Source organism: Bartonella sp. CL25QHWL (assembly GCF_042195335.1).
Taxonomy (GTDB): Bacteria; Pseudomonadota; Alphaproteobacteria; order Rhizobiales; family Rhizobiaceae; genus Bartonella.
Genome location: NZ_JBHIOE010000001.1, coordinates 115,343 through 173,013, shown reverse-complemented (window position 1 = coordinate 173,013; position 57,671 = coordinate 115,343). Strand labels below are relative to the sequence as shown.

40 protein-coding genes and 1 tRNA gene (2 of these 41 running past the window's edge) are annotated in these 57,671 nt (G+C 37.4%); 19 read left to right on the top strand and 22 right to left on the bottom strand.

Annotated elements, in window-relative coordinates:
• From coaBC to gyrB, 4 genes are all read right to left on the bottom strand, one after another.
• On the bottom strand, window positions 1–981 hold the 5' portion of the coding sequence (coaBC, locus tag ACFILY_RS00580) for a bifunctional phosphopantothenoylcysteine decarboxylase/phosphopantothenate--cysteine ligase CoaBC (RefSeq protein WP_375630590.1). The gene continues 441 nt to the left of window position 1, outside the view; 981 of the gene's 1,422 nt are visible here — the first part of the coding sequence; it begins with the start codon at window positions 979–981; the stop codon falls past the left edge of the window.
• 68 nt (window positions 982–1,049) lie between these two features.
• Window positions 1,050–2,636, bottom strand: coding sequence for a 2-polyprenylphenol 6-hydroxylase (gene ubiB, locus ACFILY_RS00575; protein WP_273790209.1), 1,587 nt, complete (start codon window positions 2,634–2,636; stop codon window positions 1,050–1,052).
• Between the two features lie 2 nt (window positions 2,637–2,638).
• Window positions 2,639–3,421, bottom strand: a complete 783-nt coding sequence (gene ubiE, locus ACFILY_RS00570; protein WP_273790210.1) for a bifunctional demethylmenaquinone methyltransferase/2-methoxy-6-polyprenyl-1,4-benzoquinol methylase UbiE — start codon at window positions 3,419–3,421, stop codon at window positions 2,639–2,641.
• Window positions 3,422–3,539: 118 nt separating this feature from the next.
• On the bottom strand, window positions 3,540–5,972 hold the full coding sequence (gene gyrB, locus ACFILY_RS00565; RefSeq protein ID WP_375637244.1) for a DNA topoisomerase (ATP-hydrolyzing) subunit B: 2,433 nt from the start codon (window positions 5,970–5,972) through the stop codon (window positions 3,540–3,542).
• A 1,304-nt stretch (window positions 5,973–7,276) separates the two neighbouring features.
• On the opposite strand from gyrB, the gene ACFILY_RS00560 reads away from it, so the two are divergent.
• A complete protein-coding gene (locus ACFILY_RS00560; protein ID WP_273790212.1) occupies window positions 7,277–8,182 on the top strand; it encodes a transporter substrate-binding domain-containing protein in 906 nt (301 codons plus the stop codon).
• A gap of 11 nt (window positions 8,183–8,193) precedes the next feature.
• Here ACFILY_RS00560 and ACFILY_RS00555 read toward each other — a convergent pair whose 3' ends face one another.
• A complete protein-coding gene (locus ACFILY_RS00555; protein ID WP_375630585.1) occupies window positions 8,194–9,726 on the bottom strand; it encodes a YifB family Mg chelatase-like AAA ATPase in 1,533 nt (510 codons plus the stop codon).
• A gap of 407 nt (window positions 9,727–10,133) precedes the next feature.
• On the opposite strand from ACFILY_RS00555, the gene ACFILY_RS00550 reads away from it, so the two are divergent.
• A complete protein-coding gene (locus tag ACFILY_RS00550; protein ID WP_375673252.1) occupies window positions 10,134–12,098 on the top strand; it encodes an autotransporter assembly complex family protein in 1,965 nt (654 codons plus the stop codon).
• The gene (locus ACFILY_RS00545; RefSeq protein WP_375637239.1) at window positions 12,098–16,756 is read left to right on the top strand and encodes a translocation/assembly module TamB domain-containing protein; all 4,659 of its coding nucleotides are present in this window, start codon (window positions 12,098–12,100) and stop codon (window positions 16,754–16,756) included. Before ACFILY_RS00550 ends, ACFILY_RS00545 begins: the two co-directional genes overlap by 1 nt.
• 1,438 nt (window positions 16,757–18,194) lie before the next feature.
• Here the strand turns inward: ACFILY_RS00545 and ACFILY_RS00540 are convergent.
• Window positions 18,195–19,961 (bottom strand): ABC transporter ATP-binding protein, encoded by a 1,767-nt coding sequence (locus tag ACFILY_RS00540; protein ID WP_273790216.1) that lies wholly within the window; start codon window positions 19,959–19,961, stop codon window positions 18,195–18,197.
• Between the two features lie 595 nt (window positions 19,962–20,556).
• A complete protein-coding gene (gene infC / locus ACFILY_RS00535) occupies window positions 20,557–21,075 on the bottom strand; it encodes a translation initiation factor IF-3 (protein ID WP_273790218.1) in 519 nt (172 codons plus the stop codon).
• Between the two features lie 195 nt (window positions 21,076–21,270).
• On the opposite strand from infC, the gene ACFILY_RS00530 reads away from it, so the two are divergent.
• The 3 genes from ACFILY_RS00530 to dapE all read left to right on the top strand — a co-directional run bounded on the left by ACFILY_RS00530 (window position 21,271) and on the right by dapE (window position 24,223).
• Window positions 21,271–22,050, top strand: coding sequence for an alpha/beta hydrolase (locus ACFILY_RS00530; protein WP_375630579.1), 780 nt, complete (start codon window positions 21,271–21,273; stop codon window positions 22,048–22,050).
• Between the two features lie 31 nt (window positions 22,051–22,081).
• Window positions 22,082–22,828: a M48 family metallopeptidase gene (locus ACFILY_RS00525; protein WP_273790220.1), complete on the top strand. Its 747-nt coding sequence runs from the start codon at window positions 22,082–22,084 to the stop codon at window positions 22,826–22,828.
• 222 nt (window positions 22,829–23,050) lie between these two features.
• On the top strand, window positions 23,051–24,223 hold the full coding sequence (dapE, locus tag ACFILY_RS00520) for a succinyl-diaminopimelate desuccinylase (RefSeq protein WP_375637237.1): 1,173 nt from the start codon (window positions 23,051–23,053) through the stop codon (window positions 24,221–24,223).
• 1,598 nt (window positions 24,224–25,821) lie between these two features.
• Here dapE and hemW read toward each other — a convergent pair.
• A complete protein-coding gene (gene hemW / locus ACFILY_RS00515) occupies window positions 25,822–27,021 on the bottom strand; it encodes a radical SAM family heme chaperone HemW (protein ID WP_375637235.1) in 1,200 nt (399 codons plus the stop codon).
• Window positions 27,018–27,665: an RdgB/HAM1 family non-canonical purine NTP pyrophosphatase gene (gene rdgB / locus ACFILY_RS00510; RefSeq protein ID WP_375637232.1), complete on the bottom strand. Its 648-nt coding sequence runs from the start codon at window positions 27,663–27,665 to the stop codon at window positions 27,018–27,020. Before rdgB ends, hemW begins: the two co-directional genes overlap by 4 nt.
• Before the next feature lie 505 nt (window positions 27,666–28,170).
• On the opposite strand from rdgB, the gene hrcA reads away from it, so the two are divergent.
• Both hrcA and grpE read left to right on the top strand, forming a co-directional pair.
• Window positions 28,171–29,241, top strand: a complete 1,071-nt coding sequence (gene hrcA / locus ACFILY_RS00505; protein WP_273790224.1) for a heat-inducible transcriptional repressor HrcA — start codon at window positions 28,171–28,173, stop codon at window positions 29,239–29,241.
• 124 nt (window positions 29,242–29,365) lie between these two features.
• Window positions 29,366–30,028: a nucleotide exchange factor GrpE gene (gene grpE / locus ACFILY_RS00500; RefSeq protein WP_375637230.1), complete on the top strand. Its 663-nt coding sequence runs from the start codon at window positions 29,366–29,368 to the stop codon at window positions 30,026–30,028.
• Window positions 30,029–30,134: 106 nt separating this feature from the next.
• Here grpE and thpR read toward each other — a convergent pair whose 3' ends face one another.
• The 6 genes from thpR to ACFILY_RS00470 all read right to left on the bottom strand — a co-directional run bounded on the left by thpR (window position 30,135) and on the right by ACFILY_RS00470 (window position 35,175).
• A complete protein-coding gene (gene thpR, locus ACFILY_RS00495; protein WP_375637228.1) occupies window positions 30,135–30,674 on the bottom strand; it encodes an RNA 2',3'-cyclic phosphodiesterase in 540 nt (179 codons plus the stop codon).
• Window positions 30,675–31,299: 625 nt separating this feature from the next.
• Complete coding sequence (locus tag ACFILY_RS00490) at window positions 31,300–31,593, bottom strand: HPr family phosphocarrier protein (RefSeq protein ID WP_012754483.1); 294 nt, start codon at window positions 31,591–31,593, stop codon at window positions 31,300–31,302.
• Between the two features lie 10 nt (window positions 31,594–31,603).
• Window positions 31,604–32,005: a PTS sugar transporter subunit IIA gene (locus ACFILY_RS00485; RefSeq protein ID WP_273790227.1), complete on the bottom strand. Its 402-nt coding sequence runs from the start codon at window positions 32,003–32,005 to the stop codon at window positions 31,604–31,606.
• Between the two features lie 135 nt (window positions 32,006–32,140).
• Entirely contained in the window at window positions 32,141–32,605 is a 465-nt protein-coding gene (locus ACFILY_RS00480) for an HPr kinase/phosphatase C-terminal domain-containing protein (RefSeq protein WP_273790228.1), read from the bottom strand.
• 23 nt (window positions 32,606–32,628) lie between these two features.
• A complete protein-coding gene (locus ACFILY_RS00475; protein ID WP_273790229.1) occupies window positions 32,629–34,413 on the bottom strand; it encodes a sensor histidine kinase in 1,785 nt (594 codons plus the stop codon).
• A 39-nt stretch (window positions 34,414–34,452) separates the two neighbouring features.
• Entirely contained in the window at window positions 34,453–35,175 is a 723-nt protein-coding gene (locus ACFILY_RS00470) for a response regulator transcription factor (RefSeq protein ID WP_005774392.1), read from the bottom strand.
• Between the two features lie 386 nt (window positions 35,176–35,561).
• On the opposite strand from ACFILY_RS00470, the gene lysM reads away from it, so the two are divergent.
• Window positions 35,562–36,017: a peptidoglycan-binding protein LysM gene (gene lysM / locus ACFILY_RS00465; protein WP_273790230.1), complete on the top strand. Its 456-nt coding sequence runs from the start codon at window positions 35,562–35,564 to the stop codon at window positions 36,015–36,017.
• A gap of 120 nt (window positions 36,018–36,137) precedes the next feature.
• Here lysM and ACFILY_RS00460 read toward each other — a convergent pair whose 3' ends face one another.
• Window positions 36,138–36,692, bottom strand: coding sequence for a copper chaperone PCu(A)C (locus tag ACFILY_RS00460; protein WP_273790231.1), 555 nt, complete (start codon window positions 36,690–36,692; stop codon window positions 36,138–36,140).
• 471 nt (window positions 36,693–37,163) lie between these two features.
• Here ACFILY_RS00460 and ACFILY_RS00455 point away from each other — a divergent pair, with 471 nt between their 5' ends.
• The 6 genes from ACFILY_RS00455 (at window position 37,164) to lepA (ending at window position 47,567) form a co-directional block, all read left to right on the top strand.
• Window positions 37,164–37,340: a hypothetical protein gene (locus ACFILY_RS00455; protein WP_375637224.1), complete on the top strand. Its 177-nt coding sequence runs from the start codon at window positions 37,164–37,166 to the stop codon at window positions 37,338–37,340.
• A 319-nt stretch (window positions 37,341–37,659) separates the two neighbouring features.
• Window positions 37,660–39,552, top strand: coding sequence for a molecular chaperone DnaK (dnaK, locus tag ACFILY_RS00450; protein ID WP_273790233.1), 1,893 nt, complete (start codon window positions 37,660–37,662; stop codon window positions 39,550–39,552).
• Window positions 39,553–39,710: 158 nt separating this feature from the next.
• Window positions 39,711–40,853 carry a molecular chaperone DnaJ gene (gene dnaJ / locus ACFILY_RS00445; RefSeq protein ID WP_273790234.1) on the top strand — a complete coding sequence of 381 codons (1,143 nt, stop codon included), beginning with the start codon at window positions 39,711–39,713 and terminating at the stop codon, window positions 40,851–40,853.
• 1,709 nt (window positions 40,854–42,562) lie between these two features.
• Window positions 42,563–43,468, top strand: coding sequence for an acetylglutamate kinase (argB, locus tag ACFILY_RS00440; protein ID WP_273790235.1), 906 nt, complete (start codon window positions 42,563–42,565; stop codon window positions 43,466–43,468).
• 32 nt (window positions 43,469–43,500) lie between these two features.
• A complete protein-coding gene (locus ACFILY_RS00435; protein ID WP_273790236.1) occupies window positions 43,501–44,415 on the top strand; it encodes a DMT family transporter in 915 nt (304 codons plus the stop codon).
• A 1,346-nt stretch (window positions 44,416–45,761) separates the two neighbouring features.
• A complete protein-coding gene (lepA, locus tag ACFILY_RS00430) occupies window positions 45,762–47,567 on the top strand; it encodes a translation elongation factor 4 (RefSeq protein WP_375630561.1) in 1,806 nt (601 codons plus the stop codon).
• A gap of 517 nt (window positions 47,568–48,084) precedes the next feature.
• Here the strand turns inward: lepA and dapD are convergent.
• Window positions 48,085–48,933: a 2,3,4,5-tetrahydropyridine-2,6-dicarboxylate N-succinyltransferase gene (gene dapD, locus ACFILY_RS00425; protein ID WP_375630559.1), complete on the bottom strand. Its 849-nt coding sequence runs from the start codon at window positions 48,931–48,933 to the stop codon at window positions 48,085–48,087.
• A 106-nt stretch (window positions 48,934–49,039) separates the two neighbouring features.
• Between dapD and ACFILY_RS00420 the strand changes: the two genes are divergently transcribed.
• Window positions 49,040–49,903, top strand: coding sequence for an LOG family protein (locus ACFILY_RS00420; RefSeq protein ID WP_375637222.1), 864 nt, complete (start codon window positions 49,040–49,042; stop codon window positions 49,901–49,903).
• A gap of 32 nt (window positions 49,904–49,935) precedes the next feature.
• Here the strand turns inward: ACFILY_RS00420 and truA are convergent, their stop codons facing one another.
• From truA to def, 3 genes are read right to left on the bottom strand one after another with little or no spacing between them, the layout of a single operon-like run.
• Window positions 49,936–50,679 (bottom strand): tRNA pseudouridine(38-40) synthase TruA, encoded by a 744-nt coding sequence (gene truA, locus ACFILY_RS00415; protein ID WP_375637220.1) that lies wholly within the window; start codon window positions 50,677–50,679, stop codon window positions 49,936–49,938.
• Window position 50,680: 1 nt separating this feature from the next.
• Window positions 50,681–51,610, bottom strand: a complete 930-nt coding sequence (fmt, locus tag ACFILY_RS00410) for a methionyl-tRNA formyltransferase (RefSeq protein WP_375637218.1) — start codon at window positions 51,608–51,610, stop codon at window positions 50,681–50,683.
• The gene (gene def, locus ACFILY_RS00405; RefSeq protein WP_273790310.1) at window positions 51,610–52,146 is read right to left on the bottom strand and encodes a peptide deformylase; all 537 of its coding nucleotides are present in this window, start codon (window positions 52,144–52,146) and stop codon (window positions 51,610–51,612) included. The genes fmt and def overlap by 1 nt, the downstream gene beginning before the upstream one ends.
• A gap of 96 nt (window positions 52,147–52,242) precedes the next feature.
• Between def and ACFILY_RS00400 the strand changes: the two genes are divergently transcribed.
• Both ACFILY_RS00400 and ACFILY_RS00395 read left to right on the top strand, forming a co-directional pair.
• Window positions 52,243–53,424, top strand: a complete 1,182-nt coding sequence (locus ACFILY_RS00400; RefSeq protein WP_273790242.1) for a DNA recombination protein RmuC — start codon at window positions 52,243–52,245, stop codon at window positions 53,422–53,424.
• A gap of 111 nt (window positions 53,425–53,535) precedes the next feature.
• The gene (locus tag ACFILY_RS00395; RefSeq protein WP_273790243.1) at window positions 53,536–54,123 is read left to right on the top strand and encodes a hypothetical protein; all 588 of its coding nucleotides are present in this window, start codon (window positions 53,536–53,538) and stop codon (window positions 54,121–54,123) included.
• A 1,590-nt stretch (window positions 54,124–55,713) separates the two neighbouring features.
• Here the strand turns inward: ACFILY_RS00395 and ACFILY_RS00390 are convergent.
• Window positions 55,714–55,789 (bottom strand) — tRNA-Ala (locus ACFILY_RS00390).
• 117 nt (window positions 55,790–55,906) lie between these two features.
• On the bottom strand, window positions 55,907–56,287 hold the full coding sequence (locus tag ACFILY_RS00385; RefSeq protein ID WP_273790244.1) for a TIGR02300 family protein: 381 nt from the start codon (window positions 56,285–56,287) through the stop codon (window positions 55,907–55,909).
• Window positions 56,288–56,474: 187 nt separating this feature from the next.
• Between ACFILY_RS00385 and aroA the strand changes: the two genes are divergently transcribed.
• On the top strand, window positions 56,475–57,671 hold the 5' portion of the coding sequence (gene aroA, locus ACFILY_RS00380) for a 3-phosphoshikimate 1-carboxyvinyltransferase (RefSeq protein ID WP_273790245.1). The gene runs 132 nt beyond the window's last position; 1,197 of the gene's 1,329 nt are visible here — the first part of the coding sequence; the start codon lies at window positions 56,475–56,477; its stop codon lies off the right edge, out of view.

Below are 57,671 nucleotides of genomic sequence, written 5' to 3'. Positions count from 1 at the left end.
GATGGCGCCATCAGCAGGCAATGCGGTTTGAACGGCTTGTAACATCTGTTGTGCTGTTTCAACATGAATGGTTTTTACTTCTTGTGGGTCTGCAAGATTAACAGGTCCACAAATAAGTGTTACTTTTGCACCCAAATGCGCAAGAGCGGTTGCGATGGCATGACCTTGTTTACCTGAAGACCGATTAGCAAGATAACGTACTGGATCAATTGGTTCATGGGTAGGGCCAGAGGTAACGATGAAATGGCGGTCAGAGAGAGGTTTTTCATGCCCATTCAAAAGAGCCTCTATGGTAGCAACAATAGTTAAAGGTTCGCTCATACGCCCATATCCTATCTCGTCACGTTCAGCCATATTTCCGATTTCTGGTCCGATGATATGAACGCCATCTGCGCGCAGTTGTGCAACATTGCGAATAGTGGCAGGATGCGCCCACATGGACGGATTCATGGCGGGTGCAATTAAGAGTGGACAGCGTGCCGCTAAAAGAATGCAATCAGTCAGATCATCTCCTATGCCATTGGCTATTTTTGCAATGCGATTGGCTGTAGCAGGGGCTAAAATAATAAGGTCAGCGTTACGTGCTAATCGGATATGTCCAATATCATGTTCTTCTTCGCGTGAAAATAAATCAGTATATACAGTACCACCGCTTAAAGCTTCAGCGGCTAAAGGCGTAATAAATTTTTGCGCTGCTTTTGTCATTACAACTTTTAAGTGTGCTCCACGTTCTTGTAAACGGCGAATCAAATCAAGTGCTTTATAGGATGCAATACTTCCACCAATAATAAGAAGAAGAGATTTTGATTTCAATGATTTCACTTCAACAGCACTAGCATGAAGGGGTTGTGTGGTGAGAGGAGTGGGATTGCTTAAAAGGCGTCGGACTTCTTCTTCCATAGAAATACCATTTTGCGCGGCGCGTATGCGCAAAGCTTCTTTGGTTTCAGGAGACAGGTTACGAATGGTAATACTGGCCATAAAATACCTCCAAGAAATAAAATGATTGCAATGATTTCATTGTTGATATTTTTAGCATATTAAGGAGATTAGAAAAGATGAAAAAAGTAAAAAGTAAGAAAAGTGCAACAAAGTGCAATGATGAAAAGGCTATAACGACCATAACGGTTTCGATGACTTTGTTCCACAGCAAGTTGTTTGAGGGTAGTAGGAGAAAGATTAAAACCTGTTTTTCTCATTTGATTAAAATCTTCTTCTATCCGTTGGAAATTTTGAACCAATTGTGGTGTTTTGCGTGCCAGCGAAAGGAGAGCTTGTGCTCCTTCACTAAAGTCTTTTGCAACGCCTACGGGTCCTAAATTTTTACTAATCCATTCTTTGACAACGGGTTCAGAAGCTTTCCACATATTAAAAGTGGGGTCTAATGTGCGGGCAACGCCTTCCACAACAACCATCGTTTTTTGCAACAATAAAAGTTCAGGTCGCGTTTGCATGTCAAATAATTCAGTGACTTCAAACAATAAAGTGAGCAATTTAGCCATGGAAATGCTTTGTGCTGATTGTCCGTGAATTGGTTCGCCAATAGCGCGGTTGGCTTGCGCAAAGCTTTCAATATTATGGTGTGAAGGAACATAACCTGCCTCAAAATGGGCGCGTGCAACCCGATGGTAATCGCGGGTAATAAAGCCATAAAGGATTTCAGCAAGGAAATGCTTTTCTTTTTTACCAAGCCTTCCTGTAATGCCTAGGTCAACAGCAACAATACATCCTTTTTCATCTACAAATAAATTACCAGGATGCATATCGGCGTGAAAAAAACCATCACGCAATGTATGGCGAAGAAAAGATTGAATAAGCGTAATAGCGAGCGCCTTCAAATCAAAACCTGCTTCTTTAAGTTTGGAAGTTTCGGATATTCTTATACCATCAATCCATTCCATTGTAAGGACATTACGTCCTGTCCGTTCCCAGTCAATACGTGGAACCCGAAAGCCTGTATCATGTTGAATATTTTCAGCCATTTCAGATATAGCTGCTGCTTCTAGGCGTAAATCCATTTCAAGCCGTGTTGTTTGTGCTAAAGTATCCACTACACAAACAGGACGAAGCCTTCGAGAGGCAGGGATATAGCGCTCTTGTAAATGAGCAATGAGATAGAATCCTCTAAGATCTTTAGAAAAACGTGCTCTGATATTGGGACGAATAACTTTTACAGCACATTTTGTCGTATGGCCAGTTTCATCACTGTATTCAGCTGGATGAACTTGAGCAATAGAAGCGGCGGCAATGGGGGGATAAAAATTTACGAATAAATCATCAATAGAGCGACCAAGAGAACTTTCAATTTGAGCAATAGCGGCGGTACAAGAAAATGTTTGGACGCGATCTTGTAGTTGTGACAAATCTTTCGCAATATCATGGCCGACAATATCAGGCCTTGTTGCAAGAAATTGACCAAGTTTTATGTAAGAGGGTCCAAGCTTATTAATGGCATACGAAATATTTTCAGATCGCTGTTTCTTTTTTGTTTTGCGTCTTGCTAATGCGCCCGCTATACGATGACATAGCGCTGGAAATCCTTGAAGATCATCATGAGGAAGAGCACTTAAAACACCTTCACGTGTTAAAACCCATCCTGCACGCATCAATTGAAAGTAAGGGGAAATTTGCACCATTTTTAAATTTTCCAACCTGAATGCAGCGCTGCAATCGCACCGGTGAGATTGCGGTACGATACCCGCGAAAACCCCGCATGCTTGATCATATGGGCAAAATCATCTTGCTTAGGAAATTTGCGGATAGATTCAACCAAATAACGATAAGCATCGCCATCATTTGCGATAAATTGACCCAGCGTAGGGATAGCATGGAAAGACCAAAGATCATAAATTTTATCGAGCCAAGGCATCTCGACATTTGAAAATTCTAAACATAAGAAACGTCCACCGGGCTTTAAAACACGAAAAGCTTCTCTAAGAGCTTGATCAATATGAGGAACATTGCGAATTCCAAAAGCAATCGTGTAAGCGTCAAAGCTTTGATCTTCAAAAGGTAGATTTTCTGCATTGGCTTCAACAAAATCAATCAGAGGGGCAAGACCATTTTTTTGTGCGCGTTTTTTGCCAACGCTGAGCATTGAGCCATTAATATCAAGTACTGTAGCATGGGCTTTTTGGCGTGAAGCATTAAGAATACGAAAAGCAATATCACCTGTACCGCCAGCGACATCAAGAACTTTCCAATGAGAAAGTGCTGGTGGGGAAAGCCAAGCAACCATGGAATTTTTCCACACACGGTGTAGCCCTAAGGATAAGATATCATTCATCTTGTCATAATTTTCAGCGACAGAATGAAACACACCATCCACCATGGATTGTTTTTGCGTTTCATCTACTCTTGTAAAACCAAAAGAGTGCTCCATGCCACCCTTGGTTCCTACACGTTCTGTTTCAATTGCCATGTATATGATCTTCCTTATTTTTCTTTTATCGTAAATGAAATAGAGAGGGAATGTTCAACTACGAAAAAACAACGTATAAAACTACGACATTTACACAGCCAAAAACAGAAGAGTACCTTTAGATATCAAGATTGGCAACGTTTAAGGCATTGTCTTGAATAAAAATACGTCTAGGTTCAACTTCATCACCCATGAGACGAGAAAAAAGTGAATCTGCATCGGTTGCATCATTAATTTTTACTTGTAAAAGAGAACGTGCATTGGGATCAAGCGTTGTTTCCCAAAGTTGTTCAGCATTCATTTCCCCAAGACCTTTATAACGTTGAAGAGTAACACCTTTTTTACCGTTTGTAAAAATGCTTTCTAAGAGGCTCATAGGACCAAAAATACGCTCTGTTTTATCTTTGCGACGTAAAAGAACAGGAGGATGATATATGTCGATAAAATTTTGGGAAATGCGATCAATTTGACGTGCATCAGTTGAATTTATAAGTCCCACATCAAGCGTAACAACATCTTTAACACCACGCAAAATACGCTCAAAACATAAACTTCCATCTGCTGTATATTGTCCACTCCAACCTTGTTCCATATCATCAGCAATCAGATTAAGGCGGTGTGCTATAGTATCTGCTATTTTTTGCGCTTTTTCTTGTGATGCAAAGACTTCAAGATTAAAAGCGCCAACAATTGCTGCTTGTTCAACAATATTACGATCATAACGGGTATGAAGACCATTTAAAAGTTGACGTAATATACGAGCATCTTTAGCGAGTTGATACAAATCAGCCCCTGCACGAACTTCTCCCGTTGAAAGCTCAAGCGTTGTTTCTTCTAATCCAGTATCGATCAAGAATTCTTCAAACGCTGCTTCATTTTTAATATATTGGGAAGATTTTCCACGCGATACTTTATAAAGAGGAGGCTGAGCAATATAAAGATGACCACGTTCAATCAATTCAGGCATTTGTCTAAAAAAGAAAGTAAGCAGCAAAGTTCGAATATGGGCTCCATCAACGTCCGCATCCGTCATGATAATAATCTTATGATAACGTAATTTATCCGGTGAAAATTCATCTTTACCGATAGACGTTCCAAGAGCTGTAATAAGTGTTCCAATCATATCAGATGAGAGCATGCGGTCGAAACGTGCTCGTTCAACATTGAGGATTTTACCACGAAGGGGTAAAATTGCTTGATTTTGACGTGAGCGCCCACTTTTTGCTGAACCGCCAGCCGAATCCCCCTCGACAATAAAGATTTCTGATTTTGCAGGATCACGTTCTTGGCAATCGGCAAGCTTTCCTGGCAGAGAAGTGATATCAAGTGCCCCTTTTCGTCTTGTGAGTTCACGTGCTTTGCGCGCTGCTTCACGTGCTGTTGCAGCTTCTACCACTTTACTAATGAGAAGTTTTGCTTCATGAGGATGTTCTTCCAGCCATACTGAAAGACCTTCATTGACCAAATTTTCAACAATAGGGCGCACTTCAGAAGAGACTAACTTATCCTTTGTTTGTGAAGAAAACTTTGGATCAGGAGCTTTGACAGAAAGAATAGCTGTTAATCCTTCACGGCAGTCATCACCGGTTAAGTTCACTTTTTCTTTTTTAGCAATACCTGAAGATTCAGCATAGCCATTAATTTGGCGCGTAAGGGCACTTCTAAAACCTATCAAATGAGTTCCACCGTCACGCTGAGGAATATTATTGGTAAAACACAAGACCTTCTCATGATAGGAATCATTCCACCATAGGGCAACATCAACGCTCATACCATCCTTTTCACTTGCAATATAAATAGGATTATCAAGCAGGGCTTTTTTTGATTGGTCAATATATTTGACAAACTCCGTTAATCCACCTTCATAATGCAATTCAACTGATTTAATATCAGCATGACGCTCGTCAACAAGAAGAATATAAACCCCAGAATTTAGAAAGGCTAATTCCCGTAAGCGGCGCTCCAAAGTTTCAAAATCAAACTCAACCATAGTAAAAGTTTCAGAACTTGGTAAAAATCTGATTTCTGTTCCACTTTCTCTATCGCAATCGCCAATAACTTTTAATGGAGCATCAGCTACCCCGTGGGTAAATGATATTTCATGAATTTTACCATTGCGTTTGATTTGCAATTTAAGCCAAACGGATAATGCATTCACAACAGAGACACCAACACCGTGTAATCCGCCTGAAACTTTATAAGAGTTTTGATCAAACTTTCCGCCGGCATGAAGCTGTGTCATAATAACTTCAGCTGCAGAAATACCTTCTGTTGGATGGATATCTGTCGGAATTCCACGTCCATTATCACGAACAGAACAAGAACCATCAGCATGGAGCGTGACGTTTACAAGAGTAGCATGACCGGCTAGAGTTTCATCAATAGCATTGTCTACAACTTCATAGACCATATGGTGTAAACCCGATCCATCATCAGTATCACCGATATACATACCAGGACGTTTGCGTACAGCATCAAGACCTTTGAGAACTTTGATAGAAGCGGCATCATAGTTATTGCTTTGTACTGGTGAGGTTATTTCATCACTCATAAGTTAGTCCATTCCTGTGTTCAATTTACAATATTTTATCCGCTTTTTTCAAAGCTCAATGTTCTGATCAGTTATTTATGGAATAACCACATTAAATATTTACCGTATATCAGATCTAGATTCAATATCTGTCGATATATAATGGAGAGAATGATGAAATGATAGTGTACTGTTATGCTGTAAAACACGAGGGCGGTGATATAAGGCGAATAAACACTTTTGACTTATACAAAAAGTTGTTTCATAAAACGATGCTATTTACTTTGTTTATTTTTGCATATGCGTAATGTTTTAAAATTAGTTATGCATTTTTGTGTTACTCTAACAGAGGTCTTACTTGTTTTATCCATAAATCAATTTTCAATCCTAATTCTACCATATATTTAAAACAAAGGTTACGAGCTCTCTAAGCAGTTCAAACTTTTGTATGTTAGATTGAGGCGAAAATATTGTGTATATTGGTTTGTGTCATCTTTAAAATGTGAAAAAAGCCTCATTTGAGGAAAATATAAACGCGTAAATATAAAAACACGTTTCCACGATCATCTTTTATATTCAACTTTACAATTTTAAAAAACGTCTACGGTGATGTTTTTGAATAATGAGGGTGATGACGCATTATCTTACGCTTTATGTTTTTCTCATTCCTGTAATGGAGGTTACGTCCCTCATTTAAAACAAAGCACCATTGCGCTGATATTCTCGCACTTTTTTAAGGAACATCTCTCAATGTTTCCAAACTCATTTTACAACGATGTTTGAATAATATAGCGCAAAATACCCTGTGAATACTACAAGATTCATGTCTCCCACCTTTCCCATCTTGACAATAAAGCACAAACCAGAATCATCATTTTATTTTTCAACTCTTAAATGTTGATGCAACCTTAATGTTGAGAAAAACCTCGGCATTTGAGGGGTATTTTTACTCTTTTCTTCAATAGTATCTATATACTTCCCTAGTTGTGATACGCAAGGAAATGGTCTTAATATTTTAAGATACGCGAGATATTTTGATAAAATAAAGTGTGCCACTAAAGTATATACAGCCTATTTCTTATATTTAAAAAATTAAATCGCCTTTCTCTAAAATTACCTTTTATATATTTATTTTGGAAAATTAACATCAGAAATCTAAGCATTTTCAATGGTTTCAAAAAAAATATATGAAAACTGTTAAATTTTTTAACAGTTTTAAAAAATAGCAAGAATTTTATTTATTAAACGCCAGATATTTTGGTGAAGTGCGTTAGATAATAGTTAAGAAGAGTTGCATCTTAGTTTTGAAAAATGGGGGAGAGATTTTGAAAATAAAAAAATCTATATATGTAAAACATCTTCAATTGCGTTTACGGTATCTTTTATTCAATAATCCATACAATATTTTTATTCGTATTTTATTTGTAGCAGGGGGGGTTCTATTTTCCTCTTACGCAGAAGCTGAAAGGCTGCCTTCTTTTTTTGATTCGCATGAACACTTGGTACAACCTGATACAACGGATATCTTTCGTTTGCGTTTTGTAACAACTTTTGATTTTCCTCCTTTTAATTTTATTGATCAAACGGGGCATCTTGCAGGTTATAATATCGATTTATTGCGCGCTATTTGTTCAAAATTAAAATTAGAGAAGCTTTGTGAAGTAGAAGTGATTCCTTGGAAAGAGCTTGTAGAACATGTTGAAAATGGTGATGCGGAAGTCATTATTGCGGGTTTAAAAGAAACAAGTAAAACCCAGCAAGATCTTGTTTTTACAAAGTCATATTTACGTTTTCCAGCGCGATTTGTTGCTTCTCGACGTTTAAATCTCGATGAGCCAATAAGCGATCAATTGATACATTTAACCAGTGGTGTTTTGTCTAAAAGTGTTCACGAAAAACTCTTTCAACATTATTTTCCTAAAGCCAAATGGCAAGGATTTAAAAAGAGAGAAGAGCTCTATAAAGCGTTACAAGAGCGTAAAATTGACCTTATTTTTGATGATGGATTTGCTTTATCATTATGGTTCAAAAAACAAAAATCTGTTGATTGCTGCCATTTTGTTGGGGGGGCATATATGGCGCCACAGTTATTGGGGCAAGGAATGCAGCTTGCTGTTGCAAAAAAGAATGAAAAATTGGTTGATATACTCAATTATGCGCTGAAATCACTAGAAGAAGATGGTAAACTTACAGAACTTTATTTGCGTTATTTTCCAATAAGTTTTTATTGATGAATAGTTTTTTAATTAAGGGCTGTTAATCTTTCTGCGCCTAGTCGATAGGAAATAGCTTCTGCGAGATGATAGCGTGAAAGAGTATCTGATCCGTCAAGATCAGCAATTGTGCGTGCAACTTTGAGAATGCGATGATAAGCGCGTGCAGAGAGGTGCATTTTTTCACTCACATCTCGTAAGAGTATGGTCGCACTTTTATCAGGAATGGCAATCTGTTCTATAATTTTGGCAGGGCAATCGCCATTGGTACGAATATGATCAAACCCCATTGTTGAAAAACGTTTAGCTTGAATGGTACGGCATCGTGCGACGCGTTTGGCAACGTCGCAGCTTTTTTCTGATTGTTCTGGTTGCATAAGGTCCATAGCTGTCAAAGCAGGGACATCAATCCGTAAATCAATTCGGTCAAGCAGAGGACCAGAAATACGGGACTGATAATCGATTTGACAGCGTATTCCTTTAGGGCAAACATGGTCTTTTTCGCCTGCCATACCACATCGGCAAGGATTCATTGCGGCAATGAGTTGGAAGCGAGCAGGATAGCTAATATGGTGATTAGCGCGGGCGATAACTGACTCCCCACTTTCTAAAGGTTGACGAAGAGAATCAAGAACCTGCGGAGAAAATTCAGGCAATTCATCAAGGAATAACACACCATTATGGGCAAGGGAGACCTCTCCCGGTCGTCCTTTAAGCCCCCCACCAATCATTGCGGCCATGGAAGCAGAATGATGTGGGGAACGAAAGGGGCAATGAAGTGAAATGGTATTATGAACCGTTTCTCCTGTAATAGAAGCAATCAGAGAGACATCTAAAAGCTCACGGCTATCAAGAGGTGGCAAAATGGAAGGTAAGCGTTGCGCTAACATAGATTTCCCAGCACCAGGGGGGCCTACAAACAAAAGGTTATGGCGTCCAGCAGCACAAACTTCTAAGGCACGTTTGGCTGTTTTTTGTCCTTTGATTTCGCAAAGATCTGGAAGTTCAGTTTCGATAGTATATTGGCGCGGTTGTGGACGTTTTTGAATTTGGGTTCCTTTGAAATGGTTGACTATAGTGAGCAGAGTCTCTGGAGCAAGAATATTTATTTCTGCATTTGCCCATGCTGCTTCAGGTCCACATTGGAAGGGACAAATCAGCCCTTTATCGAGTGATAAAGCTGTCATGGCGGCTGGTAAAACACCATTAACAGCGGTAAGTGAACCATCCAGTGATAATTCTCCTAAAATGATATAGTCTTGTGCTACTTCAGGAGGGAGGATTCCCATAGCAAGCATTAAGCCTACGGCGATTGGCAAATCATAATGCGATCCCTCTTTAGGCAAATCAGCTGGTGCAAGATTAATCGTAATTCGTTTAGTAGGCATAGAAAGTCCACAAGCGTGGAGGGCTGCTTGTACACGTTCACGGCTTTCTGCAACTGCCTTATCAGCTAATCCAACAATAGCCATTCCTATTTTACCAGACGAAATCATAACCTGTACATCGACAGGGACTGCTTCTAGACCGCGAAAAGCAACAGTTGTAATACGTGCGATCATTTATTTATTTTCCCCCTTTAGACTTGGTAGAGACAATCATATCTATTTATAAAAATCAAGAAGCATCTCTATGGTTTTTTTTATAGAGAGATCTATATACATGGGCAGTTTTTAGCGTTCTCATGGAAAGTCATTTGTACAAATTTAACCATGATAATATGGGACGCAATAAAACATTTATAATAAGCTAAATAAATATGTTAAGAAAAAAAGAATGAGGCTGTTCGTGTTATACAACAGTGCAGAATTTTATGAAAATATAAGGGGAGGGTGACGTTATGTATCGCAGAGTGTTATTTGATGTGATAAAACGCGTAAAATGTGCAAAGTAATTATATTTACCTTTCTTATTTTTATATTATTTAAAGCGTAGTAGAGGCAAAGTGTATTATAAGGTATCTGATTTTATGGTATACCAGACAAGAGTTTTGTTAAAATCAGGGACTGTGCGCTGTGTCTTTATAGGCTTGTGTTTTTCTTTTTCTTTTCCACAGCCTCTTGCTGCATTTGATTTTTTCGGCATTCCTCTTTTTGGTAAAAAGAAAACAAATTCTCCTTCACATTATGCAAAAAGTACAGAGAGATTTTATAAAGTTGATGTTGTTGCACCGCTAGGTGCGCCATTAGAAGGTATAAAAATAGTTAAATCTGTTTCTTCTCTTGTTGCTGATAAAGAGAAAGCATCCGCCAGTTCTTCTGGTTTGCTAGCCAAGGCGCGTTCAGATTATCGAGCAATTCTTTCTGCTCTTTATGCTGATGGACGCTATGGTGGTGTTATTAGTATTAAAATTAATGGTTTAGAAGTCGCTGATTTAAGTCCGGTAACTCAACTTCCAGCACAATCGAATATCGTTATTACAATTAATGCTGGTCCACAATATGTTTTTAGTATTGCCAATATTGATAAAGTAGCTCCGTTTGAAAAACGTAAAGCGCATAAAATGCCCACAATTGAAGAATTGGGCTATAAAGTTGGGGCTATTGCTAAATCTGAAACCATTTTGAAAGCAGAAAAATGGGCGATAGAAGGATGGCGGCAACAAGGTTATGCTAAAGCTAAAATTATGAAGAGTGAAGTCGTGGCTGATCATGCTACATTGCGTGTTGAAGGACGGATTGTTGTTGGTCCTGGACAAAAGGCTCATTATGGTCCTTTAAGTGTGCGTAATATAAGTAAGAAACCACGTGTAGATTCAGCTTATATCGCGTGGATGACTGGATTGAAACCAGGGCAGATATACGATTCCGATGCGTTAGCTAAGGCAAATGAACGTCTTGCGCGCCTTGGTGTTTTTCGTGCTATCAATATACGTGAGGCTGATACTATTAATCTAGATGGTAGTTTACCGCTTATGCTTGTTGTACAAGAACGTAAACCGCGTCGTTTTGGTGTAGGCGGTAGCTATTCAACATTAGATGGTGCTGGTTTTGAGACTTATTGGATGCATAACAATCTTTTGGGTCATGCAGAGACTCTTAAAATTGAAACAAAAATAAGTGGTGTTGGTAGCAATAAAAAGCAATCATATAATTTTAAAAATTTTGATTATCTTTTCGGTGGCACGTTTATAAAGCCTGGGGTACTCACGCCAGATACAGATCTCAGGTCAGAATTAAAAATACAACAAGATGTTTTAGAAAATTATACGACAAAAGCCATCAAAGGAAAATTAGGTATTACGCATATTTTCAATGGTAATCTATCGGGACAGGCTGCTGTAGAAGTTTCAAATGGTTATTCACGTGATATCTATTTTGGGAGCCGTAATTTTACAACAATCGGTTTCCCTAGCGGCTTGATTTACGATAGTCGTAATAATAAGTTTAATGCAACAAAAGGTTTATATGGTGAAGTTTTCATTGAGCCTTTTTATGAGATGCGTTTTAGCAACTTTGTTGCAAAAGTAACAGCAGAAGGTCGTTCTTATTGGGCGTTGGATGAAGGGGATCGTTTTGTTGTTGCTGCGCGGGCAAAGCTTGGTACAATTCTTGGGAATGATACAGCACAAGTACCCGCAAATACGCTTTTTTTTGCTGGTGGTGGGGGCTCTGTTCGTGGTTATGCTTACCGTAATATTGGTATCAAAATAGAAAATGATGCGGTTGTTGGTGGACGGGCGCTTATTGAGGGATCGGCAGAATTGCGTGTTTCTTTAAATGATAAAATAGGGGTTGTCGGTTTTCTTGATGGAGGTTTAGTAGGGGAAAAGGCGAATTTTGATTTTTCTCAAAAAATTAAATGGGGAGCCGGTATAGGAGGACGTTATATGACGGGTCTTGGTCCTTTACGCGTTGATTTAGCCTTTCCTTTAAAGAGAGAGAAGGGTGACCCTCGCATTGGTTTTTATGTGGGTATAGGGCAAGCATTTTAATGAAAAAAGGTGTACGTTTATCAGCTTTCTTCTTTGTATTTTTGTTTTTTGGGGTGGGTGGTTTTGTTTTTGCGCAAAGAGGAGACATTCTTCCCTCTAGCGAAATGAAAACAGATGATCGCTCATGGTTTGTTTCTTTAATTGAACGAAAGCTTTCAGCGCCTAATCGTCAAGTTCGTTTACACAATATGCAAGGGACACTGTCTTCTCAAACATCAATTGATACTATTACTGTCAGTGATAAAAAAGGGGTTTGGCTTAAAATTACCAATGCTAAAATGGATTGGAATCGTCTAGCATTGCTGAGAGGGCGGATGGATATTAACCAGCTTTCGGCAGAACAGGTTACATTTTTACGCAAACCGCAAGGCAATTCTTCTTTTGTTTCTTCCCTTGAGACGGGTAAGTTTTCTTTACCAAAATTGCCGCTTGCTCTTTCTATCAATACGCTTACTGCTCAACATGTGACATTTGAACAGAATCTTTTTGGTTTTTCTGCTGATATGTCCTTAAAAGGCAATTTCACCTTGGCTAGTGGTAATTTTGATGTCGATATAGCGGCGCATCGTTTAGATGCACCGGGTTCTTTTTCTGTTCTCACCAAGATATCTGATAGTAATCGTACAGCTCAAATTGATATTTCTGCTAACGAACCACAAAATGGTATTTTGGCAAATATTTTTAACATTGAACAATGTCCAGCATTAAATCTCGTCCTGAAAGGTGATGGTACTTTTGATGATTTGGTTATCAAACTTTCTTTAGAGTCTGATCATCATTCTATTGTAGATGGTAATGTTATTCTTGCAAGTGTTCCAGAAGGACAGAGTTTTTCTACGAAACTAGAGGGAACACTGAGCCCTTTAATACCTTCTCAATATCGTAGTCTCTTCGAATCTAATATAACATTAAAAGCAAAGGCAAGAAGAACAAAAGAAGGTGTGACACACCTTGATCAGATGGTTATTCAGAACAAAGCAATGAACGTTATAGCCAATGCTGAAATAACCGCCGATGGATTTTTGCGACGGCTTTTTGTTGATGGAAAAATGGCTCTTGATAACGAAAAGGATTCTGTTCATTTACCTATATCAGACGTGCCAAAATCTGCGAATACTCTTGCTTTGAACATTGACTATGGTCGCGAAGGTCAACAATCTTGGAGTGGGCGGTTGGTTGTAAATCATTTAAGCAATAAAAATATTTATATTCGCGATGCAATTTTTGATATGGGAGGAGTAAGCGAAAATCTTGATAATGCAGCTTCTCGTCATGTTGGTGTTCAGGTTAAAGGGACGCTTCAAGGGGTTAAAAAGATTAAGGGAGCGTTAGTAGAAAATTTAAGCCAAGCGGTTCATGTGCATTTAGATACGGATATTGTTTCGAACAAACCAATTTTGATTCATGATCTGAGTGTTACGGCTCAGGGTTTTTCTTCTTGGTTAAAAGGGACAATGGAGAATTTTATTTTTAAAGGCGATCTCGGTTTAAAAGCTCAAACATTAACTCCTTTGGAAGTGTTCAGTAAACAATCACTTTCTGGTAGTGCAGATATTAAAGCCAAAGGAACGATCAGTTTATTGAGTGGCATTTTTGATCTCCAATTATCAGGAATGGCTGACGATATGAAAATAGGCATGCAGTCTTTTGATCGTTTATTCAAAGGAAACATCACTCTTTCAGGTGGTGTTACTCGAAATACGAGGGGTGTCATTTTTCGTCATTTTAATTTGAAAAATCAATATACAAACATAGAGGCTAATGGTTATTTTTCAGATGAAAGCGCTAAAATGGATCTATCTGCTCAAATATCTGATTTGTCCAAATTAGATCCAAAGATAAGCGGTGCGCTTACAATTCAAAGTACGGCGAGAGGGCGCAATAGCCATATAAAACTAAATACACGTGCCCATATTGCTGAAGCATTAATTGTAGGGAAGAAACTTCAAAACACAACACTTAACATAGATGCATTTGTAGATAATACAGCACCAATTACTTCTTTAACGGGGGTGGTAAAAGGTGAAGGGATTTTTGCTAAGAAACCTTTGCATGTATCGGCCTCTTTTGAAGATTCTCATAAAATTCGAAAACTTAAAAATATCGATATTAGAGGGGGAAGTGCAAAAATAACGGGTGATCTTTCTCAACAACTTGGCGGTTTTTTGAAAGGAGCGCTGCATATTGATGCCGATGATATTTCCGTACTTTCAGCGTTATTTTTGCAGGATGGTAGTGGAAAAGTAAAAGGAGATTTTATTTTTGATGAACAAAATGGCAGACAAAAAACCAATGTGAAGGCGCATGTTAACCATTTGAATTTTTCCAAGAATAAAATAAAAAAATTGGCAATAGATGCTGACATATTCGATCCTTTTGGCATGACTCAGTTTGAAGGAGTTATCAATGCAGAACATATTCAAACACCTTTGGTAATGGTCAATCGTTTAAATGCTCACGCTGATAGGAATAATGGACAAACGGTTTTTACTGTCCAAGCGATGTTGCATGATACTCTCAATGCACGGCTTTCTGGTCGTTTAATGGTTGAGGAACTTCCAGAAAGTATAAAACGAGAAGTGCAAATTGAAACTGTGGACTTAAAACAACATACTTTTCATGCAACATTGCCGAAGCCATCCATAATTGCTTTTGATAAAGATGGAATGACAATCAATGAATTAGGAATTGCAATAAATGGAGGCAACATCATCTTAGCAGGGAATATTCAAGATACCCTGAATTTGCAACTTACAATGAATGCGCTTCCTGCTGCTTTAGTCAATCTGTGGAAATCCGATCTTGGAGCAGCAGGGAGTGTAACAGGGCAGGTTATGATTCGTGGTCATTTAAAAAAACCTAATATAACTTACGATATAAAAGGTGAGGGACTGACAACCGTTGCTTTTCGAGATAAAAAAATTATGCCTTTTTCTCTTTCTGCTACGGGGAACACTGTAGATCAAAATCTTACTTTGAATGCAAATTTAACAGGAGAAGGAGTACAAGCACAAGCTCAGGGGCATGTATCTCTAGAGAAAAATGCGCTTGATCTTCATATTAATTTGCAAAATTTATCTGCACGTTTGGCGAATGGTTTTATTGCAGGACAAGCGCTTGATGGGACAGTGATAGGTAAAGTTGATATTGGTGGAACAATGAAGGATCCATCTGCTCATTTTGAGCTTTCTAGTCAAAATTTAACCGCTATGACGCATAAAGGACCGATGTCAATCAATATAAATGCTCGTGGTTCTTATAAAAAATCGACATTTCATATTGAAAATATGATAGCTACTGGAGATAAAGGATTAGATCTTTCCATCCATGGGCCTGTGTCTCTTAATGGTTCAGAGGCAAAATTAAACGTTAAAGGGATAATGCCTCTTGATTTTGTTAATCTCTTATTAGCCAAGCGTGGTGCACATATAACGGGTACAGCAAGAATTGATACAGCTCTTAATGGGGCGTTATCAAAGCCACAATTGTTAGGAAATATTTCTATAGGCGACGGTAGCTTTTTTGATTCACAAACAAATGTAGGATTGAATAATATAAAGCTTGAAGGCAAATTGAAAGGTGATCATATCCTTATAGAGAAAGCTTCAGCTTCTTCGTTTGAGGGGGGGGGGATTTCTGCTTCAGGTCGTATCTCTAATAGTCTAGAGACAGATTTGATATTTCATCTTGATAATGCCAATTATAATGATGGTTCTATGATTCTGGCAACATTATCAGGTGAGATGACAATGACAGGTCATTTTTTAAATAATCTTGTTCTTGGTGGTGATATCATCGTTGAAAAAGCTGAAGTTTTTGTTCCTGATCATTTTAAAAGTGCCAAGTTTCTTGATGTTAGAAATAAGAATTTAACTAAATCGATTCAAACAACACTTGAACGTGCTGATGTTAAGAACACGAACAAAAGCAAAAGCCGTATAGTTACACAAGAATCGTCATCTGTCGTGCTATCAAATATGCGTATTACAGCACGCAATCAATTTTTTGTACGCGGAAAAGGCTTAGATGCTGAACTGGGAGGACGCATTAATCTAGCAGGTCCATTGAATGATGTGCATCCAGTTGGTGAATTTAGAATGATTCGTGGACGTTTTGATATCCTGTCGCAACGTCTTAATTTTGATCAAGGACAAGCGAGTTTTAGTGGTAATCTTAATCCTACGGTTTATTTTGTAACCAACAATAACAGTGGTGATATTCGCGTCACTGTAACTGTAAGTGGGACGGTTGATAATCTTGATATTAATTTTTCTTCACAACCAAATTTGCCTCAGGATGAGATTTTGGCTCGTTTGATTTTTAATCGCTCTCTTAATGAATTATCACCATTTCAGATTGCTCAACTTGCAGCAGCAGCGGCTGATCTTGCAGGTGCTTCTAATACATCTTTGTTGAATACTTTACGAACTAAAATTGGACTTGATGATCTTGATGTTATCGTTAATGAGAAGGGTAATACAGGCTTACGTATTGGACGCTACATACACAATAATATTTATTTGGGCTTTGAAGCAGGGTCTGATGGAACGACGAAAGGGACAATTAATTTAGATATTTCGCGTCATCTCAAAGCTAAAGGTGCTATAGGAAATGAACAAAATTCTAGTATAGGTCTCTTTTATGAAAGAGATTATTAAAGATTGAATTTTAAAAAAACAATTTCTTCGTTTTTTGTCTTTCATTTCTAAATCTGAGGAAGGAGGCATAGACTAGAAATCCTATAAAAGAAGAAGCTTTTTGTTGAGGCGTGAAGAGATATATCTGAAATATTCGATTTTTTGTTATGCTATTCTCTAAAGGGACAAATCTTCACGAAAGATAGTATGTTATTTTGCTGCTATATATTTATTTTAGAGAAATACCTTACCTTGTTTTCAAGCCCATATCGTGCTGTTGCCTAAAGAATGTAGTGTGTGCAATATATTGATTTATAAAGATAATTTATTGTTATTCAACTTGAATTAGAACTTTGAATATCGTACGAATCTCTTTCGTATTGAATCAATCAAAACCATTCGGCTTGTATGCTACAAGCGGGGAATCCTGTGTGGATAAAACTATTAAGAAATGACTAAAAATGCCTCTTATGAATCATCTCGAGAGCTAAGAGCTGTCGCAACATTAGGGACTGGCAGAATAGTGTGAATGGTGCCGGTTTATTACTCCATAAGCGTAAAGATAGAGGGGGTTAATGGATTTATCGTTATACAATTCACGAATGTTATCGCGAAATGGGCTTAGGGAAGACTTTGAGAGAGGTCTCTTTAAAACAAGTACGTGAATTTGCAACACAATGGCATTCTGTTTTTACGTGAAGGACATGATTCCATTAAAGACCGTCAAAAGCATGAGGCAAGTAGAGAATTCATAAGATATCGATTTTATTGTCAAACGCATTTAAAGCAATATTTTTTAATAATAAAAATTACCTATTATTTTAGATTTTTGTTTATTGTGTCTTGAATGAGATCACTTTTCTTATAACGAATAGCTCCCCAAACAGAATACTCCAAAATATAACATTATTGTGTTGCAAGTTTATGTACTTGTTTTAAAGGAACATTTCTCAATGTGCGCTTGAGTCTATTTCATAAGATTGCTTGTGAAATGGTATAAAGTACCTCTTATGAATGGTATAAAATCTACACTACCGTTATTAATAAAGGTATAAGTATTTGCTAAAGCTATAAGCCGGCATTATCATTCTATTTTCCAGCTTTTCATGTTGCTGACAATCTTTTCACTTGAAAGTGTAGAGGTATTTTTATTGCTTATCTTAAGAGTTTTTATGCATATACCAATATCTCTTATGACGTACAACAAGCGCTTTTGATTGATTCATCATAAATATAAAGAAAATTTGCAATAAGCAAATTACATCTTATCTTTTGCATTCAACAAAACAACGAGTAAAGTTTTCATCTAAATCCAAGAATTTTATTTTCAATAAACCATAAATTCTTTACCAATTCTTGATTGAAGTAATGCTTTTTCTTGATAACAAGTCTTTTTTTATAAATGGAGCATTACCTTCTATCCATTTTTTATTTCAAATCTTATTTAAGGATCTAGAAATTAGGAGGTATGTTTTTTGAACTGGATATTATGAAGTTTTTTATAAAACCCATTTTCTTTTGCTAGCAATTCTTTTTGAGTACCTTGTTCAATTAGTTGTCCATTTTGTATGACCACAATTTTATGAGCACGAGCAATCGTTGAAAGGCGATGAGCAATAATGATCGTTGTGCGTCCTTTAGTAAGGTGGTGAATGGCTTCATTAATTTGTGCTTCGGTGTGTGAATCGAGCGCACTTGTTGCTTCATCAAGAATCAGAATTTCACTATCGTGAATCATTGCTCTAGCGATAGCGAGTCGTTGTTTTTGCCCCCCTGAAAGATTACAGCCATTATCACCTATCTGTGTATCATAACCATTTGGCAAACTCATAATAAAGTCATGAGCATTTGCTGCTTTTGCTGCTTCGATAATTTCGTCATCACTAGCCCCTTCTTTTCCAAGCCCGATATTATATTTAACAGTTCCTTGAAAGAGAAAAGTATCCTGTCCTACATAGGCCATCAGGTTTCTCAGAGAGCGAAATGTTGTGTAGCGAATGTCTTGATCATTAATCAATATGCGTCCTTTTGTGGGGTCATAGAGGCGCATAATAAGGTTGATAAGGGTTGATTTTCCCGAACCGGATGGTCCCACCAATGCTGTCATTTTTCCGGCTTCTATTTCTAGATTGATGTCTTTCAATATCATTTTGTTATTAGTGTATGCAAAAGAAACATGTTCGAAACGAATAGTTCCTTGCGTTTTATTCAGATCTTTAGCTTCTTTATGTTCTACAACTGTAAGGGGACAATCGAGTATTTCAAACATCGTACGGATATTGACCAAGCCAGATTCAATTTTAACACGTACATTTGCTAGTCTTTTTGCGGGTTCATAAGCTAAAAGTAAAGCAACAATAAAGGACATAAATTCACCTTGAACACCTGCGCGTTGGGTTGCAAGATAACCGGAAAAACAAATAATACCTGCAATGGCAACACCCGTGAGTGTTTCCATAATTGGATTGGTAATAGCTTCGAGTGTTGCAATACTGTTTGTTTGTTTTTCAACATCACAAATGGCTTTGTCCATCCGTTTTTTCATGACTTCTTCTAGTGAAAAGGCCTTGATGATTCGAATACCAACAGCCGTTTCCTGTACGATTTTGATAATTTCACCAAGTGAAAGGAGCTCTTTTTCCATCAAGCTGCGAACGCGTTTTAAAGCCATTCGAACGCCTAAAAAAGCTAGTGGTCCTACGATTAAAGTAATGGAGATTAACACAAAGTTTTGAATGAACATGACAAGCAACAGACCACTAACGGAAAGCAAATCACGTACAAAAGTTGTGATAATAGTATCAATTATATTACGTACGGCTGTTGCATTATGAGTTACACGAACAAGAAGATCAGATGAAGTGTTATTATGATAAAAAGAGACTCCTTGTTCCATAAGTCGTGCAAAAATTTTACGCTGTTGTTCAGCAATGATACTGTTGCCTGCTTTGTTTAGAAAGTAAGTTTGGAAAAAAGTTGCAACTCCTTTGAGAATAAAGATAAAAGCAATGAAGCTAGAAATCAAAACAATCATAGGAAAATTTTGTGCATCAATAATCTGATTAACAACATCCCGCATAATCCATGCACTGGTTGCTGTGGTACAAGAAATGATGATCATTGAGAAGATAGCCGCACTGTACCAACGCATATGTTTACGAAAATTTTCTCGTAAAAGGCGGATAATAAGATGTTTGTCGAAAGAGGAAATTTGTTTTTTAGCCATGAAGTGCTTCTATATTCTCTCATTATTTTATGCAAGATTGAAACACTCTTAATTAAAAAGCCCCTTAATCTTTTTTACAAAAATAGTCTTTTCTTTCAAGGCTCATCATATCAATTTCACGACGGCGAGAGTGAAGAATGTAGTGCAAAGTTTCTGTAAAAGGTATAACGAAAATTCGTTGTTCATCATTATTTTTAGTTTTCAATAAAAGATACCGGCGGGTTTCACTATTGTATTTACCAATTTCCGTATTGTGATAGCCTTTGGCACTTGAAATGGCTCACAAAAAACATTTCTGCTTTTTTAATAATTTTTTATGTATCATCTCCATTTGTGATGTGTAAGCAAACAATTTCGCCGCATTGCATGATAAGAGTGCTTGAAATAAGAAGGCCTTACGATGTTTGAGCTTTCTCATTTAATATGCAAAATAACGAATTCTTCTTATAAATCGATCAAGCATTATTAAACTCTTAAAAGGCTTTATACACATTTATAAAACCTTAAAAGCACCACAAAAACTCTATGTGGTGCTTCTAAAAATACCATACGCCCATGCTAATGAGTTGCATGCGAATATTATTCCAATGCAAAACTATTTAGGTGCTATCACCATCATCATTTGCCGGCCTTCAAGCTTTGGCTCCAATTCGATTTTGGCAATTTCACTTGTATCTTCTTTCACACGCTGAAGAAGCTTTAATCCAAGATCTTGGTGAGCCATCTCACGACCACGAAAACGCAAAGTAATCTTTACTTTATCACCATGATCAATAAAGCGATGAACAGCCTTGAGCTTGACTCCATAATCATGGACATCAACATTTGGGCGCATCTTAATCTCTTTGATTTCGATGACTTTTTGCTTCTTACGTGTTTCAGCAGCTTTTTTTTGGGTTTGATATTTTAATTTTCCCAAATCGATGATTTTACATACGGGTGGCTCTGCATTTGGTACAATCTCAACCAAATCAAGTCCCGCATCTGCAGCCATAGCAAGAGCTTCTTGTATCGCAACAACTCCCTGATGTTGTCCCTCATCATTGATAAGCTGAACATGAGGTACCCGAATATCCTTATTTGAACGTGGTCCGTCTTTTTGGGTAGGTGTCATTTTAAACGGTTTACGAATGGTTTATGCTCCTTAAATTTTGATTCAACTACAGTTAATTTAATATACAATTATGCACCTAAAAACAACTATAATTCGTGTTATTTTCATTATTTGATTTATTACTTTTTGGAATGATTTAGATTATAAAAGTTTTCTCTTAATTTAAAGAAATTGTTTTATGGAGGATAAAGAATCATGGATCAACATATTCCTTGTCAGTTTTTTTCGTTTGAGAACACCACACTTGCAGTACGCTATCGCAAGGGGCGCCAATCTCCAGGTTTGGTTTGGCTTCCTGGCTATCAATCCGATATGTTGGGAAGTAAGGCAACGTTAGTTGATCAGTTTGCTCAGAAGAATGATTTGTCTTGTTTACGTTTTGATTATTCTGGACATGGAGAATCTGAAGGTGATTTTTTTCAAGGAACAATTTCGCGTTGGGTTAAGGAAAGTTTAGCGACTTTTGAAACCTATTGTGAGGGTCCACAAATTTTGATTGGTTCCTCTATGGGTGGGTGGATTGCACTAAGGCTTGCTATGATGCTAGCACAGAAAAATAAGAAGCTTGCTGGCATGATATTGATTGCTCCAGCGCCTGATTTTACACAAACATTGGTGGAACCCAAATTAGGCCCAGAAGAATGGAAGATTTTGGAAGAAAAAGGCTATATTGAACGACCTGCTGTTGATGATACAGAGCCAATGCCCTTTACAAAAAAATTAATTGAAGATGGGCGCAAAAATTGTGTTATGAAAGGATGCATTGATGTTGGGTGTCCAGTCCATATTCTACAAGGGATGGAAGATGAAGATATTCCCTATCAGCATACATTGACTTTACTTGATCATTTACCTCTCCATGATGTAACGTTGACACTTGTTCGTGATGCTGATCATCGCTTTTCTCGTCCACAAGATTTAGATTGCCTTGAAACAGTATTGAGATCTTTTATTAATCAGATTAATGCAAAATAAGGGGTACATTTATTGATGAAGATAAAAATATATGAGCATTTCTAAACAGCATTTTATTTTTTCTGATCGCTCTGTACCTGTACGGGTGCGGGAAAATAAGTATGCACGCCGTCTTACCTTACGTATTGATGCCAGCAGTCAAGAGATTTGTGTAACAACACCACCAGCGATAAGTCTCTGTACGATTCAAAGTTTTATTGAAAAGCATCGATCTTGGATTGAGGCACGTCTTGCTCGTTTACAAATCTCTCATGAAAATGCTTATCTCAAAGAGGGGGCAATGATTCCTTTATTAGGTGTTTCCCATACCATAAAGCATAGAGAAGGGCGTGGGGTAACAGAAATCCTTACAGCAGATGCGGAGCAAGGACCTAAAATTATTGTTTATGGTCAATTAGAATACCTCCCAAGACGCATTGCTGACGTTTTGAAAAAACAAGCAGCACTTATTATAACACCTTTGGTGGCACATTATGCCCATAAAGTAGAGCGTAAAGTCAAATCAATTTGTTATAAAGATACGAGAAGTCGTTGGGGATCTTGTTCAATAGATAAGCGTCTTTCTTTTTCTTGGCGCCTTGTTATGGCACCAAAAGAAGTTGTGGAATATGTTGTTGCTCATGAGGTTGCTCATCTTGTTGAAATGAATCACGGACCAAGATTTTGGGCTCTTTGTGAAGAGCTATGTCCTGATAGTAAAACGTACCGTGCTTGGTTGAAGGAAAATGCCCATAGATTGCAAGCAATTAATTTTGATTCATATAATTTAGAGGCGTAAAAAACTTTCAAATGAAGGCAACATTTAACGGAACTTTTTGTTGAGTGTTTTGTTGTGTGTGTGCTTGCTCATTTATAATGAGGAAGCCATTGAAGCTCTCAGCACGATTGTTCTCCCCTGCTTGGTTTGCTGAGTGTCTTCAATGTTTTTTCTTTATCTTTTTTGTAATTCAGCGTAATAACCTTAAGTTCCGATGACTTATAAAAAATGGGAAGGGACCTTATGCCTGTTCTTACAGATCCACTTCAGCTACTAAAGAGACTTATCCGTTGTCCTTCTGTTACACCTCATGAAGCGGGGGCTTTATCAACTTTGGAACAATTTTTGAAAAAAATGGGATTTCACGTCGAGCGCCCTATTTTTACGGATAAAAATACAGATAATGTTGAAAATCTTTATGCAAAAATGGGAAATGAAGGACCCCATCTTATGTTTGCGGGTCATACAGATGTCGTACCACCAGGTGCATTGGAAGATTGGACTTATTCACCTTTTGAAGCTGTCATAGATCAGGGGAAATTATATGGGCGGGGTGCTGTTGATATGAAGGGCGGAATCGCTTGTTTTATTGCGGCGCTAGCGCGAGTTCTTGAGAAACGATCCATTAAAGGAATGGTAAGTTTTTTGATTACCGGTGATGAAGAGGGACCTGCTGTTAATGGTACCGTCAAACTTCTCAAATGGGCAGAAAAAAAAGGCGAAAAATGGACTGCGGCTCTTGTGGGGGAACCAACAAGTGTAAAGACTGTTGGGGATGTCATCAAAATCGGTCGCCGCGGATCGATTTCTGGTATCATTACCGTGAAAGGTCGCCAAGGTCATGTTGCTTTTCCAGAGCGGGCTACTAATCCCTTGCCTTTGGCAAGTAAGCTTATTCAAGCATTGACACAAACTGATTTAGATAAAGGGACAGAGAATTTTCAACCCAGTAATCTAGAGCTAACAAGCATCGATACCGGTAATTTAGCGGTCAATGTTATCCCAGCGCAGACAACAGTTCATTTTAATATACGCTACAATGATCTTTGGACAAAAGAAACACTGATGAAGGAAATTGAAAAGCGTCTTGCTTTGGTGCAATCAAAAAACAATGGTGACCAATATCCCTCTTATCAGCTTGAATGGATTCCAAGTTTAGGAGATGTTTTTTTGACCAAAAATGATAAACTCATTCAAACTTTATCCAATGCTATTAAAAGTGTAACAGGGAATATACCAGAATGTTCCACTTCTGGTGGTACTTCAGATGCGCGATTTATTAAGGATTATTGCCCAGTGATTGAATTTGGCTTACCAGGGCAAACGATGCATATGGTAGATGAGTGTGTGGCCCTTGATGCAGTGGAAACTCTTACTGCTATTTATGAGCGTTTTATTATTGAATTTTTTGCATAAAGAAAAGATTTTTGGTTCAAAAATACCTTTATCTTGTTGAGCTATAAGATATTGACATTTAAGGTGTGGTGATATGAGTCTCGTAAGACTTAATATATTAAGTGGTTTTAGAGTAAGTGATGAATATTCTTAAGTTGGGATTCTTGCCTGTAGAGTTTTTAGTTAAGTGAATTACATAATTGGAAAGCCAAGAGAGACCTGCTTGAAGAAGTAGAACTGTTTAGACCATATTGGATTGAAAATATTCGTTCTTTAAAGTGTAGAAAGGAAGTCACACGCAATCATATATGGAAAACAATGAATATTATATCATCATTGTGTGATGACAGGTTGAAGCCATAAAGACACACAAAAACATGCTGCTATTGTAAAAAGTTCGTACAACATAAATGCGCTCATTCACAGCTCATGTTTTGATATGTTTTCTGCACTCTCATAAAAGGTACTTCTTGTTCCAATTAGACTCTCTTAGAATAAAGCCTATAGGAAAAGCGCTTTAAGTTTGTTTTATTTCATATATTTTGCCATGCTTTTTTTGTCCCCAAGAACTTCCGTTGCAAAATCATTACGAGATAGAAGGTGAGCTTATTTAATCAGCTTTAATCTTGGTTATGATAAAGATACACAGAATTTTTTGTAGCAGCACGTTGACTTCTTGAGCCAAGGATTGTCCTAGTATTATTCTCAATTTTTTAATAAAATAACCTTAAAGGACGCGTACAGATACTCATAAGCATTATGCATACAAGTAAGATCATATGGGATTAACGTCGTTTCGCTCGCTAACAAAGCAATCTCGATTCATATCGGGTATATTTGCCATTTGAGTGCATTATTTGTTTAATAAAGCTCGTGATTTTGCTGTGACCTATAAATCAATACCAATCATACAGCCGCGTATCTCAAATAAATATTGGTTCAGTACTTTTTGCGATAACCGCTTTTACATGCCAGAATAGGATAAAAGTATTGCGTATATCTATTTTTTATAATCTCTGAAACAGACATACAATTTCATTGAGGAAAAATATAAAGGTATAAAGGTGAAAATCAGCGTGCTTTTTTACTTTCTTTTTTATTCGGCTTTACGGTTTTCAAAAGTAAATAGAGTAAGATCTTTTTACATAATCAAAAATTGATGCATGGTTTCATGCTTATTTCTATGGTTCTTTTAATGGTGCCACGATTTCATAAAGAAAAAATACATTATCGTGTTATGCATTCACGTATTTGTTTTAGAGAAATTTTCTCAATGTTTGTCACATTTGTGCTACTACGGTGCTTATGAATGTTGTAATATAAAATCTATAATGCCTCCCCATCTTTATGTTTATGAAAAATAAAGTTAGAGCACCATACACTTTCTAGCTCAAAATATTGCAATAGCTTTTAGCACTTAAGAGTGTTCATAAGAGGCCTTTTTACTCCTTTTTTATAGTTTTTATCCACATGCTTCTCTATTTTTAAGGTGTAAGCAAATGGCGATAACTAACTTGCTATAAATAGTTTTGAAATGAGAGAAGCTCACAATATTCTAATTTCACCTTGCTATGAAAAATGATAATTATGATTAAAATAAGTATGTTGTTATAAAAACTTTAATTTGCAAGTTGGCTGATGATGTGATCAAGAACAATACGTCCTTTGGTTGTTGCTTTTAAGCGTTGGTTATCCACCATTTCTATCAATTCTTGGTGTTGTAAATCGATCAGTTTTTCCATTGGGATACGTTTAGGGCTTAAGGTTTCATAGCGTATAAGTTCTAAGCCTTCGCAAAGGCGTAATCCCATAAGGAGCATTTCATTTGCCTGTTGTTCAGTGGTTAAATGTTCCGTTTCAATACAGCCATGTCCTGTTGTTTCTACCAAATTAAGCCACTGTTCGGGATGCTTTTCATTTATTGTGACATAACGTTCGCGGTTTTCAAGGTGTGATGACAATGTTTTTGAACAGAAAGAGGAATGATTCGATGCGTGCTCAATGAAACGTCCATGTGCTCCTGGACCAAAGCCTGCATATTGGTGATAACGCCAATAAAGAAGATTGTGTGCTGATTCGGCACCGAGCATTGCATGGTTTGAGATTTCATAGGCAGGAAGTCCATGTAGTGCCGTTATTTCTTGAGTAAGATGATACAGATCTGCTGCTAGCTCTGATGGGGGAAGGATAAGTCTTCCTGCATCATGAAGCCGTTTAAAGGCGGTTCCTTCTTCGATCGTCAATTGATAAAGAGAAAGATGGTCCGCTGCTAAATCAATTGCTTGTACAAGTTCAGATTTCCATTGTTCAAGGGTTTGTTCGGGGCGGGCATAAATGAGATCAAAGGATAAACGTGGAAAAATTTGCCGTGCTAAAGCAATGGCACAAAGAGCTTGTTCCACATTATGGAGTCGGCCAAGTTTGCGCAATGCTTTATCATTGAGCGCTTGTATCCCTAGAGATAAGCGATTAACACCTGCCGCACGGTATCCACGAAAGCGCTCTGCTTCCACACTGGATGGATTAGCTTCTAATGTAATTTCAACTTTATCATCGACTACCCATTTTTTTGCAAGTGCTTGCAATAGGGCATCGACAGTTTGCGGCTCCATAAGGGAAGGGGTTCCTCCACCAATAAAAATACTTGTAATATGGCGTGGGCCTATTTTGTGGTATTGTGTTTCTATTTCGCGCTTAAAGGCGGTGACAAAACGTGGTTGATCAACACCATGGATGCGAACATGCGAATTAAAGTCACAATAAGGACATTTAGCTGCACAAAAGGGCCAATGAATGTAAATGCCAAAAGGTTCTTTCATGAGAATGCTAAAAGGTTTTCTGCCAAAAGTTTGAAAGCACGTGCGCGATGTGAAAGAGGGGAAATATCATTACGTTTCCAGTTGTGTTTTTGCTCTGTTGACATTTCTCCAAAGGTATTTTCACATCCATCGGGTAAAAAAATAGGATCAAAACCAAAGCCTTTATCTCCCCGTGGAGGCCAAATGAACGTTCCTTCAACGCATCCACGGAAGTAATCTGCATGAGCATCAGGCCATGCAATGCAAATGACGGATATAAAACGGCATTTCCGTTGACTTTTTTCTCGTGCTCCGACTTTTTGGAGTTCATTTTCTATTTTTTTCATAGCTTTTGGAAAATTACGTGTACCATCGGCTTGAATTGCCCAATCAGCGGTATAAACGCCTGGCGCACCCTCCAATGCATCTACCTCTAAGCCTGAATCATCAGATAGGGCAGGAAGTCCTGTTTTTTTTGCTGCTGAAAAAGCTTTAATATAAGCATTTTCTTCAAATGTTTTTCCCGTTTCTTTTGGTTCTGGCAAGCCCAGTTCTTTTGCCGATTGTATTAGTAAACCGAAAGGCGTAATTAAAGTAGTGATTTCATGCAATTTTCCGGTGTTATGTGTAGCAATGACAAGTTTTTTATCTGCTATGCTTCTCATATAGATTTCTCCAAAAATGAAAGGGGAATTATTTTTGTGCTAAAAACCGACTTTAATGCTCATACACACACATTTTACATGATATGATTATTTTACACGTTTAATGATATTTTATTCCAATAAAATTTTTTATCTTGTATGAAGATAACCTTGCAAAGATATGAAAGACATCTCTTTATTTATGATAGCATTTTTATGGTAAATTTCCAATTTCCTGCTTGCTCTAAAGGGTGAAATTTTCTATCTACAGCGGTTTTTAATCAATCTAGATTCTCTTGATAAGTCCCTACAGCAGACCACTTTACAGATCAACTCTTATCTTAAATATTTCTCACACACTCTAACAAAAAATATTTCCTGCGTAATTTATCAAGCATCACTCTGAAAGGTAGCATTTTACAGCTCAATAGGATAATATATTTTTATACTACTTTAGACTATTTGACCAAACCTTGACAAAACTTATATAAGAGATGAGGATTTTAAAAGTAGTGAAACAATTGTGATGAAGCACAAAACTATTGATAATGAACTAAAATATCTTGATGAACGTTCGCGTGATATTTTTCGCCATATTGTTGAAGCTTATCTTAATGATGGTGAACCTGTAGGGTCACGTAATCTTTCGCGGCTTTTACAACAGACATTATCGCCTGCGACGATTCGCAATGTGATGAGTGATCTTGAACATCTCGGTTTGATTTATGCACCACATGTTTCTGCGGGTCGAATGCCGACACAATCAGGTTTACGCTTTTTTGTTGATGCATTTATGGAAGCGGGTGATTTGCCAAACGAAGAGCGAGAAAATATTGAAATGCAAGTCAAAGAGGCTGGTCATGCACAATCGGTTGAACATTTTCTTGTTCAAGCAAGCCGAGTTCTTTCAGATCTTTCACGTGGGGCAGGGCTTGTTTTAGCAACAAAACAAGAAGGAACATTGAAACATATTGAATTTGTGCGCCTTGATAGGGAGCACGCTCTTGCCGTTTTGGTGACTCAACAAGGTGAAGTTGAAAATCGTATTGTTCATTTACCAGAAGGGGTTACCCATGCACAATTGACGGAAGCAACGAATTTTCTCAATGCCCATATTCAAGGGCGTACATTGAGTGAAGCTAAAGGGGAAATTGCCCGCTTATGCGCAGAAACAAGGGCCGCACTTGATGATTTATCACATCATCTTGTTGAAACGGGATTAGCTCTTTGGGGAGGAGAAGATGCTGATCATAAAATACACCTCATTGTTCGCGGGCGTAGCAATTTACTTGAAGATGTGAAAGCAGAAGAAGATTTAGAACGGTTACGCCATTTGTTTGATGATCTTGAAACGCGCGAGAGTATGGCACAGCTTCTCGATTTAACGGATGAAGGTTCTGGGGTTAGAATTTTTATTGGTTCAGAAAATAAGTTATTTTCTCTTTCTGGTTCTTCTTTAGTTGTAGCACCTTATCGAGATTCACAACAAAGAGTCATTGGTGCTTTAGGTGTTATTGGTCCTACACGGCTTAATTATGCAAGGATTGTGCCCATGGTTGATTATACAGCTCAACTTGTGTCACAGTTATTGCGTTAAAACGATGCAAGTAAGTATTTGTACTATAAAAGCTCATTGTATTATATACATCGCTACCCCTTGATTTTTGTCTGTAGAATTTCGATATCGAGAATAACGAATCTTATGAAGGAATAAAATTTTTATGTCTGATGAAAAAAACAAATTTACTGACGCTTCATTTGAAAATTGTGATTTAAAAAATCCAGCTGATCGTAATACACTTAAACAGGCAGCCGATGAATTTTTAAAAACACATAAAACAGAGGAACACGAAGTCATTGAAACAGAAAGCAATGAGGTTAGTGATCTTTTAGCGTCTTTGCAGGATGAAAATAAAGAACTGAAAGATCAGCTTTTACGTCTTGTTGCAGATATGGAAAATCTTCGACGCCGTACTATGCGAGATGTGGCGGATGCAAAGGCTTATTCCATTGCTAATTTTGCACGGGATATGTTATCGGTTTCTGACAATCTCAATCGTGCTTTGGAAGCTATTCCAGAAGGTGCACGGGAGAGTGATGCTGGTTTGAAATCATTGGCAGAAGGCGTTGAAATGACTGAACGTGCCATGATGGCAGCATTAGAACGTCATGGGGTGCAAAAAATTCATCCAGAGGGGCAAAAATTTGATCCTCACTTTCATCAAGCGATGTTTGAAATTCCCAATGCTGATGTTCCAGATAATACTGTTCAACAAGTGGTTCAGGCAGGTTATATTATCGGGGAAAGGGTGTTACGTCCAGCTATAGTGGGTGTAGCTAAAGGAGGAGCAAAAGAAGCTTCTGTTGAAGCTGATTCGGCTTAAAACACATCAATAACAAACCTCTATCGTAAAATGCAGTATTCCCTGCAGTTTCATATATATAGGGTCTTTTCTCAAAGAGTTTTTAAAGGGTGTGACAAACACCCTTTTATTTTTGAAGTGGCCAATTTCCTTTTACAATATAGGGAGCCTTATTTAAGGGAGAGGCCGATAACAATAAAACAAAATGATCAACTTCAAAAGGAGGGACAAAAAAATCATCTTGAAAAGATAGATAAGAAGAAAGATCTTTAAGATTAATATCAAATATTCGTGCAAGAGTGATATGCGGAATAAACAGTCTTTCATCAGGCTTTAACTCTAATTTATTCCGAATATATTGCATCTTTTCATGTAAAAGAGTAAGCTTTTCACAAGGTTCAATGCGAACCACAAGAGAATGGGGAGCATTTTCTGAACCAAAAACTTCAAAACCCTTTATCTGTAGCGTAAAAGAAGGAAGTTCTATAGTGTTAAAGGTATGCATAATTTCATCTGCTGTAGAACTTTCAACTTCGCCAAAAAAAGATAAGGTGACATGAAAATTTTGCGGGTTGATCCATTGCGCTTTTGGTAAGCCATTTTGCAATGATACGAGGGCTTTTGTTGTTTGTTGAGGAATCTGGAGAGCACTAAATAGACGACCCATGATATTATCTCCTTATAATGAAAGATGCTATCCCAAGCGCAATATAGATAATAAGGGCGGGGCACGTACCACATAAAACAAGGCAATAGTATAGAAAAAGAATGTCTAAAAAATGCTTACTATAATTATGAGCGTACAAAGCTTATTCGTTTTAAGAAAATGGTTATGACATTGATAAGAATTGCGTTTTCATGATCTGTATCACAATGATGTGCAATGGAAGATTACTTGTGTATTATAAAGGCTACAAAGTTAGCAGAAAATAAGAAAAGTTGATAGATTGTTGATGTGCGAAATTATTTTGACATTTATCTTTAGCCTAAAATAAAGCATATTCTAATACAAGGTGAAGAGTTCTCTTTTCTGTAAAGATTTAATTATATGATTAAGTCGGGGAATAGCCATAATACGCAAAACTATTCAAATTGGTCAAATAATGTTAGGAAAGGAAGAAAAAAACCAGCATAACAAAATTACTATAAGCTTTTACATTTATGATAATTATACCAATCCATAATGGATATGAATATTGGTATAAAAGCGGGAAGAGAAATTAAATTTCAAAATAATGATGGAAAGTTCCTATTTTCTAAGAATTATCATCCTTGTTTATGATGAAAAAGCACTAGTTTTCCTCTCCAAAGTTGTTATTGATGAGCTTTTCAAGAGCATTAAGAGCATCTGTTGCTTCTGGTCCTGAAACACGAATGGTGAGGTTGCAACCGGATGAAGCCGCTAGCATCATAAGTCCCATAATTGATGATCCGCCAACAATTTTTCCATCTTTTTCAACTTCAACAGTAACATTAAAATTGTCAACAGTTTGTACAAATTTTGCAGAAGCACGTGCATGTAACCCACGTTTATTACAGATATTGAAATGACGACTTATACACGGGAGGGTATCTTTGGAAAACATTGGTATTTTATTATCCGCTAATCATACTTGGTACATTAATATATTTACGCCCTGCTTCTTGTGCTATTCTTAACGCGTCTGATAATGAAATATCCGGACATTTGCGAATAGAAATCAGTTTAATAAGCATGGGCAAATTAACACCCGCAATCATTTCAACGCGTCCTTTTTCAATAGCAGGAATAGCTATATTTGATGGTGTTCCACCGAACACATCTGTTAATATGATGACGCCATGATCCGTATCTGTATCGGTTACTGCGGCTATAATATCACCTCGGCGCTGATCTATATCGTCATCGGGATAAACGCATATTGTTGCGAACTTTTCTTGTACTCCAACAACATGTTCCACGGCATGTAAAAATTCGACAGCCAGCTCACCGTGCGTTACAAGCACGAGTCCAATCATTTACGCAAACTCCTGTTAACTAATAAGACCCAACCATATTGGTGGGAAAGACATTGTACAAGGCTTTATCTTGCTGCCAAGAAAAATTTGCAAAAAAAAGGCAAAAATTGTGATTTTTTTATCTTTAGAAAAAAATTAGACAGATTTTTGCCATATTTTTTTAAACAAAAATGCTTCAATAGCTTGACAAATGGCGGTACAATCGGCTTCACGAAGAGAGGGAAGTTTTAAAAGAGGAATGTGCAAATTTTCAAATTGAAAAGTTTTATTTGTGGAAAAACGTTCATATTCCGGACCGAGAAAAATAACACAATCGATAATTGTGTGCTTTTCAAATTCTATCATATAAAGACCAACGCCACGAATCTCGATACCGCCCTCTAAATTATCGGGAGTGTATCCGTGAAGCTTTCCATTTTCCGCACGCAACATTGTATAATCATCACTGATAAGCTTCGCTTCACGTTTTGACCACTCAGCGCGGTCAAGCAAAGAAAGGGTGAGGGTTGATTTTCCTGATCCCGATGGACCTATAATTAACAGCCCCTTGCCGCCTAGTTGAAGGCAATTTGCGTGGAGTATTTCACATTTTGTTTTCATGTCTTTTACTTTGGATAAAAGATTTATTTAGCAAGCGGAAGCATAATAGTAAAACGTGCACCAGTTTTACACTTCCCAAGTGTAGGATCAATAATATTTTCGGCTGTAATTGTCCCATTATGAGCTTCGATGATTTGCCGACTAATAGAAAGGCCAAGTCCAGAGTTTTGCCCAAAAGCATCTTCATTTGGTCGATCTGTATAAAAACGTTCAAAAATGCGTTCAATATTTTCTGAACGAATACCTGGGCCATTATCTTCAATGGTTAAAATAAGGGTTGAAGCATGACTTTTCATAGTAATGCAAATTTTGCCACGATTCCGAGGAATAAAAGAACGCGCATTTTCAAGAAGATTTGAAATCACTTGTCCTAAACGGAGTTCGTGTCCCAATACAAGATAGGCTTTTCCATGAGGACGTGGGACAATATTAAGGCTTATATCAATGGTTTGCGTATTACGATACACTTCCTGAACAGCATGAACAAGACTTTCCAAAAGCGGTGTCATATCAACAATCTCTGCGGTTTCTCGTGCAAGCTCTGCATCGAGCCGTGATGCATCAGAAATATCTGTAATCAACCGATCAAGGCGGCGCACATCATGTTGAATAATTTCAAGCAATTTCTCTTGTGCTTCTTCATTTTTAGCCAGAGGGAGCGTTTCAACAGCACTGCGTAGAGAGGTGAGAGGATTTTTTAATTCGTGGCTTACATCAGCAGCAAAGCGTTCAATGGCTTCAATACGCATATAAAGGGCATTGGTCATATCACGAATAGAAGTTGAAAGGTGACCAATTTCATCTTCACGCATTGAAAAATCAGGAATTTCTACACGCTGATTATTGCCATTACGCACTCGATTAGCCGAGGCAGATAATTTACTTAATGGATGGGCAATCGTATGGGCCAAAAAGAGAGAAAGAACCAAAAGTACGCTACCTACAACGGCAAAAACTTTAAAGATAACCAGTCTTTCGCCTTTTACAATGTTATCAATATCGGAACCAGTGGTTGAAAGAAGAAGAGCTCCAACCACTGCGCGATAGCGTTGAACAGGAACGGCAACAGAAACAATTAATTGCCCTTGTCTGTTGCGTCTTTTTGCCGTAGCAAGAGATCCGTTTAATGCGCGGTACACTTCTGGATAAGCAATACCACTGGTTTTTGTTTGTTCTCTGTCAAGAGCAATACCTTTACCATAAAATGCGCTTGAATACCATGAAGTAAGGCGATCCCACATGTTTTGTTCTGTTTTAAGTGGGGGTAAATCATAACTAAAAACTTCTCCACTAGAATAAAGAACGCGCGAATCAAGAAGGAGAGTAGCATCACGATCATAGATACGTGCTCTTGTCGTTTTAGGTGTGATGAGACGCCGTAAAAGAGGGGCAACTTGCTCAGGGTTAATAGGAAAATCCCAAGAATCGGTTGATTGAGGGGCTGGTGTAACGCTTTCACCAGTCTGTAACTCTAAGAGTTTTTGGGGATCAATGAGGATAGAATTTGTATCTACTGTTGCAGAAGCAGCAATAGCCCCAGCAATAATTTTTCCTTGGGTACATAAACTTTTAATTTTTGCTTCAATTAAACCATCGCGAAATTGGTTAAGGTATAAAATGCCTGTAACTAAAACGGCAAGGGCAGCAATGTTTAATATAACAATGCGACGTGTAAGGCTGGAAAAAAGCAATTGTCTAAAGAGACGTTGTATTCGAAGATGCAAACGAGAAAACATAAGAAATGGCGTTGAGGATGTACCATTAACGGTTGTTTTTTGTAAAGTTTCCAGTTGAGAATTGTCTGTCATCGATTTGATTGCCGTTCAAATTTTTGCGACAAAGTAGTTTTATACCTCGTGGAAACGATAACCTACACCATAAAGTGTTTCAATCATTGCAAAATCATCATCCACTTGTTTAAACTTTTTACGCAGACGTTTAATGTGACTATCAATGGTGCGATCATCTACGTAGACTTGATCACTATAGGCAGCATCCATTAAAGCATCACGACTTTTTACAACTCCTGGTCTTTGTGCTAAGGTTTGCAGAATCAAAAATTCCGTAACGGTTAAAATAACAGGTTTATCTTTCCATGTACAGGTATGGCGTTCTTGATCCATCACAAGATCTCCACGTTTGAGAGAAGAGGTGGAAGAAGTTCCTGTAGAAAGCGGTTGGTTACGTGCATTAGAACGGCGCAAAATAGCTTTCACGCGTTCAATAAGAAGACGTTGGGAGAAAGGTTTAGTAATAAAATCATCAGCTCCCATTTTGAGACCAAATAATTCATCAATTTCATCATCTTTAGAGGTGAGAAAAATAACTGGAAGATCAGATTTTTGACGCAAACGACGCAAAAGTTCCATCCCATCCATTCGGGGCATTTTAATATCAAAAATAGCTAAGTGTGGAGGGTGAAGTGTGAGACCCTTGAGTGCAGATGCTCCATCTGTATAGCTTTCAACCCGATATCCTTCTGTCTCAAGCGCAAAAGATAAAGATGTCAAAATATTGCGATCATCATCAACAAGTACAATCGTTTGTGTGATTGTTGGTGTATCTTTCATGGTTTCTTAGACCTTTCTATTGCTGTGGTAGCAAATTACCCACACTTATTTATATGGGAGTTCATATTTTTTTTGCAAAACAAATATGATACAAATTGTAGCAAAGTAAAAAACCTTTTGTCATTACTGTAAAATCTTGTTTTGCTTTCATAATTTATAATGTTTCTATGTCTATTAAGATCCCTTCATTTGAGAGAAAATTTTCATAAAGGCTTTTTTTATCAAGGTTTATTACAAAGTTTATTATTGTATTTGTCTCATAATTGAACAGATGTAGTTTTGATTGTTGAAGTTTAGAAAATCTGCCTATGTGTTTTAAGAGCAAAGAAAAGAATGTGGCAATATATGCACAAAAATTTGTTTCTGCTACACGAAAGGAGGTCGTAATGGGATTTTTTAATTTTATTAAAACTGTAGGGGAAAAGTTAGGTATTGGGGACCATGAACCAAAAGAAAAGGATTTTAAAAGAGCATTTGATGATTTTCAACTCGGTACAGAAAAAGTCAATATTCAAGTTGAAGACGGTAAAGCTATTTTAAGCGGTGAAGTTCCAGACAGGGAAACACTTGAAAAAGCACTGCTGGTTGTTGGCAATTCACAAGGTATCTCTTCTGTAGATGTTGATCAATTAAAGGTTATAGATACAACGCCTAGAAAAACTTCTCGCTTTTATGAGGTTAAATCTGGTGATAATCTTTGGAAAATTGCTGAAGAGGTTTATGGAAAAGGGCAAGGTAATAAAAACACATTTATTTTTGAAGCCAATAAGCCAATGCTAAAATCTCCCGATAAAATTTATCCTGGACAAGTTTTACGTATTCCTGAAATTGACCATAGTTAATTCATCAAAGAGGATAATTTTTTACTGATGGCATTAAACAAAAAATAAAGGAGCGTAAAAAAATTCACGCTCCTTCATTTTATAAAGTGTGTATTTATTGTGTATTTATATAAAAGGAGCTTAGTGAACAAGAGAGGATTTAGAAGGTGATGGTACTTTCATAGCGTTTACAGAGAAATCAACATCAATGGTTCCTGCTTTCTCAAATGTCAATTTTGCGCTAATTTTATCACCTAACTTGAATGGTTTTGAAAGCCCCATAAACATAATATGATCACCGCCAGGCTTAAGCGTGATTTCTCCATTTCCCGGAATTTCAATGCCATTGTGCATTTTTTCCATTTTCATAATATCATTAACGACAGCCATAGAGTGTATCTCTGTTGTTTTTACTCCGTTTGTGGAAATAGAAACCAAACGGTCTGGGGTATTACTGTGATTAATAATGTAGAGATAACCGCTACCAACTCTTATACCTTTAGGTGTTTCTCGTGTCCAAGGATTGAGAATTTCTATGTCGCCAAGTTTATATTGTTGAGCACCTGCTGGCAGGGTTATACCAGCAAAGAGAAGAGCACACACGATATTTATGATAACCTTTTTGTATGGATATTGTGTATGGATTATATTCTTAAAGATGAGATTTGTTATTTTCTTAATAATAGATGTCATCATTGATTTACCCTCCTTCATAAGATTCACACTTTGAATATTTTTTTATTTTAGCAGAGCTTTTATTTAAAATAAAAGAAAGAAATACTAAAATGAAATTGATTTGAATATGAGAATAAAAATCATAGAATTATTTGATTTTAAAGGAAGGCAGTAAGGTTTACAACGACAACACACCTCTCAACGCTTCCGTGTTCATCTCATAAATAATATTTGTAAATGGTATAAAATCTATGATGCACTACTATTTTGCTTAATAAATATAATATAGAACAATCATCAACCACTTTACCAATTTTAATATTATGACAGCTCTTGGCATTTTAAAGCGTTTATACAGAGGCATTTTTATATATTTTCAAAGTTCAAAATTATATAGTATAAGAAAAAACGCTTTAGGTGAGTTTAAAGCATAGATTTCAAATAACCGCAAACAATGAGACCGTTAGAAGGAGAATTTTTGAAAGGAGATCGATGGATAATACCTTTACAGATGTGAGTATTAGATATGATGATTATTTTAGTCCAAGAAAAATTTATAATATTCGTGATATAAATTATTCGCCTTTTAAAAAGCTTTTACGGGAGTATCATTTTATCAATGATGAGAAGATCAAGAGCGAGAGTGCAATCGCTCTTTTATTTTTTTAATTTTTATAGAAAGATATATTTGTTGAGAATTGCAAGAAAAATATATTATGATCTCAAGTCTCTCATAAATATGGTATTTATGGGTCATTAGAGTGCCTATTTTAAAATAAATTTTTTATTTTAGAGATGTTTCTCTCATTATTCTCTTGTAGCAATAAAAGCCTGTTCTTATATACGAGGCAGCAAGGCTTGTTGCGACTTGCAGTTTATTATTATTTATGTTGCTTGAAGCAATATACGGGCTTTAGGTGTTATGAGGAGCTATCTTAAAAAGATGCTTTATGAAGGTTGAGGTAGCTTGCTGAATGGAGATTATAATATGGCAAAAGTAATTGGTATTGATTTGGGGACAACGAACTCTTGTGTGGCTGTTATGGATGGCAAAAACGCAAAAGTTATTGAAAACTCAGAAGGAGCGCGAACAACACCTTCCGTTGTTGCCTTTACTGATGGGGGGGAGCGGCTTGTTGGGCAGCCTGCTAAACGGCAGGCGGTGACAAATCCTGAAGGGACAGTTTTTGCAGTTAAACGTTTGATAGGGCGCCGTTTTGATGACCCTATGGTTGAAAAAGATAAAGCACTTGTGCCTTATAAAATTGTTAAAGGTGACAATGGTGATGCATGGGTTGAAGAAGCGGGAAAGAAATATTCTCCGTCGCAAATTTCAGCTATGATTTTGCAAAAGATGAAGGAAACAGCAGAATCTTATCTTGGTGAAAAAGTTGAACAAGCCGTTATTACGGTTCCTGCTTATTTTAATGATGCGCAACGTCAAGCTACGAAAGACGCGGGTAAAATTGCTGGACTTGAAGTTTTACGGATTATTAATGAGCCAACAGCTGCTGCTTTAGCTTATGGTTTGGACAAAAAAGACGGAAAAACAATAGCAGTTTACGATCTTGGTGGTGGTACATTTGATATTTCAGTTCTTGAAATTGGAGATGGCGTTTTTGAAGTTAAATCAACCAATGGAGATACGTTTTTAGGTGGTGAAGACTTTGATATGCGCCTAGTTGGTTATTTTGCAGATGAATTCAAAAAAGAGCAAGGAATTGATCTGAAAAATGATAAATTAGCTTTACAGCGCTTAAAAGAAGCGGCAGAAAAAGCAAAGATTGAGCTTTCTTCGTCACAGCAAACAGAAATCAATTTACCATTTATCACGGCAGATCAATCAGGTCCCAAGCACTTAACAATGAAATTGACTCGGGCAAAATTTGAATCTCTCGTTGACGATTTAGTGCAGCGTACCATCGAGCCTTGTAAAGCTGCGTTGAAAGATGCTGGATTAAAGGCTGGTGAAATTGACGAAGTTGTTTTAGTAGGTGGTATGACACGTATGCCCAAGATTCAGCAAGTCGTGCAGAGCTTCTTTGGTAAGGATCCACACAAAGGTGTTAATCCTGATGAAGTGGTCGCAATGGGTGCTGCCATCCAAGGAGGTGTATTGCAAGGCGATGTCAAAGACGTGTTGTTGCTAGATGTAACGCCTTTATCTTTGGGTATTGAAACCTTGGGTGGGGTTTTCACACGCCTTATTGAGCGCAATACCACTATCCCAACAAAAAAATCGCAAGTTTTTTCGACAGCTGATGATAATCAGAGTGCTGTGACGATTCGTGTTTTCCAAGGTGAACGGGAAATGGCAAGTGATAATAAGTTATTGGCTCAATTTGATCTTGTTGGTATTCCTCCAGCACCACGTGGTATACCTCAAATTGAAGTTACTTTTGATATCGATGCGAATGGTATTGTTAATGTTTCGGCCAAAGATAAGGGAACAGGTAAAGAGCATCAAATTCGTATTCAGGCATCAGGTGGTTTAAGTGATGCTGATATTGAAAAAATGGTAAAGGATGCAGAAGAGCACGCGGCTGAGGATAAAAAACGCCGTGAAGGTGTTGAAGCTAGAAATCAAGCGGAGGCTCTTATTCATTCAACTGAAAAGTCGCTCAATGAATATGGCGATAAAGTATCAGCTGAAGAAAAGGGACAGATTGAAACAGCAATATCTGATTTGAAATCTGCGCTTGAAGGCAGTGATACGGAAGAAGTAACAACAAAGATGCAAAAATTAGCAGAAGTCAGTATGAAGCTTGGACAGGCTATGTACGAAGCCTCACAAGCAGCGAGCGCTGACACTGAAACAGAGGCAAAGAATGATGATGTTGTTGATGCTGATTTTGAAGAAGTTAATGATAAGAAGAAATAGTGTCAGCATATGTGTTGATTAATTTATAAACCCAGCCTTTGAAATATAAGGCTGGGCTTTATTATTTGAGATAAGTTGCAACTTTGTTGCTAAAAATATAAATTAAAAGCAATATTATCCATAAAGATGGATGACAGAAAAATTATCAGGAATACATGATGAAGGTTGACTATTATGAAATTCTTGGCGTGACTCGCGAATGTGATGATAAAAAGTTGAAATCTGCTTTTCGTAAGTTGGCAATGCAATATCATCCTGATCGCAACGCGGGGGATAAAGAGGCAGAGCGAAAATTCAAAGAAATTGGCGAAGCCTATGAAGTTCTTAAAGATCCTCAGAAGCGTGCTGCTTATGATCGATTTGGCCATGCGGCCTTTGAAAATAGCGGTGGTCAAGGGGGAGCAAATCCCTTTGGCGGTTTTGCTGCTGGTGGTGGATTTGCGGATATTTTCGAAGACTTTTTTGGTGAGATTATGGGAGGGACACACCGTAAGCGTGGTGATAGTCGCGAACGTGGTGCAGATTTGAGTTATAATATGGAAGTGACTTTAGAAGAGGCATTTTCAGGAAAAACTGCAGAAATTAATATTCCCAGTTCCGTCACGTGTGATGTTTGTGAGGGATCAGGAGCGAGAAAGGGCTCTAAGCCGCAAGTTTGTGGAATATGTCATGGATCTGGTCGTGTGCGTGCAGCACAAGGTTTCTTTTCTATTGAGCGAACATGTCCTTCATGTCATGGACGTGGTGAAACTATTACGGATCCATGCCCCAAATGTCAGGGGACACGACGCATAGAGAAAAAACGTTCATTGAGCGTAAATGTTCCAGCTGGTATTGAAGATGGAACGCGTATTCGCCTTTCTGGTGAGGGTGATGCTGGTATTCGTGGTGGCCCCAATGGTGATCTTTATATTTTCCTTTCCATTAAACCGCATGAGTTTTTTCAGCGAGAAGGAGCAGATCTTCACTGTCGCGTTCCTATTTCAATGGTAACAGCTGCTTTAGGAGGAGAGTTTGAAGTTTCCGACCTTGATGGTGTTAAAGCACGCGTTAAGATTCCAGAAGGGACACAAAATGGACGTCAATTCCGCCTTAGAGGCAAAGGTATGCCCATGTTGCGCCGTCAGCAAGCAAGGGGTGATCTTTACATCCATATCACGATTGAGACACCGCAGAAATTAACGCAAGAACAACGTGAATTGTTGCAAAAATTTGAAAAGCTCTCAAATCATGAAAATTCACCGCAATCACATGGTTTTTTTTCACGTATGAAAGAATTTTTTGAAAATATTTCTGGTTAAAATTATGTGAATGTTCTCAGAATAATTAGAGAGAGCTGTAGGAAAGTTATTTTCATTAAGTTTTCTATTATCTCATTGTCTTTGAAAAGCATTTTTTCTTGAAAAGAAAAGAGAGAGACAGCTAATTTAGGATAAACTCCTGCTGCTGATAGTTTTTATATTTCATGAGTTTTATGGATAAGTCTTATTTTTGAGTGTCTATGACATTTTAAAAAGGGCTTATCCATATAAGAACGCAATTGAGTGATTGATAATAAATATTGCCAGTGTCATGATAACTGCCTTTATGCATTCAGTATTTTTTGTATTTCTTTTTAAAGGCTCTATAATAAAACTGTAAAATAGGTAGCAGCTTGCCAAGAAACGCTAAATAAGCTGTTAGGCAATCCATCTTATTTCAAATAAAGTATCAACTTCTTATAACCGATTTTATTTTTGGCATTTTTCATAGTTTTAATCACTGCTTCCTTTAAAATAAGGGTTATTTTATTTGGAATAGCTTTTACATGCCTCATCTTAGCTTTTAGCCGTAATCATGTCTTTTTAGATGCGGATTTAGTTTTGTATTTCTGATGTCATAAATACTTCTTCCAGATAATAAAAAACGCTATAATCAAGTTTATTTTGTTCCAAAGAAATTGTGGAATGAGATAATGTGTGTTTAATGCTAAAGAAGACATAACAAAACACGTTTTGAGGTATTCGATGTATCTCTCTTGTAGGGAAACAGATTCGATGGAATTCACTTAATTGAATTTATTGGCATAATAAAAAGTTGGTGGGAAGATAGAGGAAGTTACCTTTAAAAAGAAAAAATAAATACAATAAAAAAATAGCACAATATGCTTAGAAAACAGCACGATATATTATTGAAATTGTTAGTGATATGGAAAGAGAAGTATACGAAATGAATCTTTTTTCATAAAATAACATAATTAAAATAATACATTAAAAGAATTAACAATTCTAAAAAACATTGAATAATTCAAGCATGTATTGCTATGCAAAAAGAAAAACTTAATGACAGATCATGAAAATGAGAAATTTTATCAAATCTTACGAAGAGAGTAATCTAAACAATTAAATGCTTTTACGAAGATGCTTTTGAAGAGCTATCACAATATATGGATAATGTTGCAAAGCCTTTTTTCGATTTTACGATATAAAAAGATAAATTATTATTATAAATTAACTTATTATGATTCTCCATAAGGAGCGTTCAGTTGACATTTCCTCATGTTTTATGATTGAGAAAAAGTCAAATTTTTAAAACCAAAGTTATAGTTTATTGGGATAAGCTATAAAGCAGTTGAGTGATTTCTTAATCTTGGGAATATGTTAATTTTATTATTATAAGAAACTTTATTTTTATCTTATAAAATCAATGGTTGTATATATTCCTATTCATTGTTAAGTATCCGTAGGGATAAACTAATGAGTTGAATGTGCAGCGTAGCTTCAAAATTTTGCTTTTCAATTTTATATATAAGATCATAAAATAATGACGTTTTTTACGCCTATTTTGTTTAATTTTTCGCTGTCAATTTTTAAAGGAAGTTTTTGTATTTCATTTCGCTATTCCTTTTTCGTAATTTAGAGGAAAATTGACGATTTTCAGGGGGGTGGATAGAGTAAAGTTTGGTTTTATTGTTTTCACTTTTCCTAAATTTCATTAAGAGATGGTAAAAAGTGATGAGGAGGCTCTATTGATGGATGATGCTAAAAACGGTGATGTAGATGTTTTGGAAAAACAAGCAGCATTTTTATCGTCTGCTTTACCCTATATGCAAAAATATGAAAATGAAACGGTCGTGGTAAAATATGGCGGCCATGCTATGGGTGATCCTGCTTTGGGGCGAGCATTTGCGCGTGATATTGCTCTATTAAAGCAATCGGGGATTAATCCTGTTGTTGTTCATGGTGGTGGGCCTCAAATTGCTGAAATTTTAATGAAAATGGGGATTGAATCGCGATTTGAAAACGGATTACGGGTAACCGATGAGCGGATCGTTGAAGTGGTTGAAATGGTTTTAGCGGGTTCCATAAATAAAGAAATTGTTGCTCTCATCAATGCTGAGGGAGAATGGGCAATAGGATTATGCGGCAAGGATGGCAATATGGTTTTTGCCGAAAAGGCTTATAAAACTGTCATTGATCCTGATTCGCATATTGAGCGTGTTTTAGATTTGGGGTTTGTTGGTGAGCCTGTTGAAGTTGACCGCACATTGCTAGATCTTTTAGCATGTTCTGAAATGATACCGGTTCTTGCTCCTGTGGCTCCAGGACGCGATGGTAAAACTTATAATATTAATGCTGATATTTTTGCTGGAGCTATTGCTGGTGCATTAGAGGCTAAACGCCTTTTATTTCTCACTGATGTTCCTGGTGTTTTGGATAACCAGGGTAAACTTTTAAAAGAATTGACAGTTTCTGAAGCTGAGAAATTTATTAAAAATGGGACAATTTCAGGAGGCATGATTCCAAAAGTAGAGACTTGTATAAAAGCCCTTCAAAATGGCGTGGAAGGTGTTGTCATTTTAAATGGTAAAACTCCTCATTCTGTTTTACTAGAGCTGTTTACCGAACAGGGAGTTGGAACGCTTATTGTTTCATAAATTGTGGGGAAAATTGGAAGAGAAAGTTTTTCATGGTGAATCTAAAACAGTTTAAATATCCTTTATTAAGTAAGCCAGAATTGGCAATATTTACTGCGACAATATTGTGGGGCGTTACATTTTTAGTCATTCACATTGCGGTACGCTATAGTGGTCCTCTGTTTTTTGTTGGATTTCGTTTTATTGTTGCATCTCTTATATGTGGGGTAATTTTTTGGCGCTCTATAAAAGGTATAACTGTTTATGAAGTTTTCGCTGGGATGGCGATAGGTTTAGCCATGTTTTTTGGTTATGCTTTTCAAGCAGCTGGACTTCAAACAATTATTAGTAGTCAGTCAGCTTTTATCACAGCGCTTTATGTACCGATGGTTCCAATCTTGCAATGGATTGTTTTTAAAAAACCTCCCCGTTTAGCTTGTTGGATTGGTATTATTTTCGCTTTTATTGGGCTTGTATTTATTTCAGGGCAAAAGCCGGGAAATTTTGATTTTTCAAAAGGCGAAATTTTAACTTTGTTAGGCGCTTTAGCGATTGCTGGAGAAGTCATACTCATCGGAATTTTTGCGAACAAGGTTGATAGTCGGCGTGTAACCATTATTCAGTTATTTTTTAGTGGTTTTTTTTCATTTGCTTGTATGCCTTTGATGGGTGAAAGCATCCCTGAATTTTCGTGGGTGTGGTTTAATATTGGTATAGGATTGGCATTAATGAGTGCCATCATTCAATTAGCTATGAATTGGGCACAAAAGTCTATTTCCCCTACGCGTGCGACACTCATTTACGCAGGTGAACCGGTATGGGCTGGTATTGTTGGGCGTTTGGCTGGCGAACATTTATCTCCCTTAGCTTTATTGGGCGGTTTGCTTATTCTGATTGGGATAATTGTGGCTGAATTACAACCTTCACAATGGCGTAAAAAAAATAAAGCAATTAAAAAAATTGATTAGCTATACATTTTTTTATTATGATTTTATTGCATGAGATTTTTGCTTGTAGAGTTTTCATTTTTGAAGCTTTTTTAATATTAAGATGATTAAGAAGTTCTATAAGTTATTCCAGCTTTTGCATGCCAAATTGGAGAAATAGTATGCTTCTATCTGTTTGCCTAACTTCTGAAACGGGAAGACAACCTTTATTGAGCCAAAGCATGAGGTGATATAAAGGTAAAAATTAACGCTCATCTTTACGATCATGTTTAAATTTGGCTTTAACAACTTTCAAAAACATCTACGGTAATGTTTTTGAATAATGAGAATTACGCACTGTCGTACGTTATTTCTTTTGTCCTTTAATAGAGTTACGCTTCTCATGCAAAATAGAACGCCCAAAGTACCCCCATAACGTTGTACATTAAAGCGTTTTTTAAAAGATAATTTTCTCAATATACATCATATTCATTAACAGTCCGCATGAAGTATAGAAAAACCACAGAGCATCATCATTTTACTTAAAATAAAGGGCACTAGCATTTTCTTTATCAGTTCTCAATATTATGATAGCCTTTGGCATTTAAAATGAGAGAGGCTCGCGATATTCAGAGTTTTAATTTAAATCGCAAAACAATAAACGATCATTATAAATCAATGTGTTATCCAATGAATCGAAGAGGATTGGTGTGCTTTATGCTTAATGGAGGAAGGAAGGAGTTATATAAAAAGTATATAAAAACATCACTCAATAGAGCATATTTCTAAAGTTTTAAAAATTGAGAAGAAACTCCCGCGATATTCATATTATTTTATATAAGATTACTAAAAAAGAAGATTATTGCGTACAAATAAAAAAGCATTTCTTGCGAATTTATTGCAAGCCTAAGTGATATACACGCCCATCATATAAATATGATAATACATTGATTTATAATTATAATATAGCACTATTCACATTGAATTAGAACCCTGAATACCGTAAAATTTTCTCACGTCAAATCATTTTCATGTTAAATCAATCCAAATCACTTGCTTACACATCACAAGTGGGTGGGGGCATGTGGGTAAAGACTGTACAAGAAAAGCATATCTCTTATAAACTTTTTCAAGTGTAAAGGATCGTCGTAATATTGGAGGCTGGCAAAGTGTGTGATGGTGCCGGCTTACTACAGATATGAGTTATCAAATAAGATGTGAAAGGATCATTTTAGCACCCTTGGATTTAATTTAGCAAACAAAAGCCTCATTTTTTAGGCTATAAAAAGTTGTGTTTTGAGAAGCTTTTTAGGTTTATATTATTTTGATAGAAGCCGGAACATAATTGGTCTTTGCGTTTTGTATTATTCTTTGCTAAATCGCCTTATATGACAATAGATCGTAATTATATTCGTAATTTTTCCATCGTGGCGCATATTGATCACGGCAAATCAACTTTAGCTGATCGTTTGATTCAAATAACAGGTGGGCTTGATACACGTGAGATGAAAGAACAAGTACTCGATTCCATGGATATTGAGCGTGAACGTGGAATTACTATTAAAGCACAAACGGTACGTTTACACTATAAGGCAAAGAATGGTGAAACCTATATTTTAAATCTTATGGATACACCTGGTCATGTGGATTTTGCTTATGAGGTTTCGCGTTCATTGGCAGCTTGTGAAGGTTCTCTGTTGGTGGTGGATGCAAGCCAAGGCGTAGAGGCGCAGACGTTAGCAAATGTTTATCAAGCCATTGATAATTCCCATGAGTTGGTTGTTGTTCTCAATAAAGTTGATCTTCCAGCAGCAGAACCTGAGCGTGTTAAAGAACAAATTGAAGATGTAATAGGCATTGATACATCTCAAGCAGTAGAAATATCAGCAAAAACAGGTTTGGGTGTTCCTGATGTTTTGGAGGCAATTGTTGCACAATTACCACCTCCACATATAGGCGATGTTGCAAATCCCTTGAAAGCAATGTTGGTTGATAGCTGGTATGATGCATATCTTGGTGTTATTGTTTTGGTACGGGTGATAGATGGTATTTTAAAAAAAGGCCAAACCATTCGTATGATGGGTACAGGAGCAAAATATCCAGTTGAGCGCGTTGGGGTTTTTACACCTAAAATGGTACAGGTTGATGAATTAGGACCGGGCGAGATTGGTTTTATCACTGCTTCTATCAAAGAGGTAGCAGATACACGGGTTGGGGATACGATTACTGAAGAGCGCCGTCCTTGTGAAAATGCTTTACCTGGTTTTAAGCCTGCGCAACCGGTTGTCTTTTGTGGACTTTTTCCAATTGATGCTGCCGATTTTGATGATTTGCGTGCAGCCATGGGCAAATTACGCTTAAATGATGCGAGTTTTTCTTTTGAAATGGAAACATCTGCGGCTTTGGGGTTTGGTTTTCGCTGTGGATTTTTGGGACTTCTGCATCTTGAAATTATTCAAGAGCGATTAGAGCGTGAGTTTAATTTGGATTTAATCGCGACAGCACCTTCGGTTGTTTATCGCATGAATATGAATGATGGTTCTGTTAAAGAGTTGCACAATCCAGCGGATATGCCTGATGTGGTTAAAATTTCTTCCATAGAAGAACCGTGGATTCGGGCGACAATCATGACTCCTGATAATTATCTTGGGTCAATTTTAGAACTATGCCAAGAGCGGCGCGGGGTACAGGTTGGTTTGTCCTATGTTGGAATCCGTGCTATGGTAACGTATGATTTACCACTGAATGAAGTTGTTTTTGATTTTTATGACCGGCTAAAATCAATCTCAAAGGGTTATGCTTCTTTTGATTATCAAATGACAGATTATGCAGAAGGTGATTTAGTTAAAATGTCTATTTTGGTGAATGGAGAGCCTATTGATGCATTATCGATGCTTGTTCACCGCACGATTGCAGAAAAGCGCGGGCGTTCCATGTGTGAAAAACTGAAAGATCTTATTCCCCAGCATATGTTTCAGATTCCAGTTCAAGCGGCTATTGGTGGTAAAGTTATAGCGCGCGAAACGATTCGTGCTTTGCGTAAAGATGTAACAGCGAAATGTTACGGAGGTGATGTTACGCGTAAGCGCAAACTTTTGGAAAAGCAAAAAGAAGGCAAAAAGCGGATGCGCCAATTTGGAAAAGTAGAAATTCCACAATCAGCATTTATTCAAGCGCTCAAAATGAACAAATAATGAAAAAAGGAGTATTTTCTCTCATTGATTGCGCTTTTGCTTTTGTCGATTGGTTCAGGTGTTTAAAGGACACTTTAAATAGAATTGCGCCGTGCTTCATGTTTTTGTGTATTGCGTAAAGGTGTCACTTTCTCATGTAAAACAGAATGCTTTAAACAAAATGCGTTTGTGTTGCATATTTGTGCACGTATTTTAATAAATATCTCTCAATACACTCGACCTCATTTCACGATAGCGTGCGTAGAAAGTATAACGGTAAAGCTTCCGTGAATGACATAAAACTCATAACCATATTTATTGTCATAAAGACACATGGTGCTTGAGAAAATTCATTAAAGACATTTTTATTCTTTTCTTAAAGTGCTTCTTATCCATACACCAACAGTGTTTATGAGACGAGCAGGAAATGATAGTGATTGATTCACTATGAAAGGATTTGAAATGAGAGAATCCTTGTATTCGAGGTTATTATTCAAGTTAAAAAACGATGAAATATTATTATGCATTAATCTTGTGTCTAAGAACGTAAAAGATCATTAATGGATGTTTTTTCTCGTGTTTTTTGATCAACACGTTTTACAATAACAGCACAATAAAGGCTAGGTCCTGCTTCACCATTTGGTAAAGGTTTTCCAGGGAGAGAACCTGGTACAACCACTGAATAGGCTGGTACTTCACCAATAAAAATTTCACCTGTTGTACGATCAATAATCTTTGTTGATTTTCCAATAAAGACTCCCATTCCCAAAACAGCACCTTCACGGATAATACAGCCTTCAACAATTTCAGAGCGAGCACCGATAAAGCAATGATCTTCAATGATTGTTGGATTTGCTTGCAGTGGTTCCAAAACACCTCCAATACCAACACCGCCAGAAAGATGGACATGTTTACCAATTTGTGCACAAGAACCAACGGTGGTCCATGTATCAACCATTGTGCCCTCATCGATAAAAGCACCAAGATTGACAAAGGAAGGCATCAATATAACGTTGGGTGCAATGTAAGCAGAATGACGTACAATGGCTCCAGGAACGGAACGGAAATCAGCACTTTTAAAATCTGCCTCTTGCCAACCAGAGAATTTTGAAGGAACTTTATCCCACCAATGTGTCCCATTGATTCCACCAGTAATAATTTGCATAGGATTGAGCCGAAAAGAGAGTAAAACCGCTTTTTTCAACCATTGATGAACATGCCATTGTCCATTTTTGTGTCGTTCTGCAACACGAATTTCACCTTTATCAAGAAGGTTCAATGCATGTTCAACACTCTCACGTATTTCGCCTTTTGTGGTAGTATCGATAGAATCGCGATCATCAAAAGCTTGTTCGATAATAATTTCAAGTTGTGTGATATGGGTCATGACGAGAGTTCCGTTAAACAAGTTGAAAGCTTCAAGATTTATTCTCTATGAACTACGCGAAGAAATGTGTTCAGTCAATAAAACGATGAGGAAGTAGGACAGGTGTATGAAAAAAAGCTGTAAAGAAAAAAGAAAAGCAGAGCAAGAAAACTGGGCACCACTTCTCCATGCGAAGGATGCTCTACAACAAATACATAAAGTTTCTAATTCAGCACAAATGCGTTCGTCTACTTATCGTTTAGCCTATATCGATCAAGATTTTATGATGCGTCCAGAGCTGCGCTCACAACGTATTAGTCTTGAATTTTTAAAGCCGGAAATAACCCTTAAAGAATATGATATTCAATCAACAGTTGTTTTGTTTGGTGGTGCGCGTATTCCTGAACCTGGGCAAGCAGCGTGGGCTGCAAAAAATGAAATACAAAAGAAAAATTTGCATGCTATGTCACATTATTACGATGAAGCAAGAGAGTTTGCGCGTTTGTGCTCACTTTATTCTGCTACGACAGAATATCGTGAATTTGTGGTTGTTACGGGGGGCGGACCAGGAATCATGGAGGCGGGAAATCGTGGTGCTTGTGATGTTGGTGCCCCAACGATTGGCTTGAATATTATTTTACCACATGAGCAAGAGCCTAATTCGTATGTGTCGCCGCATTTGTGTTTCAATTTTCATTATTTGGGGATGCGCAAAATGCATTTTTTAGTACGAGCGAAAGCCCTAGCCATTTTCCCTGGCGGATTTGGGACTCTGGATGAACTGTTTGAGACGTTAACTTTAGTACAGACAGGGCGTATGAAACAGGTACCAATTTTATTGTTTGGCAAAGAATTTTGGAGCAATACTATCAATTTTGAGTATCTGTCTGCACAAGGTACAATCTCTCCTACTGATGTTAATTTTGTGAAATTTGTTAATACAGCAGCAGAAGCTTTTGAAGAAATTCGTTCTTTTTATAAACTGCCTTAACGACTTTTGAGACGCTCACTCTTGAAGGATCATTAATACTCTACTTTGGTTAAATAAAGTCCTGAGGGGGGGGCAACAACACCACAACGTTTACGATCTTTAGCATGAAGAGCTGCTTCGAGATCTTGAGCTGACCAACGTCCAATACCCACTTCCATGAGGCTTCCTGCGAATGAACGGATTTGATGATGAAGAAAAGAACGAGCTTGTGCATAAAGAAAAATTTCTTCACCTTCTCTTTGAATATCGAGGCGTTCAAGGGTGCGAATAGGGCTTTTGGCTTGGCAATGTGCTGAACGGAAAGTTGTAAAATCATGTTGTCCTACAAGCTTTTGCGCAGCTTCATGCATGGCGTCAGCATTAAGAGGCTTTGGCAACCACCACACGCGTTTGGCATTTAAAGCTGGTGGAGAGCGACGATTGAGGATTTTGAAAAGATAATGGCGTTTGGTTGCGGAAAATCGTGCATCAAAGTCATCAGGGACATTTTCTACATTTAAGATTGAAATCGCCTCTCCCTGTTTACGTAAAAGAGCATTGAGCGCATCTCGTACAGTATGGGAGAGCCAGTTTTTTTCAAAATCAACATGCGCAACTTGTCCGGTAGCGTGTACGCCCGCATCCGTTCGTCCTGCTGTTGTTATGGTCAATTGTTGTCCACTAAAGCAAAAACACGCTTGTTCAAGAGCTCCTTGTATCGTGTGAAGTTTTGCTTGACGCTGCCAACCAGCATAATTTGAACCATCATATTCAAGAGTGAGTTTAAAACGTGGCATCTTAAAAAACAGCAGAAATATGAGCACCTCGCAAAAAGGTTGCGCTATCAAGAATTTTACCGCCAGATCTTTGGAGAGAGGTTATTTCTATCCGTCCTTGCCCACAATGGATAATCAAAGAATCTGGTTCTATCCGTCCAATTTCAAGAGAAGGACCTGTTGTTAAGCGACTATCAAAAATTTTTACACGTTCTTCTCGTCCACCGATATTCATATTGCACCAGCAACTAGGAGAGGGAGAGAGCGCGCGAATATGCCTATGAATAAACTCTGCTGGTTTTGTCCAATCAATGCGGGTCTCTTCTTTTCTAATTTTGGCGGCATAGGTGATGCCTTCTTCTGATTGTGGGGTCAGTTTAAGTCGTCCTTTTTCAAGAGTGGATAAAGTCTCTACCATAAGTTCTGCGCCAATATGTGAAAGTCTGTTTGAAAGCTCAGCAGTGGTGGTGTTATCCGTAATGGGGATGGAGCGAGAAAGAGCGATAGGCCCCGTATCAAGTCCTTCATCCATTTTCATGATCATGATACCTGTTTCTTTATCACCAGCCATAATTGCTCGTTGAATAGGCGCAGCACCACGCCAACGTGGTAAGAGTGAAGCGTGGGCATTAAAACAACCAAAACGCGGCGTTTCGAGAATAGCTTTGGGTAAAAGGAGTCCATAAGCCACCACAATAGCAGCATCAACAGAAAGTGCTGCAAATTGCTCCTGTTGTTCGATTGTTTTAAGTGTTTGAGGTGTAAAGATGGGTATAGATTTCTCTTTTGCTACGGTGTGAACAGCGGAGGGGATTAATTTAAGCCCTCGACGTCCTGCTGGGCGAGGGGGTTGACTATAAACAGCAACAACATCATGACCTGCATCCAGTAAAGCATGTAAAATAGGAACAGAAAAATCTGGTGTTCCCATAAAACTTAATCGTAAAGCCATTACAAAACTGCTTCCTGCATGTTTTTTTCTTTTGCGCGTTTTTTAAATTTTCGTATCACCATATCGCGTTTGATCTTTGAAATGTAATCAATAAAAAGGCGCCCATCTAAATGATCAATTTCATGCTGCAAGCAAGTTGCTAAGAGATCGTCTGCTTCAATTTCTGTTTGTTTTCCTTCACGGTTCTGATAGCGAACACGAAGGCGTTTAGGACGTTCAACCTCTGCAAAATAATCAGGAATAGAAAGACAACCTTCTTTGTAAATATTACGCTCATCTGAAAGCCATAAAATTTCAGGGTTGATAATAACAAGTGGTTTTTTCTGCTCATCTTCAGAATTTCCAGAGACATCTATAACCAACATACGTAGCGGTATACCAATTTGAATAGCAGCAAGACCAACGCCCTTAGCATTATACATGGTTTCCAACATGTCATCTGCAAGTTTTTGGAGAGATGAATCGACCTGCTCAACAGGTTTGGACACTTCCCGTAAAATCGGATCAGGTAAAGTAATTAAAGATCTCATTGGCATAGGCATAAGTAGAGATTAATCAATGGTTTGTTATTGGTCAATATTGAATAACGGATTCTTGCGTTTTTTTACAATAAGAGCGTTATATTACAATTTATGTTTGATTCGTTTTTTTCCATACTCGCTGGTGATTTTTTTTCTAAACTAGTGCTTTTGCTTTTATTTATACTTGTCTGTTTGGCATTTTTTATGTTGATACATTCTCATCGAAAAAAAGCATTTTTGGAAAATGAAATTGCTGAACGCGCACGTGAGGCACAAATGCAGATGGCTACCTTGCTGAAAACACAAGCTGAAATGCAAGGGCGAATGCAAACGATGGCGGAAATTTTTGGTCAACGGCAGGCTGAATTGAATAAATCACTCAGTGAGCAACTCAATGGGATGACAACAAGCTTAGGCCAAACACTTCAGGTACAGACTAAATCCACTTATGAAAATTTGAATCGTTTGCAAGAGCGTTTAGCAGTGATTGATGCGGCACAAAATAATATTCAATCGCTTACGGGACAAGTTGTTCAGTTACAGTCTATTTTAAGCAATAAGCAGACACGTGGTACTTTCGGTCAGGGGCGGATGGAAGCTATTATTGCCGATGCCTTACCAACAAACGCTTATGCTTTTCAGGCCGTTCTTTCTAATGGAAAGCGCCCAGATTGTCTCATTCATATGCCCAATAAAGCCCCTTCTCTTGTTGTTGATGCTAAATTCCCTCTGGAGGCTTGGAATGCTATGCGTAAGGCAGAATCAGCGCAAGAGCGTCAAGAGGCAGAACGCCAATTTCGTACCAATATGGAAGTCCATATTCGTGATATTGCACAAAAATATTTGATTCCTGGAGAAACTCATGACACTGCTTTCCTTTTCGTGCCATCTGAATCGATTTTTGCAACAATTTATGAGGACTTTGAGGCATTGGTACAAAAATCCAATAGAGCTCATGTGATTATTGTTTCACCATCTTTGTTGATGCTCTCTGTCCAAGTGGTACAAACCATTATGAAAGATGCGCGGATGCGTGAACAAGCGCATTTAATTCAATCAGAAGTAGCAAAATTGATGGAAGATTTTGGACGAATGGATATGCGTGTTCGCGCATTACAGAAGCACTTTCACAAAGCAGGTGAAGATATAGAGGGAATTTTGATATCGTCCTCCAAAATTATGAAACGGGCAAATCGCATTGAAACTGTTGAATTAAAAGAAAATTACTCTGAACCAACAAAAATGACAACATTAGCTCAGTCGCAAACATTGCGTTTTGCTGATGAGGAATAAAGCAAAGCAAGCTTCTTAAATATCACAAGTTAGATCATGTTCTTTATTGATTGGTAATCATTTTTTAGTATCTCTATCTTGTTTTATTTCTTAAACGAGAGGAATAGGAATATGCGACACCTTTTGTTTTTAGGGGCACTGGTGTTTTTGCTAGAGGGATGTGCAACAACCACTCCCATCCACACAAATAATGCTTGTGCTATTTTGGCACAAAAAAATGGTTTTTTTGACAATTGGGGTAAAGTGTCTCAAAGAGCGGAAATGCGCTATGGAATTCCTATGCCTATCATTCTTGCAACCATTAAGATGGAATCGAGCTTTCGTCACAATGCACGTCCTCCACGCAAAAAACTACTTGGTTTTATCCCATGGAAGCGTCGGTCGACAGCTTATGGTTATGCTCAAGCGCTTGACAGTACATGGGCAATGTATCTTCGCTCGACAGGAAAGTCTTTTGCATGGCGTACGAATTTCGCAGATGCTGCTGATTTTGTTGCTTGGTATCATCGCCAAAGTGTTCAACGCAATGGGGTGAGATTTGATGATGCATATAGCCTTTACTTAAATTATCATATGGGACATGGTGCTTATGCGCGTAGTGGCGGGCATGCCACTACGGCACTCTCACAGGCAGCACAGCGCATGGCAAGGATATCGAGGCTCTATGAACAGCAATTAAAAAGATGTGGATGGCATTAGGGAAGATTTTTGAAAATCTCAATCAGGGAATTGATGTGGTAAAATCATTTGAGGGAAAAATTTTTTATGATACGACAAGGCTGTCTCGTTTTTCTGATCATTCAATGAAATAAATTGTTATTTTTTAGAATAAACTCAAGCAACAGAAAGCTTTTGCAATACACAATATATTTGAAGATACTCTCGACATTTTTACCTCCTTTGTTTAAAAAATTTACAATGGAAACTATCTTCTATTTAGCGCTGGCATTTCGCATTGGGCTAAGTACTAGAGGTTATTGAAGAAAAATTTTAAAATATAATATCATTTTTTATTTTCATTATGCGTATTACTGGCTGATTATTATATGAATATTTTCTTTGTTAAGCGTATAAAATAGCAATTAAAACAAATGCAATTCGGGCATCATAAAAAGGGTGAAATATTCAATATAAAAAAACGAGAAATGCATTAAACGAAAAAACGTTGTTTTGTATAAAGAGGGCGCTACAGTCCTCAAAAGAACTAAGTATATTTAGTATTGTATGAAATAAAACATACTCGTCCATCCAGTCCATTTTAATTGAAAGACGTTATCTTATTGTATTGTAAAAACACTATCGTTTATAGGATGATAAGGTATATGCAACTTTACACACAATGAATATTCAGGGTAGGGAGTATTCAGAGAAAGATTTGTAGCGCCTATGAAGTAACAAGTCAGTCTCCAATGTTGTGATAGCTTTTGCATTTGAGAATATTTATGAGAAGCATTTTTATTCTTTTTCTTAATTGTTTAAGCATATTGATTTATAAAGATAATATATCGTTATTCATATTAAAGTAAGAATTTCGAATGACGTAGGGTTTTATCGTTTCAGATCTCTTGAGGTTGAATCAATAAATCCATTGGCTTGCACATAACAAGCGCAATTGGCATGTGGATAAAAACTGTGAAAGAAAAGACTAAAAATGTTTTTTATGAACATTCTAAAATGTAAGAATTATCGCCAACATTGGGAATTAGCACAATAATGATGGCGCTACTTTGCTCTCACACCTCAACCTTTTTTGTGATGCGCAAGGAAAAAAATAATTGATTCAATATATTATTTAAGCGTTAATATACCTTAGTATTGAGCAGGTAGATGCTAATCAAAGTGAGTAATTTTTTTGGCAGGACATCTGATCAGGCTAAAAATACTCGAAAAAAGTTCTGATTCGCAATAATTGAGAAGTATATTTTAATATTTTATTCTCTACTCTTTGTTTAAGTACTTCATACCTTTTAAAAAGATATCGGTAGCCAACATATTATGATTTTGTGGAAATATTGTGGTAAAGGAAATTCAAATTTTGTCCTTGAAGACAAGGCGTAGGTTAAACAGCACATTTTCTATTTCTGTGCAAAACATAAAAGAATTATCTACTTTCACGGTTACGACAGTAAAATTTTATAATCCAACAAATGATTAAAAATGTATTATAATATCATTAAATGCAAGGAACAGGCGCTATTGGAATTATGATTAAATAGCACATAAACCTTTTAAATTGATGTACACATCCTTTATTATAATTGATTCCCTTGATAGAACAGTTTGTCCTTTTGGTGGAGCTAAGCGGGATCGAACCGCTGACCTCTTGCATGCCATGCAAGCGCTCTCCCAGCTGAGCTATAGCCCCTATAAAAACAAATTTTTCCAAAAGGACAGTATACAATTCCAGCTTTTCTAGAACGATCAAAGTTGAAGATCAAGAAGAATTTACATTCAATGGAAAAGATGTCCTTTTTTATTTCTCTTAAGCATCGTCATCATTAGAAACACCGCCTCCGAGAATATTAGTAACGTCATCATCTTCATCGTCACCATCATGAGATAAAAATGTATCATCATCATCACCAAGATCTACATCACTATCTTCTAAATCAGGAAGATCGTCATCTTTAGAATCCTCATCATCCTCTTCAAGAAGCATAAAAGCAGATTTTTCAAGTGCTGTATCAAGCTCTTCAGTATCAACTTCTTCCTCATTGTTTGCTTCAGCTGCTGCAACTTCAAAGTAAGAACGCGGATAAGAAATTCCTGTATAGGGCGACACAATAGGATCGCGATTTAGATCGTAAAATTTTTTTCCTGTTTCTGGATCAACACGTTTAGTTCCAAGTTCTTGTTTTGCCATAAACCGTGCCTCTTTGATTAACTATTATTCCATTAAAAGATAAATTTTATGGTGCTTAATCGAAAAATAATACCTTTGTCAAAGATAAATACACTGTTCCACAGTGATTTTTTCATGACGTCTTTTAAAGCATGTGCTAAAGGATGCACAATTTCATAAAAGTTAGATAGAATTAAATAGAATTTCCATGCAAAAAGCAATCCCTATAACCACCTATAAATCGAGTAGTCTCTCTGGAAAAATTCAAATACCAGGAGATAAATCAATCTCTCACCGCTCTCTTATATTGGGAGGATTAGCAAGTGGTGAGACATATATTCATGGATTACTTGAAAGCGCTGATGTACTCAATACAGCTGCTGCTATGCAAGCTATGGGTGCCTGTATTATTAAAAAAGATGACTTCTGGATCATACGAGGAACAGGGAATGGTTGCCTTTTAGCTGCACAAAAACCTTTAGACTTTGGAAACGCTGGAACAGGTGCTCGTTTGGTTATGGGAATGGTTGGTCCGTATCATATGAAAACAACCTTTATTGGTGATGCTTCTCTCTCTAAACGTCCAATGGGACGTATCCTTGATCCACTGCGTCTCATGGGGGTTGAAATTGAGGCAACGCGCGACGATCATCTTCCTTTAACGCTTTATGGTCCGAAAATGGCTAATCCGATTCGTTACCGTGTTCCAATAGCTTCCTCCCAAATTAAATCAGCAATCCTGCTTGCTGGACTCAATACCGCCGGCATTACAACTGTTATTGAACCAGTTCTGACACGAGATCATACGGAAAAAATGTTAAAAGCATTCGGTGCGCAACTTGAAATAGAAAAAGATAACGAAGGTGCGCGTTTGATTCACCTTAATGGTCAACCCCATCTTACTGGGCAAACGATTCATATTCCGGGGGATCCTTCTTCTGCTGCTTTTCCAATTATCGCAGCCCTTCTTGTAGAAGACTCTGATATCACCATTGAAAATGTTTTGATAAATAACTCTCGAATAGGACTTATCGAAACATTGTGGGAAATGGGTGCTCAAATTGAATTTTTGAACCGACGTCAAACAGGTGGAGAGGATGTTGCTGATCTACGGATAAAATCATCGGTCCTTAGAGGCGTTACGGTGCCCAAAGAACGTGCTCCATCGATGATAGATGAATATCCTGCTTTGGCAGTAGCAGCAGCCTTTGCAGAAGGCAAAACAGTAATGCTAGGAATTGAAGAGTTGCGTGTAAAAGAATCAGATCGACTGTCTGCTGTTGCTCAAGGACTCGAAATTAATTGCGTAGACTGTGAAGAAGGTCAAGATTTTCTTATTGTTTATGGAAAAGGTTCTGCCAAAGGTTTGGGTGGTGGACATGTCTCCACACATCTTGATCATCGA

Excerpts from the sequence above, each read along its gene's own strand:
- grpE (WP_375637230.1), top strand. The coding sequence starts at position 29,366 with ATGTCTGATGAAAAAAACAAATTTACTGACGCTTCATTTGAAAATTGT.
- ubiB (WP_273790209.1), bottom strand. The coding sequence starts at position 2,636 with ATGGTGCAAATTTCCCCTTACTTTCAATTGATGCGTGCAGGATGGGTT.
- ACFILY_RS00470 (WP_005774392.1), bottom strand. The coding sequence starts at position 35,175 with ATGAAAGATACACCAACAATCACACAAACGATTGTACTTGTTGATGAT.
- lysM (WP_273790230.1), top strand. The coding sequence starts at position 35,562 with ATGGGATTTTTTAATTTTATTAAAACTGTAGGGGAAAAGTTAGGTATT.
- ACFILY_RS00545 (WP_375637239.1), top strand. The coding sequence starts at position 12,098 with ATGAAAAAAGGTGTACGTTTATCAGCTTTCTTCTTTGTATTTTTGTTT.
- ACFILY_RS00400 (WP_273790242.1), top strand. The coding sequence starts at position 52,243 with ATGTTTGATTCGTTTTTTTCCATACTCGCTGGTGATTTTTTTTCTAAA.
- ACFILY_RS00540 (WP_273790216.1), bottom strand. The coding sequence starts at position 19,961 with ATGGCTAAAAAACAAATTTCCTCTTTCGACAAACATCTTATTATCCGC.
- def (WP_273790310.1), bottom strand. The coding sequence starts at position 52,146 with ATGCCAATGAGATCTTTAATTACTTTACCTGATCCGATTTTACGGGAA.
- ACFILY_RS00475 (WP_273790229.1), bottom strand. The coding sequence starts at position 34,413 with ATGACAGACAATTCTCAACTGGAAACTTTACAAAAAACAACCGTTAAT.
- fmt (WP_375637218.1), bottom strand. The coding sequence starts at position 51,610 with ATGGCTTTACGATTAAGTTTTATGGGAACACCAGATTTTTCTGTTCCT.
- ACFILY_RS00455 (WP_375637224.1), top strand. The coding sequence starts at position 37,164 with ATGGATAATACCTTTACAGATGTGAGTATTAGATATGATGATTATTTT.
- truA (WP_375637220.1), bottom strand. The coding sequence starts at position 50,679 with ATGCCACGTTTTAAACTCACTCTTGAATATGATGGTTCAAATTATGCT.
- dnaJ (WP_273790234.1), top strand. The coding sequence starts at position 39,711 with ATGAAGGTTGACTATTATGAAATTCTTGGCGTGACTCGCGAATGTGAT.
- dnaK (WP_273790233.1), top strand. The coding sequence starts at position 37,660 with ATGGCAAAAGTAATTGGTATTGATTTGGGGACAACGAACTCTTGTGTG.
- dapE (WP_375637237.1), top strand. The coding sequence starts at position 23,051 with ATGCCTGTTCTTACAGATCCACTTCAGCTACTAAAGAGACTTATCCGT.
- ACFILY_RS00480 (WP_273790228.1), bottom strand. The coding sequence starts at position 32,605 with ATGAAAACAAAATGTGAAATACTCCACGCAAATTGCCTTCAACTAGGC.
- ACFILY_RS00550 (WP_375673252.1), top strand. The coding sequence starts at position 10,134 with ATGGTATACCAGACAAGAGTTTTGTTAAAATCAGGGACTGTGCGCTGT.
- ACFILY_RS00420 (WP_375637222.1), top strand. The coding sequence starts at position 49,040 with ATGAAAAAAAGCTGTAAAGAAAAAAGAAAAGCAGAGCAAGAAAACTGG.
- thpR (WP_375637228.1), bottom strand. The coding sequence starts at position 30,674 with ATGGGTCGTCTATTTAGTGCTCTCCAGATTCCTCAACAAACAACAAAA.
- infC (WP_273790218.1), bottom strand. The coding sequence starts at position 21,075 with ATGACACCTACCCAAAAAGACGGACCACGTTCAAATAAGGATATTCGG.
- ACFILY_RS00395 (WP_273790243.1), top strand. The coding sequence starts at position 53,536 with ATGCGACACCTTTTGTTTTTAGGGGCACTGGTGTTTTTGCTAGAGGGA.
- ACFILY_RS00485 (WP_273790227.1), bottom strand. The coding sequence starts at position 32,005 with ATGATTGGACTCGTGCTTGTAACGCACGGTGAGCTGGCTGTCGAATTT.
- hemW (WP_375637235.1), bottom strand. The coding sequence starts at position 27,021 with ATGAAAGAACCTTTTGGCATTTACATTCATTGGCCCTTTTGTGCAGCT.
- hrcA (WP_273790224.1), top strand. The coding sequence starts at position 28,171 with ATGAAGCACAAAACTATTGATAATGAACTAAAATATCTTGATGAACGT.
- ACFILY_RS00490 (WP_012754483.1), bottom strand. The coding sequence starts at position 31,593 with ATGTTTTCCAAAGATACCCTCCCGTGTATAAGTCGTCATTTCAATATC.
- ACFILY_RS00385 (WP_273790244.1), bottom strand. The coding sequence starts at position 56,287 with ATGGCAAAACAAGAACTTGGAACTAAACGTGTTGATCCAGAAACAGGA.
- ACFILY_RS00530 (WP_375630579.1), top strand. The coding sequence starts at position 21,271 with ATGGATCAACATATTCCTTGTCAGTTTTTTTCGTTTGAGAACACCACA.
- argB (WP_273790235.1), top strand. The coding sequence starts at position 42,563 with ATGGATGATGCTAAAAACGGTGATGTAGATGTTTTGGAAAAACAAGCA.
- ACFILY_RS00435 (WP_273790236.1), top strand. The coding sequence starts at position 43,501 with ATGGTGAATCTAAAACAGTTTAAATATCCTTTATTAAGTAAGCCAGAA.
- rdgB (WP_375637232.1), bottom strand. The coding sequence starts at position 27,665 with ATGAGAAGCATAGCAGATAAAAAACTTGTCATTGCTACACATAACACC.
- ACFILY_RS00555 (WP_375630585.1), bottom strand. The coding sequence starts at position 9,726 with ATGATCGCACGTATTACAACTGTTGCTTTTCGCGGTCTAGAAGCAGTC.
- lepA (WP_375630561.1), top strand. The coding sequence starts at position 45,762 with ATGACAATAGATCGTAATTATATTCGTAATTTTTCCATCGTGGCGCAT.
- ACFILY_RS00460 (WP_273790231.1), bottom strand. The coding sequence starts at position 36,692 with ATGATGACATCTATTATTAAGAAAATAACAAATCTCATCTTTAAGAAT.
- ubiE (WP_273790210.1), bottom strand. The coding sequence starts at position 3,421 with ATGGCAATTGAAACAGAACGTGTAGGAACCAAGGGTGGCATGGAGCAC.
- ACFILY_RS00525 (WP_273790220.1), top strand. The coding sequence starts at position 22,082 with ATGAGCATTTCTAAACAGCATTTTATTTTTTCTGATCGCTCTGTACCT.
- dapD (WP_375630559.1), bottom strand. The coding sequence starts at position 48,933 with ATGACCCATATCACACAACTTGAAATTATTATCGAACAAGCTTTTGAT.
- gyrB (WP_375637244.1), bottom strand. The coding sequence starts at position 5,972 with ATGAGTGATGAAATAACCTCACCAGTACAAAGCAATAACTATGATGCC.